Annotated in this window: 50 protein-coding genes, 10 tRNA genes and 1 other RNA gene (2 of these 61 cut by a window edge); 38 read left to right on the top strand and 23 right to left on the bottom strand. The window is 69.2% G+C overall.

Annotated features, from left to right (window positions below; genetic code table 11):
- From rlmKL to ACFQZQ_RS05350, 3 genes are all read left to right on the top strand, one after another.
- Positions 1-1769 carry the 3' portion of a bifunctional 23S rRNA (guanine(2069)-N(7))-methyltransferase RlmK/23S rRNA (guanine(2445)-N(2))-methyltransferase RlmL gene (rlmKL, locus tag ACFQZQ_RS14850; RefSeq protein ID WP_449284326.1) on the top strand. 595 nt of this gene lie to the left of the window's left edge, so the window shows 1769 of its 2364 coding nt (coding positions 596-2364); the start codon falls outside the window, past its left edge; its stop codon occupies positions 1767-1769.
- A gap of 10 nt (positions 1770-1779) precedes the next feature.
- The gene (locus ACFQZQ_RS05355) at positions 1780-2367 is read left to right on the top strand and encodes a class I SAM-dependent methyltransferase (RefSeq protein WP_386811612.1); all 588 of its coding nucleotides are present in this window, start codon (positions 1780-1782) and stop codon (positions 2365-2367) included.
- Positions 2368-2587: 220 nt separating this feature from the next.
- On the top strand, positions 2588-3454 hold the full coding sequence (locus ACFQZQ_RS05350; RefSeq protein WP_386811611.1) for a pirin family protein: 867 nt from the start codon (positions 2588-2590) through the stop codon (positions 3452-3454).
- A 255-nt stretch (positions 3455-3709) separates the two neighbouring features.
- Here the strand turns inward: ACFQZQ_RS05350 and ACFQZQ_RS05345 are convergent, their stop codons facing one another.
- The 6 genes from ACFQZQ_RS05345 to ACFQZQ_RS05320 form a co-directional block, all read right to left on the bottom strand.
- Positions 3710-4162, bottom strand: a complete 453-nt coding sequence (locus ACFQZQ_RS05345; RefSeq protein ID WP_386811610.1) for a hypothetical protein — start codon at positions 4160-4162, stop codon at positions 3710-3712.
- Positions 4163-4266: 104 nt separating this feature from the next.
- Positions 4267-5127, bottom strand: a complete 861-nt coding sequence (locus ACFQZQ_RS05340) for a pirin family protein (protein ID WP_386811609.1) — start codon at positions 5125-5127, stop codon at positions 4267-4269.
- A 40-nt stretch (positions 5128-5167) separates the two neighbouring features.
- On the bottom strand, positions 5168-5548 hold the full coding sequence (locus ACFQZQ_RS05335; protein ID WP_386811608.1) for a hypothetical protein: 381 nt from the start codon (positions 5546-5548) through the stop codon (positions 5168-5170).
- A 118-nt stretch (positions 5549-5666) separates the two neighbouring features.
- Positions 5667-6200, bottom strand: a complete 534-nt coding sequence (locus ACFQZQ_RS05330) for a histidine phosphatase family protein (protein WP_386811607.1) — start codon at positions 6198-6200, stop codon at positions 5667-5669.
- 74 nt (positions 6201-6274) lie between these two features.
- Positions 6275-9748: a transcription-repair coupling factor gene (gene mfd / locus ACFQZQ_RS05325; RefSeq protein WP_386811606.1), complete on the bottom strand. Its 3474-nt coding sequence runs from the start codon at positions 9746-9748 to the stop codon at positions 6275-6277.
- 201 nt (positions 9749-9949) lie between these two features.
- Positions 9950-10501, bottom strand: a complete 552-nt coding sequence (locus ACFQZQ_RS05320) for a GNAT family N-acetyltransferase (protein ID WP_386811605.1) — start codon at positions 10499-10501, stop codon at positions 9950-9952.
- A 51-nt stretch (positions 10502-10552) separates the two neighbouring features.
- Here ACFQZQ_RS05320 and ACFQZQ_RS05315 point away from each other — a divergent pair, with 51 nt between their 5' ends.
- Positions 10553-10879, top strand: coding sequence for a hypothetical protein (locus tag ACFQZQ_RS05315; protein ID WP_386811604.1), 327 nt, complete (start codon positions 10553-10555; stop codon positions 10877-10879).
- A 183-nt stretch (positions 10880-11062) separates the two neighbouring features.
- On the opposite strand, the gene ACFQZQ_RS05310 is transcribed toward ACFQZQ_RS05315, so the two are convergent.
- Complete coding sequence (locus ACFQZQ_RS05310; RefSeq protein WP_386811603.1) at positions 11063-11995, bottom strand: DUF808 domain-containing protein; 933 nt, start codon at positions 11993-11995, stop codon at positions 11063-11065.
- Between the two features lie 265 nt (positions 11996-12260).
- Between ACFQZQ_RS05310 and ACFQZQ_RS05305 the strand changes: the two genes are divergently transcribed.
- Positions 12261-13175, top strand: coding sequence for a cation diffusion facilitator family transporter (locus ACFQZQ_RS05305; RefSeq protein ID WP_386811602.1), 915 nt, complete (start codon positions 12261-12263; stop codon positions 13173-13175).
- A gap of 144 nt (positions 13176-13319) precedes the next feature.
- Here ACFQZQ_RS05305 and ACFQZQ_RS05300 read toward each other — a convergent pair whose 3' ends face one another.
- Positions 13320-14177, bottom strand: a complete 858-nt coding sequence (locus ACFQZQ_RS05300; RefSeq protein WP_386811601.1) for a 23S rRNA (adenine(2030)-N(6))-methyltransferase RlmJ — start codon at positions 14175-14177, stop codon at positions 13320-13322.
- A 71-nt stretch (positions 14178-14248) separates the two neighbouring features.
- Between ACFQZQ_RS05300 and creB the strand changes: the two genes are divergently transcribed.
- The 4 genes from creB to ACFQZQ_RS05280 all read left to right on the top strand — a co-directional run bounded on the left by creB (position 14249) and on the right by ACFQZQ_RS05280 (position 18950).
- A complete protein-coding gene (creB, locus tag ACFQZQ_RS05295; RefSeq protein WP_386811600.1) occupies positions 14249-14935 on the top strand; it encodes a two-component system response regulator CreB in 687 nt (228 codons plus the stop codon).
- A gap of 6 nt (positions 14936-14941) precedes the next feature.
- The gene (gene creC, locus ACFQZQ_RS05290; RefSeq protein WP_386811599.1) at positions 14942-16417 is read left to right on the top strand and encodes a two-component system sensor histidine kinase CreC; all 1476 of its coding nucleotides are present in this window, start codon (positions 14942-14944) and stop codon (positions 16415-16417) included.
- 113 nt (positions 16418-16530) lie between these two features.
- Positions 16531-17889 (top strand): cell envelope integrity protein CreD, encoded by a 1359-nt coding sequence (creD, locus tag ACFQZQ_RS05285; RefSeq protein ID WP_386811598.1) that lies wholly within the window; start codon positions 16531-16533, stop codon positions 17887-17889.
- A gap of 125 nt (positions 17890-18014) precedes the next feature.
- Positions 18015-18950, top strand: coding sequence for a nitrilase-related carbon-nitrogen hydrolase (locus tag ACFQZQ_RS05280; protein ID WP_386811671.1), 936 nt, complete (start codon positions 18015-18017; stop codon positions 18948-18950).
- 58 nt (positions 18951-19008) lie between these two features.
- Here the strand turns inward: ACFQZQ_RS05280 and ACFQZQ_RS05275 are convergent, their stop codons facing one another.
- The 7 genes from ACFQZQ_RS05275 to ACFQZQ_RS05245 all read right to left on the bottom strand — a co-directional run bounded on the left by ACFQZQ_RS05275 (position 19009) and on the right by ACFQZQ_RS05245 (position 28529).
- Entirely contained in the window at positions 19009-19560 is a 552-nt protein-coding gene (locus ACFQZQ_RS05275; RefSeq protein WP_386811597.1) for a phosphatase PAP2 family protein, read from the bottom strand.
- Positions 19557-20738 carry a glycosyltransferase family 4 protein gene (locus ACFQZQ_RS05270; RefSeq protein ID WP_386811596.1) on the bottom strand — a complete coding sequence of 394 codons (1182 nt, stop codon included), beginning with the start codon at positions 20736-20738 and terminating at the stop codon, positions 19557-19559. Before ACFQZQ_RS05270 ends, ACFQZQ_RS05275 begins: the two co-directional genes overlap by 4 nt.
- A 188-nt stretch (positions 20739-20926) precedes the next feature.
- Positions 20927-22456 carry an exopolyphosphatase gene (gene ppx, locus ACFQZQ_RS05265; RefSeq protein WP_386811595.1) on the bottom strand — a complete coding sequence of 510 codons (1530 nt, stop codon included), beginning with the start codon at positions 22454-22456 and terminating at the stop codon, positions 20927-20929.
- A gap of 15 nt (positions 22457-22471) precedes the next feature.
- Positions 22472-24577: a polyphosphate kinase 1 gene (ppk1, locus tag ACFQZQ_RS05260; protein WP_386811594.1), complete on the bottom strand. Its 2106-nt coding sequence runs from the start codon at positions 24575-24577 to the stop codon at positions 22472-22474.
- Entirely contained in the window at positions 24574-25893 is a 1320-nt protein-coding gene (gene phoR / locus ACFQZQ_RS05255; RefSeq protein ID WP_386811593.1) for a phosphate regulon sensor histidine kinase PhoR, read from the bottom strand. Before phoR ends, ppk1 begins: the two co-directional genes overlap by 4 nt.
- Before the next feature lie 105 nt (positions 25894-25998).
- On the bottom strand, positions 25999-26706 hold the full coding sequence (gene phoB / locus ACFQZQ_RS05250) for a phosphate regulon transcriptional regulator PhoB (RefSeq protein WP_386811592.1): 708 nt from the start codon (positions 26704-26706) through the stop codon (positions 25999-26001).
- Positions 26707-26945: 239 nt separating this feature from the next.
- On the bottom strand, positions 26946-28529 hold the full coding sequence (locus ACFQZQ_RS05245) for a M48 family metalloprotease (protein WP_386811591.1): 1584 nt from the start codon (positions 28527-28529) through the stop codon (positions 26946-26948).
- Positions 28530-28747: 218 nt separating this feature from the next.
- Here ACFQZQ_RS05245 and grxC point away from each other — a divergent pair, with 218 nt between their 5' ends.
- The 18 genes from grxC (at position 28748) to ACFQZQ_RS05155 (ending at position 42423) form a co-directional block, all read left to right on the top strand.
- A complete protein-coding gene (gene grxC / locus ACFQZQ_RS05240) occupies positions 28748-29026 on the top strand; it encodes a glutaredoxin 3 (protein WP_386811590.1) in 279 nt (92 codons plus the stop codon).
- Entirely contained in the window at positions 29023-29424 is a 402-nt protein-coding gene (locus ACFQZQ_RS05235; RefSeq protein ID WP_386811589.1) for a carboxymuconolactone decarboxylase family protein, read from the top strand. Before grxC ends, ACFQZQ_RS05235 begins: the two co-directional genes overlap by 4 nt.
- Positions 29425-29581: 157 nt before the next feature.
- Complete coding sequence (locus ACFQZQ_RS05230; protein ID WP_386811588.1) at positions 29582-30589, top strand: isocitrate dehydrogenase; 1008 nt, start codon at positions 29582-29584, stop codon at positions 30587-30589.
- Positions 30590-30741: 152 nt separating this feature from the next.
- The gene (locus ACFQZQ_RS05225) at positions 30742-32091 is read left to right on the top strand and encodes a Na+/H+ antiporter NhaC family protein (RefSeq protein WP_386811587.1); all 1350 of its coding nucleotides are present in this window, start codon (positions 30742-30744) and stop codon (positions 32089-32091) included.
- 122 nt (positions 32092-32213) lie between these two features.
- Positions 32214-32290, top strand: a tRNA-Pro gene (locus ACFQZQ_RS05220).
- A gap of 42 nt (positions 32291-32332) precedes the next feature.
- Positions 32333-32409: transfer RNA gene (locus ACFQZQ_RS05215), tRNA-Arg, on the top strand.
- Positions 32410-32456: 47 nt separating this feature from the next.
- Positions 32457-32533, top strand: a tRNA-His gene (locus ACFQZQ_RS05210).
- A 30-nt stretch (positions 32534-32563) separates the two neighbouring features.
- Positions 32564-32639 (top strand) — tRNA-Lys (locus tag ACFQZQ_RS05205).
- Between the two features lie 109 nt (positions 32640-32748).
- Positions 32749-32833, top strand: a tRNA-Leu gene (locus tag ACFQZQ_RS05200).
- A 245-nt stretch (positions 32834-33078) separates the two neighbouring features.
- Positions 33079-34386, top strand: coding sequence for a trigger factor (gene tig, locus ACFQZQ_RS05195; RefSeq protein WP_386811586.1), 1308 nt, complete (start codon positions 33079-33081; stop codon positions 34384-34386).
- A 115-nt stretch (positions 34387-34501) separates the two neighbouring features.
- On the top strand, positions 34502-35125 hold the full coding sequence (gene clpP, locus ACFQZQ_RS05190; protein ID WP_386811585.1) for an ATP-dependent Clp endopeptidase proteolytic subunit ClpP: 624 nt from the start codon (positions 34502-34504) through the stop codon (positions 35123-35125).
- Between the two features lie 158 nt (positions 35126-35283).
- The gene (clpX, locus tag ACFQZQ_RS05185; protein ID WP_386811584.1) at positions 35284-36576 is read left to right on the top strand and encodes an ATP-dependent Clp protease ATP-binding subunit ClpX; all 1293 of its coding nucleotides are present in this window, start codon (positions 35284-35286) and stop codon (positions 36574-36576) included.
- Positions 36577-36821: 245 nt separating this feature from the next.
- Positions 36822-39254: an endopeptidase La gene (lon, locus tag ACFQZQ_RS05180; protein ID WP_386811583.1), complete on the top strand. Its 2433-nt coding sequence runs from the start codon at positions 36822-36824 to the stop codon at positions 39252-39254.
- 219 nt (positions 39255-39473) lie between these two features.
- Positions 39474-39746 carry an HU family DNA-binding protein gene (locus tag ACFQZQ_RS05175; RefSeq protein ID WP_386811582.1) on the top strand — a complete coding sequence of 91 codons (273 nt, stop codon included), beginning with the start codon at positions 39474-39476 and terminating at the stop codon, positions 39744-39746.
- Between the two features lie 67 nt (positions 39747-39813).
- Positions 39814-39888 (top strand) — tRNA-Val (locus tag ACFQZQ_RS05170).
- Between the two features lie 84 nt (positions 39889-39972).
- Positions 39973-40049, top strand: a tRNA-Asp gene (locus ACFQZQ_RS05165).
- 116 nt (positions 40050-40165) lie between these two features.
- Positions 40166-40242, top strand: a tRNA-Asp gene (locus ACFQZQ_RS05160).
- Between the two features lie 189 nt (positions 40243-40431).
- Positions 40432-42423 carry a peptidyl-prolyl cis-trans isomerase gene (locus tag ACFQZQ_RS05155; protein WP_386811581.1) on the top strand — a complete coding sequence of 664 codons (1992 nt, stop codon included), beginning with the start codon at positions 40432-40434 and terminating at the stop codon, positions 42421-42423.
- Positions 42424-42505: 82 nt separating this feature from the next.
- Here ACFQZQ_RS05155 and ACFQZQ_RS05150 read toward each other — a convergent pair whose 3' ends face one another.
- The 3 genes from ACFQZQ_RS05150 to gloB form a co-directional block, all read right to left on the bottom strand.
- Entirely contained in the window at positions 42506-43303 is a 798-nt protein-coding gene (locus tag ACFQZQ_RS05150) for an enoyl-ACP reductase FabI (protein ID WP_386811580.1), read from the bottom strand.
- Positions 43304-43400: 97 nt separating this feature from the next.
- On the bottom strand, positions 43401-44609 hold the full coding sequence (locus tag ACFQZQ_RS05145) for a lytic transglycosylase domain-containing protein (RefSeq protein ID WP_386811579.1): 1209 nt from the start codon (positions 44607-44609) through the stop codon (positions 43401-43403).
- Entirely contained in the window at positions 44606-45370 is a 765-nt protein-coding gene (gloB, locus tag ACFQZQ_RS05140; protein ID WP_386811578.1) for a hydroxyacylglutathione hydrolase, read from the bottom strand. Before gloB ends, ACFQZQ_RS05145 begins: the two co-directional genes overlap by 4 nt.
- Positions 45371-45495: 125 nt before the next feature.
- On the opposite strand from gloB, the gene ACFQZQ_RS05135 reads away from it, so the two are divergent.
- From ACFQZQ_RS05135 to dnaQ, 3 genes are all read left to right on the top strand, one after another.
- The gene (locus ACFQZQ_RS05135; RefSeq protein WP_386811577.1) at positions 45496-46149 is read left to right on the top strand and encodes a hypothetical protein; all 654 of its coding nucleotides are present in this window, start codon (positions 45496-45498) and stop codon (positions 46147-46149) included.
- Positions 46150-46235: 86 nt separating this feature from the next.
- The gene (rnhA, locus tag ACFQZQ_RS05130) at positions 46236-46673 is read left to right on the top strand and encodes a ribonuclease HI (RefSeq protein WP_386811670.1); all 438 of its coding nucleotides are present in this window, start codon (positions 46236-46238) and stop codon (positions 46671-46673) included.
- A gap of 76 nt (positions 46674-46749) precedes the next feature.
- Complete coding sequence (dnaQ, locus tag ACFQZQ_RS05125) at positions 46750-47481, top strand: DNA polymerase III subunit epsilon (RefSeq protein WP_386811576.1); 732 nt, start codon at positions 46750-46752, stop codon at positions 47479-47481.
- 25 nt (positions 47482-47506) lie between these two features.
- Here the strand turns inward: dnaQ and ACFQZQ_RS05120 are convergent, their stop codons facing one another.
- Positions 47507-48211 carry a Stp1/IreP family PP2C-type Ser/Thr phosphatase gene (locus ACFQZQ_RS05120; protein ID WP_386811575.1) on the bottom strand — a complete coding sequence of 235 codons (705 nt, stop codon included), beginning with the start codon at positions 48209-48211 and terminating at the stop codon, positions 47507-47509.
- 188 nt (positions 48212-48399) lie between these two features.
- Positions 48400-48490 (bottom strand) — tRNA-Ser (locus ACFQZQ_RS05115).
- 111 nt (positions 48491-48601) lie between these two features.
- Here ACFQZQ_RS05115 and ACFQZQ_RS05110 point away from each other — a divergent pair.
- Complete coding sequence (locus ACFQZQ_RS05110) at positions 48602-49009, top strand: DUF6165 family protein (protein ID WP_386811574.1); 408 nt, start codon at positions 48602-48604, stop codon at positions 49007-49009.
- Between the two features lie 103 nt (positions 49010-49112).
- Here the strand turns inward: ACFQZQ_RS05110 and ACFQZQ_RS05105 are convergent, their stop codons facing one another.
- Positions 49113-50198: a glycosyltransferase family 9 protein gene (locus ACFQZQ_RS05105; protein WP_386811573.1), complete on the bottom strand. Its 1086-nt coding sequence runs from the start codon at positions 50196-50198 to the stop codon at positions 49113-49115.
- Between the two features lie 22 nt (positions 50199-50220).
- Here ACFQZQ_RS05105 and ACFQZQ_RS05100 point away from each other — a divergent pair, with 22 nt between their 5' ends.
- The 6 genes from ACFQZQ_RS05100 to ACFQZQ_RS05075 are packed head-to-tail and all read left to right on the top strand — an operon-like array spanning position 50221 to position 54055.
- Positions 50221-50970 (top strand): 3-deoxy-D-manno-octulosonic acid kinase, encoded by a 750-nt coding sequence (locus ACFQZQ_RS05100; RefSeq protein ID WP_386811572.1) that lies wholly within the window; start codon positions 50221-50223, stop codon positions 50968-50970.
- The gene (locus tag ACFQZQ_RS05095) at positions 50970-51728 is read left to right on the top strand and encodes an MBL fold metallo-hydrolase (protein WP_386811571.1); all 759 of its coding nucleotides are present in this window, start codon (positions 50970-50972) and stop codon (positions 51726-51728) included. The genes ACFQZQ_RS05100 and ACFQZQ_RS05095 overlap by 1 nt, the downstream gene beginning before the upstream one ends.
- Complete coding sequence (gene moaA, locus ACFQZQ_RS05090) at positions 51725-52762, top strand: GTP 3',8-cyclase MoaA (RefSeq protein WP_386811570.1); 1038 nt, start codon at positions 51725-51727, stop codon at positions 52760-52762. The genes ACFQZQ_RS05095 and moaA overlap by 4 nt, the downstream gene beginning before the upstream one ends.
- 15 nt (positions 52763-52777) lie before the next feature.
- On the top strand, positions 52778-53392 hold the full coding sequence (gene moaC, locus ACFQZQ_RS05085) for a cyclic pyranopterin monophosphate synthase MoaC (protein ID WP_386811569.1): 615 nt from the start codon (positions 52778-52780) through the stop codon (positions 53390-53392).
- Entirely contained in the window at positions 53389-53631 is a 243-nt protein-coding gene (locus ACFQZQ_RS05080) for a MoaD/ThiS family protein (protein ID WP_386811568.1), read from the top strand. Before moaC ends, ACFQZQ_RS05080 begins: the two co-directional genes overlap by 4 nt.
- A gap of 1 nt (position 53632) precedes the next feature.
- Positions 53633-54055 (top strand): molybdenum cofactor biosynthesis protein MoaE, encoded by a 423-nt coding sequence (locus tag ACFQZQ_RS05075; RefSeq protein ID WP_386811567.1) that lies wholly within the window; start codon positions 53633-53635, stop codon positions 54053-54055.
- Between the two features lie 83 nt (positions 54056-54138).
- Here ACFQZQ_RS05075 and ffs read toward each other — a convergent pair.
- Positions 54139-54235, bottom strand: an RNA gene (ffs, locus tag ACFQZQ_RS05070) — signal recognition particle sRNA small type.
- 80 nt (positions 54236-54315) lie between these two features.
- Positions 54316-54408: transfer RNA gene (locus tag ACFQZQ_RS05065), tRNA-Ser, on the bottom strand.
- Between the two features lie 260 nt (positions 54409-54668).
- Here ACFQZQ_RS05065 and dnaX point away from each other — a divergent pair.
- A protein-coding gene (dnaX, locus tag ACFQZQ_RS05060; RefSeq protein ID WP_386811566.1) for a DNA polymerase III subunit gamma/tau crosses the window boundary here: on the top strand, positions 54669-54762 show its start. It continues 1685 nt past the right edge of the window; only the first 94 of its 1779 coding nucleotides appear in the window; its start codon is at positions 54669-54671; its stop codon lies beyond the right edge, outside the window.

Here is a 54762-nt window from a genome sequence, read left to right as displayed (position 1 = left end):
CGATGTGCGGCAGCGGCACGCTGCTGATCGAGGGCGCGTTGATGGCGGCCGATGTCGCGCCGGGCCTGCAACGCCACGGCCGCGGTTTGCCGACGCGCTGGCGCGGCTTCGATGTCGCCGGCTGGCAGGCGCTGGTCGACGAGGCGCGGCAACGCGAGCAGGTCGGCCGCGCCAACCTGCGGCCGGTGTTCCACGGCAGCGACCTCGACCCGCACGCGATCCGCGGCGCGCGCGAGAACGCCGAGGTCGCCGGCGTGCGCGACGCGCTCTACCTCGACGTGCGCGACCTGCGCGAACTCGCGGATCATTACGTGGTTTCGATTCGTCATCCCCGCGAAGGCGGGGATCCAGCGACTTTGGCGAGTGAACCGACAGCAGGCGAAGAAGCCACGTCACTGGATCCCCGCCTTCGCGGGGATGACGGGCAAAAGAAAGGCGGTGCGGAACCGTCCGCGCCCTACGCCGCCGCCGCGTCCCGTTTCCGCGGCACCGGCGATCCCGGCAACACCCGCGAACCGCTGCCGCCGCGCGGCCTGGTCGCCTGCAACCCGCCCTACGACGCGCGCCTGGCCGCGGACCCGGCGCTGTACCGCGCGCTCGGCGTGGCCCTGAGCCAGGCCACGCCCGGCTGGCGCGCGAGCCTGCTGTGCGGCGACGCCGAGCTGGCCTACGCCACCGGCCTGCGCGCGGCGAAGAAGTACCAGGTCTTCAACGGCGCAATCGAGTGCACGCTGATCGTCGTCGACCCGGTCGCGTCGCCGCAGCGCGAGCGCATCAGCGACGCCGCGCAGCCGACGCTGTCCGACGGTGCGCAGATGGTCGCCAACCGGCTGCGCAAGAACCTGCGCAAGCTGAAAAGCTGGCGCGAGCGCGAAGCCGTCAGTTGCTACCGCGCATACGACGCCGACCTGCCCGAGTACTCGGCTGCGGTGGATGTTTACGTTACCGACGAAGCCGCGCCGCGCACCTTCCTGCACGTGCAGGAGTACGCCGCGCCCAAGGACATCCCCGAAGCCGACCAGCGCCGCCGCCTCAACGAGCTGCTGGCCGCGGTGCGCGAGGTGTTCGCGGTGCCGCGCGAGCAGATCGCCCTCAAGACCCGCGCCAAGGGCAAGGGCGGCAGCAAGTACGGACAGTTCGACACCCGCGGCGAGTTCGTGGTCGTGCGCGAAGGCGACGCCCGCCTGCGCGTGAACCTGTTCGACTACCTCGACACCGGCCTGTTCCTCGACCACCGGCCGCTGCGCCTGCGCATCGCCGAGGAGGCCGACGACACCCGCTTCCTCAACCTGTTCGGTTACACCGGCGCGGCGACCGTGCACGCGGCGGTCGGGCGCGCGCGGCAGACCACCACCGTCGACCTGTCCGCGACGTACCTGCAGTGGTGCGCGGACAACCTGGCGCAGAACGGCGTGGGCGGCGCCAAGCACCGGCTGGTGCAGGCCGACGCGGTGAGCTGGCTGGAAAGCGAGCCCGGCGAGTACGACCTGATCTTCTGCGACCCGCCGACGTTCTCCAATTCCAAGCGGGCGGAGGACTTCGACGTGCAGGCCGAGCACGTGCGCCTGCTGCGCGCCGCGGTCGCGCGGCTGGCGCGCGATGGCGTGCTGTATTTCTCCAACAACTTCCGCCGCTTCAAGCTCGACGACGCGGCGGTGGCGGAGTTCGCGCAGTGCGTCGAGATCACGGCGGAGACCATCCCGCCCGACTTCGCCCGCGACGCGCGCATCCACCGCTGCTGGCGCCTGCAACGCCTGCGCCGGGAATGACCGAGGCCGCATGAAACGCCACACCCGCCGCCGCGCTGCCTGGACGTTCTTCCGGCAATGGCTGAAGAGCCCGCTGCGCACCGCGGCGGTGGCGCCGTCGGGGCGCGAGCTGGCCGCGGCGATGATCGCCGAGCTGCCCGCGGACACACACCGCGTGATCGAGCTGGGCGGCGGCACCGGCGCGCTGACCCGCGCGCTGCTCGCCCACGGCATCGCCGGCGACGCGTTGCTGGTGCTGGAGCTCAACGAGGAACTGCACGCGCACCTGCACGCGCGCTTTCCGCAGGTGCGGGTCGAACTGGGCGACGCCCGCGACCTGGCCAACGTCGCCGCGCGCAGCGGCTTCCTCGAGCACGGCCCGGCCGACGCGATCGTGTCCGGGCTCGGCCTGCTGGCGATGCCGCGCGAAACCCAGCACGCGATCCTCGAGGCGGCGTTCGCCTGCCTGCGGCCGGATGGCCGCTTCGTCCAGTTCACCTATGGTCCGCAACCGCCGGTCGCCGACGAGGTGGCCGCGGAGTTGGGCCTGAGCGTGCGCCGCGGCGACTTCATCCTGCGCAACATGCCGCCGGCGACGGTCTACGTGTATTGCCGTTGATCCGACGTTGAGCGACGGGTAGGGCGGGTTTCAACCCGCCATGCTGCATCCGGATGGCCGGCTGCGGCGGGTTGAAAACCCGCCCTACGCGCTCTACGCGGCGCCCTGGTCGGTCGACCAGGCCCGCGACAAATCCGGAACGGTCCGTCCGCTATACCCGGCTGGGGATGCGCCGCGCGACCCCGATTGTTGTCGCCAGTCCCGCCACAGGAGTTCCGCCATGGCTCACGCCATCCCCGACCGCCCCCACTACGCCCGCATCGGCCGCACCGTGCGCGGCACGCCGACCTCCGACGGCGCCGGCGTGCGCCTGACCCGGGTGATCGGCGGCGCGCAGCTGCCCGACCTCGATCCGTTCCTGCTGCTCGACGAGTTCGGCACCGACCGGCCCGAGGACTACCTCGCCGGCTTCCCCGAGCACCCGCACCGCGGCTTCGAGACCGTCACCTACATGCTTGACGGGCGCATGCGCCACAAGGACAACCACGGCAACGAGGGCGTGCTGGTGCCCGGCAGCGTGCAGTGGATGACGGCCGGCCGCGGCCTGGTGCATTCGGAGATGCCCGAGCAGCTCGAAGGCCGCATGCGCGGCTTCCAGCTGTGGGTGAACCTGCCGGCGCGCGACAAGATGGGCGAGCCGAAGTACCAGGAGTTCGCCCCCGAGCGGATCCCGCAGCTGCAGCCGGCGCCGGGGGTAACGGTGAAGGTCATCGCCGGGCAGGTGGGCGACATCGCCGGCCCGATCGCGCAGCCGGCCACCGACCCGGTGTATCTCGACATTTGCCTGGCGCCGAATGCGTCGTGGCAGCACGCGCTGCCGCCGGGGCACAACGCGTTTGCGTACGCGTTCGAGGGCGCGGCCACGGTCGGCGAGGGCAAGGATGCGCGGCCCTTGGCGGCGCAGGAGTTGGCGGTGCTGGACGGCGGTGATGTGCTGCGGCTGACGGCCGGCGCGGACGGCGCGCGCTTGATCGTGGTCGCAGGCCGGCCGCTGCGCGAGCCGGTGGTGCGCCATGGCCCGTTCGTGATGAACACCCGGCAGGAAGTGATGCAGGCGTTCGTCGACTTCCAGGACGGCAAGTTCTGACGACGCGTTCGAAGCGGGCGGCGCTTGGGCGGCGGGGGCCCGCCGCGCGGTGAAGCGCAGCACGACGCGCGGGAGCACCGAGTCGTCCAGCGGTCGAGGCGAAACAAGAAAGGCCGCACCCGGATGGGCGCGGCCTTTTTTCTTCCTGCAATGCGGAGCGCAATCCGGCATGCCCGGCGATCCCGTGTTCCGCTGATCAGGACCGCAGCGAACGCCGGGCGCCGGTCGGGCGACACCCGTCCGGCACTCGCGCGCTTACTTGCTGCTCAGCCGGGCCGACTGGAAGTGCAGCGCCTTGGTCTGGCCGATCGCTTCGCCCAGCTGCGCCTCGGAACTGGCCTGCACCCAGATGTGCGCGACGCGGCCGTCGGGCAATTCCAGCAGGGTTTCGCGTGCCTGCATGCCGGGCCGGGTGGCCAGCTCGCTGCGGTACCAGGTGACATCGCGGCCGTCGATCGAGGCCTGCTCGGCGCGGTCGCTGCGGCTGGGCTTGAACGGCGACTGGGAGGCAATGTACAGGCCGAATGCTTCCGACCCGTCCGCACGCAACGCGCGGCAGAAATCCGAGGTGGGCGTGGCCTTGTGCTGCCACAGCAGGTCGGCATCGGCCGGCAGCTGCGGGCACGCGTCGTTGATCGGTTGTTCCTGTGCCTGCGCGCTGGCGGCCAGCGCCAGCAGCAACGGCAGGCAATATGCCGTCTTGTTCATGGAATCCCCCTGTAGGGGCCACTAAGGCGTGACCCGACTCGACCATAGTCCAGTTTTGGGGGCTTGACAAATGCGAAATGGTTTCACCCGAAACCGCCGCGCATTCAGGTTTCGGGCAGCGGGATGAACTCGTCGTCGCCGGGAACCTGGCCGAAGCGGCCGTCCCGCCAGTCGTCCTTGGCCTGCTCGATGCGCTCGCGCGAGCTGGACACAAAGTTCCACCATAGGTGGCGCGGGCCGTCGAGCGGCTCGCCGCCGAGCAGCATCGCCTTCAGTGGCGTTGTGGCCCGCAGTTTCGGCCGGGTGCCGGGGTCGAGCAGCACCAGGTGCATCGGTGGTAGGTCGACGCCGTCAAGTTGGGCCTGGCCCTCGAGCAGGTACAGCGCGCGCTCGGGATGGCTGGCGTCGATGGTCAGCTCGGCGCCGGGCTCCAGGTCGATCGCCACGTACAGCGTGTCGGCGAACACCCGCACCGGCGCCTCCTCGCCGTAGGCGCGGCCGGCGACGATGCGCAGCCAGGCGCCGTCGCGGCGTTGCTGCGGCAAGGTCGCGGCCGGGTGGTGGTGGAAGGCCGGTGCGGCCTCCTCGTCGGCGCGCGGCAGCGCGACCCAGGTCTGCATGCCGTGCAGCGGGTGCGCGCCCTCGCGCAGCGCGGCAGGGGTGCGTTCGGAATGGGCGATGCCGCGGCCGGCGGTCATCCAGTTGACGTCGCCGGGGTTGATGTCCTGAACGCTGCCCAGGGTGTCACGGTGTGCGATCGTGCCCGACCACAGGAAAGTGACCGTGGCCAGGCCGATGTGCGGGTGCGGGCGCACGTCGATGCCGCGCCCGGGTTCGAACACCGCCGGCCCCATGTGGTCGACGAATACGAACGGCCCGACCGAACGGGCCTGGATGCTCGGTACCGCGCGGCGCACTTGGAAGCCGCCGAGGTCGTGCACGCGTGGGGCGATGAGCGTGGTCATGATCGATCCTGTTCGCGTGCGGCTCGTGGGGCTAGTGCGGTCAGCGCGCGTCGACCTGCACGGTGGCCTGGGGCGCGGCGTCGAAACTCAGCGCGCCCAAGGTCAGTCGCCAGTCGCCGATGTCGGTGCCGGCCGGCAGCGACTCGGTGGTGTTGAGGACGATGCGTTGCATGGCCGCGCCCGCCGGCGTGAACTCGAACACCACGTTCGCATCGCCGGCGCGGATGCACTGTACCTCCGGGCGGCAGCGCGAATCGTCGCTGACTTCGACATAACGCAGGCTCGCGCCTTCGGGCAGCGCCACGCGCTGGCCGGGCACCATCACCAGCGGCTGGCCGAGCGCGACGGCCGGCGCGCTGGCGGTGCTGGCGCAGGCGCCCAGGGTGGCGAGCAGGAGCGGGGCGAGGAGCAGCGAGCGCATTATCATGGCATTCCCGTGGACGGCTGGTAAGGCCCGAGTCTAGCCAGCGCCGGGTGAATGCGCCGGCACGCGGGCCTCCTGGCACCGCGATGCCGGGGATCGCGGGTTTCCCGGCGGATCAGTAGCGCGATACCGACAGCTTCGCCACGCCATCGGCGCCGATGTCGATGCGCAGGCGGCGGTCGTACTCGGCGTCGCCCATCGGTTCGACCGTGCAGGCGCACAGTGCCGCGGCGATCTCGGGGGCGGTGTTGCTGTGGCCGACCACGAGCACGGTGCCGCGCGGATGCGTGCGCTTGAGTTGCGCGGCGAACTCTGCGGCCGGCTGCTTGGCGTCATAGGTGGTGACCGTCAGCGCATGCGCGCTGGCACTCGGTGCGGCGGTCTGCTGCGTGCGCCGGTAGGCGGTCGCGTAGACCGCGGCCACCGGCGCGCCGGCGAGCGAGGCGGCCAGCGCAGCCGCGCGCGCGCGGCCGGCATCGCTCAGGTTCGGGTCGCGCGGGTCGTCGCTTGATCTCTCGGCATGGCGGACGACCACGAAACTCACGCCGGCGTTCTCCACGGACGGCGCGGTGTGGGCGCAGGCCGAAAGCAAGCAAGCAATCGCGGCGAGCATCGGCAACAGGACGCGCAGCGGGTGGATCGGCTTCATCGAAGACTCGCGCGTTGGACGGTCGCGGCAGCATACCCGCCTGCATCCACTGCCTTCAGCGCTGACTGCGCGCGTCAACCGGGCCGCAACGTGATCAGCAGGCCCCGCGCGGCCGCCAGGCGCGCGCCGGCATCGGGCAGTTCGACCTTCAGGCGCAGCTTGTCCGGCCCCTCCATCTGATACAGCTTGGGCTGCCCCTGGATCAGCTTGATGATCGCCATCGGGTCGACGTTGGGCTTCTCGACGAAATGCACGCGCCCGCTGGTGGCGCCGACGTCGAGCTTGCGGATGCCCAGTTCGGTCGCCTGCAGCTTGAGCTCGGCGATTGCGAACAGGTGCTTGGCCGGGTCGGGCAGCAGGCCGAAGCGGTCGATCATCTCGACCTGCAGCTCGCGCAGTTCGTCGGTGGTGCGCGCGCCGCTGATGCGCTTGTACAGCGTCAAGCGCGTGTGCACGTCGGGCAGGTAGTCGTCGGGGATCAGCGCCGGCACGTGCAGCTCGACCTCGGCGCCGCGCGCGGCGGTGCCGTCGAGGTCGGGCAGTTCGCCGCGCTTGATCGAACGCACCGCGCGTTCCAGCAATTCGGTGTAGAGGCTGAAGCCGACCTCGGCCATCTGCCCGCTCTGGTCCTCGCCGAGCAGTTCGCCGGCGCCGCGGATCTCGAGGTCGTGGGTGGCCAGGGTGAAGCCGGCGCCGAGTTCGTCCATCGCCGCGATCGCATCCAGGCGCTTCTTCGCGTCGGCGGTGATCGAGCGGTGGTCGGGCACGACGAGGTAGGCGTAGGCGCGGTGGTGCGAACGGCCGACGCGGCCGCGCAGCTGGTGCAGCTGGGCGAGGCCGAATTTGTCGGCGCGGTTCATGATGATGGTGTTCGCGTTCGGGATGTCGATGCCCGACTCGATGATGGTCGTGCACAGCAGCACGTTGAAGCGCTGCTTGTGGAACTCGAGCATCACCCGCTCCAGCTCGCGCTCGGGCATCTGGCCGTGGGCGATGCCGATGCGCGCCTCCGGCACCAGCACTTCCAGCTCGCGCTGCATGCGGCCGATGCTCTCGACGTCGTTGTGCAGGAAGTACACCTGGCCACCGCGCGACAGCTCGCGCTGGAACGCCTCGCGCAGCTGGCCGTCGTCCCACGGCACCACGAACGTCTGCACCGCCAGGCGGTGCGCGGGCGGGGTGGCGATGATGCTCAGGTCGCGCAGCCCGGCCATCGCCATGTTGAGCGTGCGCGGGATCGGCGTCGCGGTCAGCGTCAGCAGGTGCACGTTCGCGCGCAGCGCTTTGAGCGCTTCTTTCTGGCGCACGCCGAAGCGTTGTTCCTCGTCGACGATCACCGCGCCCAGGTCCTTGAAGCGCACGTCACTCTGCAGCAGGCGGTGGGTACCGACCACCACGTCGATCTTGCCGGCGGCGACGTTCTCCAGTTCGGCCTTGATCTCCTTGGCGGTCTTGAAGCGCGACAGCACTTCGACCTTGAGCGGCCAGTCGGCGAAGCGATCGCGCATGGTGCGGTAGTGCTGCTCGGCCAGCAGCGTGGTCGGCACCAGCACCGCGACCTGCTTGCCGGCGACCGCGGTGACGAACGCCGCGCGCACCGCGACCTCGGTCTTGCCGAAGCCGACGTCGCCGCAGACCACCCGGTCCATCGGCTGCGCCGAACCGAGGTCACGGATCACCGCCTCGATCGCGGCGTGCTGGTCGGGCGTCTCCTCGAACGGGAAGCTCGCCGCGAACGGTTCGTACATCGCCCGGTCTATGTCGATCGCCAGGCCGGCGCGGGCCTGGCGCTTGGCCTGGATATCGAGCAGCTCGGCGGCGACGTCGCGGACCTTCTCGGCGGCCTTGCGCTTGGCCTTGGTCCACTGCTCGCCACCGAGCGAATGCAGCGGCGCGGTCTCGACCGACGCGCCGGAATAGCGGTTGATCAGGTGCAGCTGCGCGACCGGCACGTACAGGCGGTCGCCCTTCGCGTATTCGATCTCGAGGTATTCGCCCTTGTCGCCGCCGGCCTCGAGCGTGATCAGCCCGCGGTAGCGGCCGACGCCGTGGTCCTCGTGGACGATCGGCGCGCCTTCGGTCAGCTCGCCGAGATCGCGGATGATCGCCTCGGGCTCGCGCCCTGCGCGCTTGCGACGGCGCGGCTGCAGCGCGCGTTCGGGGAACAGCTGGCGCTCGGTGAGCACGGTGACCGCCGGCGCGGTGATCGCGAAGCCGTCGTCGAACGGCGCGGCGGCGATCGCGAAGCGCACGTCGGACGCGGTGAACTCCTCCCAGCCCGCGACCAGTTGTGGCTGCAGCTCGGCGGCGGACAGCAGTTCGCCCAGCGCCTCGCGTCGCCCGGCCGAGTCGGCGGCAATCAGCACGCGGCCCGGGTAGCTGCCGAGGAACGACTTCAAGGCGCCGGCCGCCACCGTGTCGCGCGCGGTGATCGGCACGTTCGGCGCCGGCTGCTCGCCGAGTGCCTGTGCGCGCTCGCGTTGCGCGTGGCCTTCGCCGCAAACCTCGATGCGGTCGCCCTGGTTCAAGCGCTCGCGCAGCGCCGCCGGCGGTAGGTACAGCGCGTCGGGTGGCAGCAGCGGGCGTTCGATGTCGTGGCGGCGCTGCTCGTAGCGCTCGGCAGTGAGGCTCCAGAACTGCTCGGCCGCCTCCAGCGCGCCGTCGCCGATCACCGGCAGCATCGTTTCGCCGAGGTAGTCGAACAACGTCGCGGTCTGCTCGAAGAACAGCGGCAGGTAGTACTCGATGCCGGCCGGCGCGATCCCGGCCTTGAGGTCCTGGTACAGCACGCTGCGCCGCGTATCGACATCGAAGCGGTCGCGCAGCGCGTCGAGCGCGCGCTTCAGCGACACCTCGTCGAGCGGCACCTCGCGGCCCGGCAGCAGGTGCACCGCATCGATCTTGTCGAACGAGCGCTGCGATTCGGGATCGAACGCGCGGATCGTGTCGATCTCGTCATCGAGCAGCTCGACCCGGTACGGCATGTCGGCGCCCATCGGGTACACGTCGAGCAGGCCGCCGCGCACGGCGAAGTCGCCCGGGTCGAGCACCTGCGGCACGTGCCGGTAGCCGGCCGATTCGAGCCGACGTTTTTCCGCGTCCAGGTCCAGGCGCTGGCCGACGCGCACGTCGAAGCTGCCGCCGACCACGTGGCGCAGCGGCGGCAGCCGTTGCAGCAGGGTCGACACCGGCACCACCAGGATCCCGCGCTTGAGCGTCGGCAGGCGGTGCAACGCCGACAGGCGCTGGCTGACGATGTCCGGGTGCGGGCTAAAGACGTCGTAGGGCAGCGTTTCCCAGTCCGGGAAAGCGAGCACCGGCACGGCGCCGTCGCGGCCGAGCAGGGTGTGCAGGTCGGATTCGAGCTGGTGCGCGGCGTGGTTGTCGCGCGCGACCAGCAGCAGCGGCCCGTCATGGGCCGCAGCTGCGGCGGCGACGTGGAACGCGAGCGCAGACGGCGAGGCCGGCGCGCGCCACCAGGCGCGCTGCTGGCCCGGCTTGGGCATCGGCGGAACAGGGAATGGAGTGGTTTTGGTCTTGTCGGTCATGCGCACGAACGGCGGCACGGGGCGCGGTGGCGCCCGGTGCGTGAGGGGCGCGCAGTTTAGCGTGCGGGGGCCGCTCGCCCTTCATGCAACGGGTTCTGGCGCACGACCGCAGGACGGTGGAGCAAAGCGACAACCGTCATCGCCATCCTCCGATCGCGGCAAGGATCGGCAGGCCCGCGGCGCGATCGGCGAGGGTGCGACTCAGCGCTTGGCGGGCTTCAGCTCAAGCACGACCCGTACCAGGCCGGGCGCGTCGTGCTGGAATTCGCGCTGGAAGCCCAGCGACTCGGCCAGCGAAAGCATCGCGTGGTTGTTCTCGAACACGTCGCCGTAGAGGCGTTCGAGCTTCTTGCCGCGCGCCCACTTCACCAGCCGCGTCATCAGGTAGCGGCCCAGACCCAGGTTGGCGATGAAATGGCTGACCAGGATCGCGAACTCGCCATCGCGGCCGTTGGCGTCGATCGCCACGCGCGCGACCGCGCCGACCAGCGCCTCGCCCGGTGGCAGCGGCTCGGCGGCGACCAGCGCGAACTCGGTCTTTGGGTTGAGCCGGGTGAAGCGCTCGGCCATCTCCGGGGTGAGTTCCTTGAGCGTGTGCAGGAAGCGCTGGCGCACTTCATCGGGTTGCAGCAGCTCGAAGCCGGCGCGCAGGGGCTCGGCATCCTCGGGGCGGATGGGTCGGATCAGCACTTCGCGCCCGTTGGCTAAGGTTTGGCGCTCGTGCCAGGGCGGGAGACGTTCGCGCGCGGCCATGGGGGGATATTGGCACACTGGCGGCCGGCCACCCCTTCATTCGGCTTTTACATGGACTCCACCCCCATCGACGGCATCGATGCCGCGGCATTGCGCGCCTTGGTCGGGGCCTGGCCCGGCGTCGCCGATGGCGTGAAGTGGGAGGACGACCTGGTGTTCACGGTCGCCGCCAAGATGTTCTGCGTGACCTGCCTGCGCGGTCCGCAGGTGGGCACCCTCAGCTTCAAGGTCGAGGGCGAAGGCGAGCGCTTACGCGATGCGTTGAAGCGCATCGCGTGCCCGACTGAGCGCCCGGCCATGGATGGCCGAGCCGGTGTACTCCGCCAGGGACGGCTCCTGGCGGGGGAACCTCAGGCGAGCGCTTACGCGATGCGTTGAACCGCATCGCGTGCCCGACTGAGCGCCCGAGCATGGATGGCCGGGCCGGCACGCCTCGCCAGGGACGGCCGTTGGCGGCAGGGTCTCAGCGTGTATCCAAGGTGCGCGCGAAACTGCCGAAGAAGACCCAGCGCGAACTCGCGGACTGAGCGGCCGACCCGCAGGCGGCGAGGCCCGGAACGGTCAGGACGCCTTTGCCGGGCGCGCGCCGCGCAGCCGGCCGAACAGCTTGACGCCCGCGAGCACGATGGCGCCGGCGACCACGCCGACCAGCGCGTCGAACAGCAGCGACACCAACCAACCGAATCCGCCGTGGGTGTAGGGCTCGATGACATGGTGCAGCGCGGCCAGTCCGTGCACCAGGATGCCGCCGCCGACGAGGAACATAGCCGCGGTGCCGGCGACCGAGAGGAACTTCATCAGCAGCGGCGCGCCGGCCAGCAGCGCGCGACCGACGGCACGCTTGAAGCGTGCGAGCCCGCCACTGCCCGTGTCGCGGTTGAGCGCCAGGCCCATGTCGTCGAGCTTTACGATGCCGGCGACGAGGCCGTACACGCCCACGGTCATGATCAGCGCGATCGCCACCAGCACCGCCACCTGGCGGCTGAAGTCGGCCTGCGCCACGGTGCCCAGGGTGATGACGATGATTTCCGCAGACAGGATGAAGTCGGTGCGGATCGCGCCTTTGATCTTGTCCTTCTCGAACTTGACCATGTCGACGCGCTCGTCCTGCACCGCCGCGACCAGTTCCGCGTGGTGTGCGTCGTCCTCGGCCTTGGAGTGCAGGAACTTGTGCGCGAGCTTCTCCACGCCCTCGTAGCACAGGAACGCGCCGCCGATCATCATCAGCGGCACCACCGCCCACGGCGCGATCGCGCTGATCAGCAGGGCCGCCGGCACCAGGATCGCCTTGTTCACCAGCGACCCCTTGGCCACCGCCCACACCACCGGCAGCTCGCGGTCGGCATCGATGCCGGTGACCTGCTGAGCATTGAGCGCGAGGTCATCGCCCAGCACGCCGGCGGTCTTCTTGGTGGCGACCTTGGTCATGACCGCGACGTCGTCCAGCAGGGTGGCGATGTCGTCGATCAGGGCAAACAGGCTGGATCCGGCCATGGTCAGGGGTGCGTTGGTTGGATGGGGGCGGTGATTGTGGCACGCCGCCTCGACTGCTCCGGGTGAACCAGGCTGCCGCGGCCGCGCGTCTCGCGAGGGCTGCGGCAGGAACTGCGCGTGCGCCGATACCGCCACGGGCGGGCGGCCGCAACCGGGCCTGCAACGGCGCGCCAAGAGGCCGATGCTAGACTCGCGCCGTCGATCCGCGTGGGCTGTCCGCGGCGTCGACGGGCCTGATCCGACACGACTTCCAAGGAAAACCCGCATGGCCGGTGGTGGTGACTCGACCCGTGCGATCCTGTTTGCGCTGGGCGCCAATTTCGCAATCGCCGTCGCCAAGGGCGTGGCGGCCTTCTTCACCGGTTCCAGCGCGATGCTGGCCGAGACCGTGCACTCGCTGGCCGACTGCGGCAACCAGTTGCTGCTGCTGCTCGGCCTGCGCCAGGCCAAGCTGCCGCCGTCGCCGGACTACCCGCTGGGCTACGGCAAGGCGATCTACTTCTGGTCGTTCCTGGTGGCGGTGATGCTGTTCACCGTCGGCGGCATGTTTTCGCTGTACGAGGGCATCCACAAGCTGCAGCACCCCGAGCCGCTGAAGCAGTGGTGGTGGGCGGTCGGCGTGCTGGTGTTCGCGATCGCCGCCGAATCGGTGTCGATGCGCGCCTGCCTGCAGGAGGTCAACAAGTCCCGCGGCGGCCGCACGCTGTGGCAGTGGTTCCGCGAGAGCCGCCAGGCCGAGCTGGTGGTAATTTTCGGCGAGGACCTGGCCGCGCTGTTGGGCCTGGTGTTCGCGCTGGCCGCGGTGCTGCTGGCGGTGGTCACCGGCAACCCGTTGTGGGACGCGATCGGCACGGTCGCGATCGGCGCGTTGCTGATCATCGTGGCGGTGTTCGTCGCGATCGAGGTCAAGGCGATGCTGATCGGGCAGAGTGTCGATCCGGCACGGCACCAGCAGATCCAGCAGTTCCTCGATGGCCGCCCCGAGATCAATCGCGTCATCAGCCTGATCACCCTTCAGCTGGGCAACGAGGTGATGGTGTCGGTGCAGGCGCTGATGCGCGAGGAGCATGCCGCGCAGGCACTGATCGAGCAGATCAACACGGTCGAGCGCGCGCTGAAGCAGGCGTTCCCGGAAGTGCGCTGGAGTTTCTTCGAGCCGGACTTGCAGGCCGGACTGTAGGGCGGGTTTCAACCCGCCATCGCCATCCCCGCGTTCCCGCGAAGTCGGCGTCTACGCAACTCCTCGCGATCGCGTAGCGGCGGGGAGGCGGGTTGAAACCCGCCCTACGCTGCCGGTTCGAACCACTCGACGGCCGCCGGCATGTCAGCTTTCGGATTTCAACCAGTCCAGTCGCGACGACGCACCGGCTTCACCCAATGCGGTGGTCAGTTGCTTTAGCGCCGGTCCCAGCGTCTGGTCGAGCTGCCACGGCGGGTTCAGCACCAGCAGGCCGCTGCCGTTCATGCGCAGCGGCGAGTCGTCCGGACGCACCAGCAGTTCGGCCACGAACGAGGACTTGGCGGGGATCGCCTCGGCGCGCCGGTAGAACGGCTGCAGCGAGCGGCGCAGCTTGATCGGGTACCACAGCACGTAGGTCGCCTGCGGCCAGCGTGCCAACGCCTCGCGCAGCGCGCCGATCGCGGTGTCGAACTCCTCCAGCTGCGCCTCGTACGGCGGGTCGACCAGCACCAGCCCGCGGTTGATCTTGGTGGCGCCGAACTTCGGCGGCAGCAGCGCCTTGATCGCGGCGTAACCGTCGCGCGCGTGCACCGCGATGCGCGGGTCGCCGGCAAAGTTGGCCTGCAGCTGGCCGGCTTCCTCGGGCTGCAGCTCGCAGGCGGCGATGCGGTCGTGCTCGCGCAGCGCGTGCGCGAGCAGCCACGGCGAACCGGGGTAGCTGGCGCCGCCGTGGGCCGCGCGGCAGGCCTTGATCGCGGCCAGGTAGCGGGTGATCGCCGGGTGCTTGGGGGCTTCGGCGAACAGGCGGGCGATGCCGCCCTCGGCCTCGCCGGTGCGCATCGCCGAGTTGCCGTCGAGCGCGTACATCCCGCGCCCGGCATGGGTATCCAGCGCAAACGCCGGCGCCGGCTTGGCCGTGAGCGCGTCGCAGATCGCCAGCAGGGCGACGTGCTTGAGGACGTCGGCGTGGTTGCCGGCGTGGAAAGCGTGGCGGTAGTTCATGCGCATAGGGTAGCCCGCTATGCTGGGCCGCGCCCCAAACCGGCCAGTTCCGGCCCGCCGAAAGCCCACGAATGCCCCGCATCCTGCTAGTCGAAGACGAATCCGCGATCGCCGAGACGGTGCTGTACGCGCTGCGCGCCGAAGGCTTCGAGGCGGTGCACTGCCTGACCGGCGGCGAGGCGCTGCAACGCGTGCGCAGCGAGCGGTTCGACTTGGCGATCCTCGATGTCGGGCTGCCCGACATCGGCGGCTTCGCGCTGTGCCGCGAGTTGCGCCGGATCGAGCCGGTCGCAGGCGACGAGCTGCGGGTGATCTTCCTGACCGCGCAGGGCGCCGAGGCCGACCGCATCCTCGGCCTGGAGATCGGCGCCGACGATTACGTGACCAAGCCGTTCTCCCCGCGCGAGCTGGCCGCGCGCGTGCGCGTGGTGCTGCGGCGTGGGCCGGTATCGGTGGCGGCCGACGGGGTCATGCGTTTCCAGCACGATGCCGAAGGCCGGCGCATCCGCTACCGCGGCCAGCCGCTGGATCTCACCCGTTACGAGTACGGCCTGCTCGCGGCGCTGCTGCAGCGGCCCGGTGCGGTGCTGTCGCGCGCGCAGCTGATGGACCGGGTCTGGGGCGACACCCTCGACAGCGGCGACCGCACCGTCGACACCCACGTCAAGACCTTGCGCGCCAAGCTGCACGAGGTCGCCAACGACGCCGACCCGATCCGCACCCACCGCGGTCTGGGTTACTCGCTCGACGTCGACTGAGCCGCCATGAACATCGGCCTGCGGATCTTCCTCGGCTACTTCCTGATCGTCGCGCTTGCGGCGCTGCTGCTGGCGCGGGTGTTCGTCGCCGAGGTCAAGCCCGGCGTGCGCCAGGCGATGGAAGACACTCTGGTGGACAGCGCCAACGTGCTGGCCGAGCTGGCCAGCGACGACCTGCTGGCCGGGCGCATCAACGACGGCCGCTTCGCCCGGCACGTGCGCGCGTTGCGCGGGCGCGACTTCGGCGCGGCGATCTGGGGCTTCGGCAAGCGCGCCTCCAACTACCGCATCTACGTCACCGACGCGCGCGGCATCGTGGTGTTCGACAGCAACAGCGTCGACGGCCGCGGCGGCGACCTCGGCAAGAACTACGCGCGCTGGAACGACGTGTACCTGACGCTGCGCGGGCGCTACGGCGCGCGTTCGACCCGCAGCGATCCCAAGGACCCCGAGTCCACCGTGATGCATGTCGCCGCGCCGATCCGCGACGCCGAGCAGCGCATCGTCGGCGTGCTGACCGTCGCCAAGCCCAACAGCACCATCGCCCCGTTCATCGCGCGCAGCCAGGCGGTGGTGCTGCGCTGGGGCGGGGTGCTGATGGGCGCGGCGCTGCTGGTCGGCTTGTTCGCCGCGTGGTGGCTGTCGCGCCAGTTGGGCGGGCTGCGCCGCTATGCGAGCGCGGTGACGGCCGGCGAACGCGCGGTCCCGCCCAAGGCGGTCGGCGAGTTCGGCGAGCTCGGCCAGGCGCTTGAAACGATGCGCGCGCGGTTGGAAGGCAAGCAGTACGTCGAGCAGTACGTGCACGCGCTGACCCACGAAATGAAAAGCCCGCTGGCGGCGATCCGCGGCAGCGCCGAGTTGCTCGAGCATGCCGATCAGACACAGGCCGGTGGCGCGCACGGGATGGCCGAGGCCGACCGCGCGCGCTTCATCGCCATCATCCGCAGCCAGGGCGAGCGGCTGGCGCAGATGATCGACAAGCTGCTGGCGCTGGCCGAGGTCGAGCACCGGCAACGGCTCGAGCAGCCCGAGTCTCTCGACATCGCCGCATTGGCGCACGACGCGGCGGCGCAGTGCGCACCGCGGTTGGCGCAGGCGCAGCTCACGCTGCTAATCGGCGCCGCGGCGGGCTTGCCGCGCGTGCACGGCGACGCGTTCCTGCTGCGCCAGGCGCTGGTCAACCTGATCGAGAACGCCGCGGATTTCTCGCCCGCCCACGAACCGATCGAGTTGCGCCTCGAAGCGCACGCCGACGAACTGCGCATCGAGGTGGCCGACCGCGGCCCCGGCGTGCCGGAATACGCGTTGCCGCGCGTGTTCGAGCGTTTCTACTCGTTGCCGCGCCCGGCCGGTGGCAGCCGCAGCAGCGGGCTGGGGCTGTGCTTCGTGGCCGAGGTCGCGGCCTTGCACGGCGGCCGGGCGGTATTGGCCAACCGCACCGAAGGCGGCGCGATCGCCAGCCTGGTGCTGCCGCTGCGTTGACGCACAACGCGGCGGGGGGCCGGCGTCGACTTCACCCTCGCTTCACCGTTGCGCCATCGTCCCCGCACCGATCCCGTCGACGCTGACGCCTGTTGCCAATACAGGAGTTGGACATGCGCCTCTGGTTGAAAGTGTTGTTGGTGCTGGGGATGACCCTGGCGATCCTGGTGCCGCTGACGATGATCCGCGGCACCATCCACGAGCGGCAGCAGTACCGCGCACAGGCGGTGGCCGACATCGCGCGCAGCTACGCCGGCGCGCAGGCGTTCGCCGGTCCGGTGCTGGTGGTGCCGTACACGCAGACGGTCGAAGTCGAGGAGGCCGACCGGTACAACATCGTGCGCAAGGTCAGCCGCGAGCGCACCCGCCACTGGACCTTCTTCCCGACCAGCCTCGACGTGCGCGGACCGCTCACCCCGAGCACCCGCAAGCGCGGCCTGCACGAGGTCCGCGTCTACGAGTGGAAGGCCAGTGCGGCCGCGCGCTTCGACGTGACCATTCCGCTCGACTCGGCCGACAGCGCGCGCAGGATCGGCCGGCCGTGGCTGAGCTACGGGATCGCCGACGTGCGTGGACTGATGACCACCCCAAGGCTGCGCATCGACGGCGTGTCCGTGACCGTCGTCGAAGGGCTGGGCAGCCGCGACGGCGCCGGCCTGCATGCGCGCCTGCCCGCGCCGCGCCCGGGCCAGGTGCTCGCGCTGCAGACGCAGCTGGACTTCACCCTGGGCGGCACCGAATCGCTGGCGCTGGTGCCGCTGGGCAAGGGCAACACGTTCGCGATCAGTTCCAGCTGGCCGCACCCGAAGTTCGGCGGCAGCTTCCTGCCACGCGTGCGCGAGGTCGGCAAGCAGGGCTTCGATGCGACCTGGCAGGTGGCGTCAGTGGCCAGCAACGCGCAGCGCCAGTACCTCGATGGCCGCAACTTGCCGGCGCTGGGCGAGGCGTCCGGCCGCGACGCCGCGGGCACCAGCGGCCTCGACGCAATCAGCGTGGCCCTGGTCGAGCCGGTCAACATCTACTCGCAGGCCGATCGCGCGAGCAAGTACGGGCTGCTGTTCGTGCTGCTGACCTTCGTCGGCTTCTTCATCTTCGAGCTGATCAAGCAGCTGCCGATCCACCCGATCCAGTACGGCCTGGTGGGCTTGTCGCTGGCGATCTTCTTCCTGCTGCTGGTCAGCCTTAGCGAACACATCGAGTTCGCGTGGGCGTACCTGGCCGCGAGCATCGCCTGCATCGGCTTGCTGGGTTTCTACCTCAGCGCGGTGTTGCGCTCGGTCGTGCGCGGGGTCGGTTTCGCGGCGATGCTGGCGACCTTGTACGGCGCATTGTACGGGCTGCTGGTGTCGGAGGACAACGCGCTGGTGATGGGCGCCGGCCTGCTGTTCTTCATCCTCGCCACGCTGATGCTGGTGACACGCAAGGTCGACTGGTACGCCATCGCCGGGAGCCGGCCGCTGGCGCGCGTTTGAAGTCGTGGCGGTCGCGACCGTGGGCGGTGGCGCCTGCGGTCGTGGTCGTCGCCGGCTACCGGCGACAAGCCACCGCATGTCTTGCGATTCACCTCGATTCTGGAGCCTGACCAATGAGCGCAGCAATGAAAGTGGCGGTCGCCAAGTACGTGATCGGCACCCCGGTCGAACTGCCGGACTTCGCCGCCTTTGCCGACAAGCAGGCGCAGTGGCTCGGCGAGGCGCGCGCGGCCGGCGCGCAGCTGGCGGTGCTGCCCGAGTACCTGTCGCTGGAACTGGGCGCGACCTTCGATGCGGCGACCCACGGCGACCTGCATGCGTGCCTGGCAGCGACGCAGGCGTACCACGGCGCGTGGCTGGAGCTGTTCGGCTTGCTGGCGCGCGAACTGAGGCTGCACATCGTTGCCGGCAGTTTTCTGCTTGCTACCGGTCGTGGCCGCTACCGCAACCGCAGCTATGCGTTCGCGCCCGACGGCAGCCACGCCTGGCAGGACAAGCTGCGGCTGGACGGATTCGAGAAACAGGCCGGCGTGATCGAGCCAGGCGACGCCTTGAAAGTGCTCGAGATCGCCGGGGTCCGCGCCGGCATCGCGGCCGGCTACGACAGCGAGTTCCCGCTGCCGGTACGCGCGCAGTGCGAAGCGGGCGCGCGCCTGCTGCTGGTGCCCAGTTGCACTGGCTCGGACGCCGCCGCGACCCGCGTGCGCGTGGGTTGCATGGCGCGTGCGCTGGAGAACCGCTGCTTCGTCGCGCAGGCCGTGAGCGCAGGCGTGGCGCCGTGGAGCCCGGTGCTGGACGTCGGTACCGGCGAGGCGGCGCTGATTGCGCCGATGGACGTGGGTTTGCCGTGCGACGGGATGCTGGTGCAGACCCGTGGCCAGCAACGCTGGGCGACCGCGACGCTGGATTTCGCGGCGCTGGAGGCAACTCGTGGGCAGGCGCAGGTGCTTAACGACCGCGATTGGGCCAGCCAGTATTTCCCCAGCGTGGCGCGGGCGCGGGTCGTGCCATTCGATGCCCCGGCCGCTGCTGTCGCGGGAGCGAGGTCGGTCGTGATGTGAAGCATTCGGGTCGCGACTGACGTCGCGCTGCCGCAGGGAGCCCGGACGGACAACACGGTCAGACGAACAGCGACACCCCAGGCACCAGCCACAGCGACAATGCGCCCAACGCGCTGCCGATCGCGGTCGCGGCGAGCACGTCGCTGGGGTAGTGCAGGCCCAGCACCACGCGCGACACCGCGACGCTGGCGGTGAACGGAATCAGCAGCCACGCCAGCGCCGGGTAATGGGCCGCGGCCACCAGCGAGAACGCGACCGCGTGCAGGGTGTGGCCCGAGGGAAAACTGAACTCGTCCAGCGGCGCGACCCAGGCGTGGATGCGGCGGTCGGACGCGAACGGCCGCGGGCGCCGGGTCCAGCGCTTGAGTCCCTTGTACAAGCTCAGCGCGATCACGCCGGTCACGGCCAGGTGGACCGAGGCCACCAGCCCTGCCATGCCGTCGGCGATGACCAGCGCCGCCATCAGCGCGTACCAGAACATCCCGTCGCCGAGCCGGCTGATCGCCGCGAAGTACACCCGCGAGCCGCCGCGTTCGCAGACCCGGTTCGCGCGCAGGCACCAGCCCGAATCGCCGGCGTTGAAGCGGTTACGCCACGGCAGCCGATTCATACCGCCTCCCGATCATCCTGAGCGGAAGCGAGCGTATTGCGCTGCCTCTTCGTGTCGAAGGACGCCTCGACCAGGCCCTGCAACAGGGCTTCGAAGTCCGCCGCGACCTGTTCCGGGCGAAGGCCGCTGATCGCCTCACGGCCGACGCGGGCCATCGCCGCGCGTTGCGGCGCATCGCTACCGATCCGCGCCACCGCGGCGATGAAGCCGGAATCATCGCCGTCGGCGATCGCTGCGCCGTGCACACCGTCGCGCAGGTGCTCGCGAGCGGCGCCGTAGTCGAACGCGATGGTCGGCACCCCACTGGCCATCGCCTCCAGGGTCACGTTGCCGAAGGTTTCGCTGTGGCTGGGGAACACGAACAGATCGCCGCTGGCGAAGTGGCGCGCCAGCGCCTCGCCGCGCTGCACCCCGCAGAAGATGAAGCCGGGATTGTCGTGCTGCAGCTTTTCGCGCGCCGGGCCGTCGCCGACCCAGACGAAGCGCGCGTCCGGGCGTTGGGCCTGCAGCGCCCGGAACGCGCGCACCGCCAAGCCGAGGTTCTTCTCCGGCGCGATCCGGCCGACGTAGATCGCCACCGGCTGTTCTTCGCCGACGCCCCACTGCGCGCGCAGGCCCGGGTCGCGTCGCGCCGGGTCAAACAGTTGCGTATCGACCGCGCGCGGCAGCCGCAGCACGTTCTCGAAGCCTTCGTCGACCAGCAGCTGCGCCAGCTCGCGGGTCGGCACGATGGTCGCGTCGGCGCCGTTGTGGAAACGCCGCATCCAGCGCAGCGCGGTCTGCGCGAGGAACGCGGCGCCGTAGTCGCGCATGTACTGGTCGAAGCGGGTGTGGAAGCCGGTCGCGGCCGGGATGCCGAGCCGCCGCGCCGCGCGCAGCGCCGACCAGCCCAGCGGGCCTTCGGTGGCGACGTAGATCGCATCGGGGCGTTCGACCTGCCAGCACGCGGCAAGTTTGCGGGTCGCCGGCAGTCCGAGCCGCAGGCCCGGGTAGCGCGGCAGCGGCGCGCCGCGGACCAGCAGTTCGTGCGCGCTGCCTTGGGTTTCGTCGGCTTGCCGCGGGCGGATAAGCGCGACCTCGTGGCCGCGCGCGCGCAGGCCCTGCTCGAGCGCCTGCACGGTCAGCGCGACGCCGTTGACCTCCGGCGGATAGGTCTCGGTGACGATGGCGTAGCGCATGCGCGGCTGTCCCCAAGCTGCCTGGTGGCTGCAGGGTGGGCCGCGGGTGTGTCCCCGAAGTGTCGTGGCCGTGACCGCCGCGTGACCGCGGCCGATCGTGCTGGTCGACGCGCTTGCTCAGTCGCTGCTCACGCGGTTGCGGGGTTGGCGCGTCGGTGGCACTTTGCGCTACCGCACGGAGGCGGTCTTCAGTTCGCGCTGAAATCCAGCGTGACGCCCAGGTCGGCCATGTCCTCGGGCTCGCCGTCGAGATCGGCCTTGAGCAGCGGCCGCGCCTCCAGCCAGCGCCGGGCCAGGCCCAGCGTCAGCGCATTGCCGTCGGCGCGCGCATCCAGCGTGGGGATCGGATCGGCCTCGTGCGCGCGGTGCAACAACACCGCCAGCCGCAGCAGCGCGGCGCTGCGCCGCACCGGCGCGAGCAGGCGGTCGGGCAGGGCGTCGAACGCCGACTTCGGGATGCCCCGGCGGTGGGTGCGCACCAGAGCGGCCAGGAACTGCTGCTGCTGGCGCGAGAAGCCGGCGATGTCGGAATGCTCGATCACGTACGCGCCGTGCACGTGGTACTGGCTGTGCGCGATCGCCAAGCCGAGCTCGTGCAGGCGTGCGGCGCGGGCCAGCATCAGGCGGTCGTCGTCCTCGAGGTGCCAATGGTCGGCGACCTGGTCGAACAGGCGCAGCGCCGTGGCTTCCACGCGCGCGGCCTGGGCGCGGTCGATGCCGTAGCGTTCCACCAGCGCGGCCACCGAGGCGTCGCGCGGGTCGTGCGCGCCGCCGCGGCCGAGCATGTCGTACAGCACGCCTTCGCGCATCGCCGCCTTGCTGACCATCATCCGCTTCAGGCCGAGCGCGTCGAACGCCGCCTCCAGCACCAGGATGCCGCCGGCGATCACCGGCCGGCGTTCGGAGGACAGGCCGGGCAGGTCGATCGCGTCGATGCGCTCGGCCTGCAGCAGCCGGTCGCGCACGACTGGCAGTGCCTCGGCGCTGATCGCGCCCTTGGTCAGTTTCATCGCCGCGCAGATCTCGCCGATCGCCTTGATCGTGCCCGACGAGCCGAGCACCTCATCCCAGCCCAGCGTGCGGTAAGCACCGGAAAACTGCTGGAACTCGGCGCTGACTTCGGCCCGCGCCGAGTTCCAGCGCTTGCGCGACAGCTTGCCGTTGCCGAAGAACCGGCGCGTGGTCGCCACGCAACCCAGTTGCAGGCTCTCGCGCTCGATCGCCTCAAAGCCGGCGCCGATGATGCATTCGGTCGAGCCGCCGCCGATGTCCATCACCAGGCGCAGGTGGCCGTCCTTGGGCGGCTGCGCGTGGGCCACGCCCAGGTAAATCAGGCGCGCCTCCTCGCGGCCGGCGACGACTTCGATCGCGTGGCCGAGCGCGCTTTCGGCCGGCATCAGGAATGCCTGCGGTTCCTTCAGGCGGCGCACGGTGTTGGTCGCGATCGCGCGCACGCGCTGCGAGGGAATGTCGCGCACGCGCTGGCCGAAGCGCGACAGGCAATCGAACGCACGCTGCCGCACTGCCGGGTCGAGCCCGCCCTTGCCGTCGAGGCCTTCGGCCAGGCGTACCGTTTCGCGCAGGCGGTCGACCGTGCGCAGCTGGCCGAGCACGTAGCGCGACACCACCATGTGGAAACTGTTCGACCCCAGGTCGACCGCGGCGAGCAGGTCACCGTCCTGCAAGGGCAGCCGGGCGGTGTGGAGGAGTCCATTCATCCGCGGAATGATCGCCTATCCACAAATCTTCGCCAACAGCGACGCCTGGGCGGAGTGCGGCATCGCGTCGTCGCCGGGCTGCACGTGGCGGTAGCTGCCGTCGGCCTGCAGCTCCCAGGCCTGGGTGTTGTCGGCCAGGTAGTTCGCCAGCGCCTCGTCGTAGACGCGCGCAGCAATCTCCGGCTCAAGGATCGGGAAGCCGGTCTCGACGCGGCGCAGCAGGTTGCGCTCCAACCAGTCGGCGCTCGCGCAGAACAGGTCCGGCTCGCCGTCGTTGCCGAACCAGTACACGCGGTGGTGCTCGAGGAAGCGGCCGACGATCGAACGCACCCGGATGTTGTTCGACACCCCGGGCACGCCCGGGCGCAGCGTGCACGCGCCGCGCACGATCAGGTCGATCTGCACGCCGGCCTGCGAGGCCTGGTACAGCGCGCGGATCACCTGCGGTTCGTTGAGGGCATTCATCTTGGCGACGATCCGCGCCGGCTTGCCGGCAGCCGCGTGGCGGGTCTCGCGATCGATGCGCTTGAGCACCCCGGCGTGCAGCGTGAACGGCGCCTGCAGCAGGCGCTTGAGCTTGAGCGTCGGCGCATGCCCGGACAGCTGCTGGAAGATCAGGTGCACGTCGTTGCCGATGTCGGGGTCGGCGGTGATCAGGCCGAGGTCGGTGTACGCGCGCGCGGTGCCGGAGTGGTAGTTGCCGGTGCCCATGTGCACGTAGCGGCGCAGCTTGCGGCCCTCCCGGCGCACGATCAGCAGCATCTTGGCGTGGGTCTTGTAGCCGACCACGCCGTACACCACCTGCACGCCGGCTTCCTGCAGCCGGTCGGCAAAGCCGAGGTTGGCCTCCTCGTCGAAGCGCGCGCGCAGTTCCACGACGACGGTGACGTCCTTGCCGTTGCGCGCGGCCTGCACCAGCTGTTCGACGATCGGCGAGTCCTTGCCTGAGCGGTACAGGGTCTGCTTGATCGCCAGCACGTTCGGGTCCTCGGCGGCCTGGCGCAGCATCTCCAGCACCGGCGAGAACGCCTCGAACGGGTGGTGCAGCAGCATGTCGCCTTCGCTGACGCGCTCGAACATCGCCTCGGTGCCCGACGGCACGCGCTGCTGGTACGGCGGGAACTTCAGGTCCGGGCGCGCGACCAGGTCGTAGACCTGGATCACGCGGTTGAGGTTGACCGGGCCGTTGATGCGGTAGACCGCGTTTTCGGTGAGGTCGAAGTTGTCCAGCAGGGTGCGCACGATCGGCTTAGGACACTGCTCGGCGATCTCCAGCCGCACCGCGCGCATGTAGCCGCGGCCGACCAGTTCGTCGCGCAGCGCCAGCGCCAGGTTCTCGACTTCCTCCTCGTCGACCAGCAGCTCCGAGTTGCGGGTCACGCGGAACTGGTACGCGCCCTTGACCTCCATCCCCGGGAACATCTCGTCGACGAACGCCGACAGCACCGCCGACAGAAACACGAAATCGTGTGGGCCGCCGGACACCTTCTCCGGGATCTGGATGATGCGCGGCAGCGAGCGCGGCGCGCGCACGATCGCCAGGTGCCCGGCGCGGCCGAACGCGTCGCGGCCCTTGAGCACGACCACGATGTTCAGCGACTTGTTGAGGATCTTCGGGAACGGGTGCGACGGGTCCAGGCCCAGCGGCGACAGCACCGGCATGATCTCGTCGCGGAAGTAGGCGCGCAGCCAGCGGGTCTGCTTCGCGTTCCAGGCATCGCGGTGCAGCACGCGCACGCCGGCCTCGTCCAGCGCCGGCCGCAGCACGTCGTTCCAGCAGGCGTATTGCGCCGCGACCAGGTCCGCGGCGCTGTCGTGGATGCGCGACAGCGCGGTGGCCGGGGCCAGCCCGTCCGGGCCGGCCGGCAGCCCGAGGTCCTGGGCATGGCGCAGGGTGCCGGCGCGGATCTCGAAGAACTCGTCGAGGTTGGTGCAGGAGATGCACAGGTACTTCAGGCGCTCAAGCAGCGGCACCTGCGGGTCCTGCGCCTGCGCGAGCACGCGGAAGTTGAAGTCCAGCTGCGACAGTTCGCGGTTGAAGTACAGCGCCGGGTCGCGCAGCGGGTCGCTGTCGGCGGGGTCGCGCGGGGTCAGGCGGCCGGGTTCGATCGGGGCGGTCATGCGGTCTGCTCGATGTGGTCGCGCCGGCGCAGGCGCTCGGCGCTGAAGTGGCAGGAGAAGGTACTGCCGCGGCCGACCTCGCTGGCGATGTCGAGCCGCGCCTGGTGCAGGTTCAGCACGTGCTTGACGATCGACAGTCCCAGGCCGGTGCCGCCGCTTTCGCGCGAGCGGCTGGTCGAGACGCGATAGAAACGTTCGGTAATGCGCGGCAGGTGTGCGGCGGGAATACCGTAGCCGCTGTCGACCACTTCCAGCACCGCGCCGGCGCCCTCGCGACGGAACGCGATGCGGATCGTGCCGCCGGCCGGGGTGTAGCGCACCGCGTTGCCGACCAGGTTGGAGAACGCACTGTGCAGTTCCTTGTTGGAGCCCCACAGGTCGACGCCGGCCGAATCCTCGACGCTGACCTCGTGGCGGTTCTGGCCCAGCGCCAGCGCCTCGCGCCGCAGCGTGCTGAGCATCGACGACATCGCCACGGTTTCCTCGGCCGGCAGGGTGTCGGTCGACTCCAGCCGCGACAGCATCAGCAGGTCCTCGACCAGCTGGGTCATGCGCTGCGACTGGCGCTGCATCTCGGCCAGCATCGGCGCCCAGTCGGGATGTTCGGCCGGGTCGAGCATGTCGAGGTAGCCGTGCACCACGGTCAGCGGGGTGCGCAGTTCGTGCGAGACGTTGGCGACGAAATCGCGGCGCATCTGCTCCAGGTGCAGCAGCCGGCTGACGTCGCGCGCGACCAGCAGCCACAGGTTCTCGGAATAGGGGATCAGGCGCAGGCTGAGGTTGATCGCCGGGTTCAGCGGCGACAGCGTCTCCAGCGGTTCGGCGTTGCGGCCGGCCGCGAGCCAGTGCGCGATCGGCAACGGCTGCAGCCGTTGCACCAATGGCGAGCCGATGTCGCGCGGGTAGCGCAGGCCGAGCAGCGGCGTAGTGGCCTCGTTGAACCACTGCACGCGCTGGCTGTTGCGGTCGACCACGACGATCGCATCGGGCAGCGCGGCCGCGGCGGCGCGGTAAGCCCGCAGCATCTCGACCAGGCGACGCTTGCGGCCGCGCATCTCGGCCTGGCTGCGGTAGAGCAGGCGGTCGAGTTCGTTCCACACCCCTTCGCCCAGTGGCGGCGCCAGGCGCTGGCGCGCGGTCAGGCGCAGCAGCACGTTGCGCAGCTTCCAGTAGTGCCAGGCAACCACGCCCAAGGCGGCCAGCGTCACCACCGGCCAGGGATGGCCGACCAGCACGCCGGCCACGGCAGCACTGGCCAGAATCAGGGCCAGCTGACCGAGGGTACGGAACCAGGCGGAGCGGGCGCGGGGGGGCATGGCAGACAATTTAGCGGCTTGCGCCGTTGCCGGGGTCATCGCGGGCGTCCATCCGGGGGACTTCCCGCGGCGCGCGGGGCGTCGCTGCCCGCCCGCCGGACGCGATCACGCTTCGGCCGATGCGGAAAAGCGGTAACCGGCGCCGCGCACGGTCTGCACCATGCCGTCGATCTGGTGCGGTTCGAGCGTCTTGCGCAGCCGGCGGATGTGCACGTCGACGGTGCGCTCCTCGACATAGACGCTGCCGCCCCAGACGTGGTCGAGCAGCTGGGTGCGCGAGTACACGCGCTCCGGGTGGGTCATGAAGAAATGCAGCAGGCGATACTCGGTCGGGCCGATCTGCACCGGCTGGTCGACCCCGTCGAGCCGCGCGAACACCCGGTGCGCGGCGCCGTCGATGCGCAGCGCGCCGACGCCGACGCTGCCGTCCTCGTCGTCCTCGCGCGAGCGGCGCAGCACCGCGCGGATGCGCGCGAGCAGCTCGCGCGCGGAGAAGGGCTTGACCACATAGTCGTCGACGCCGGCTTCGAGCCCGCCGACGCGGTCGTTCTCTTCGCCGCGCGCGGTCAGCATGATGATCGGCACCTCGCGGGTCAGCGATTCCTTGCGCCAGCGGCGTGCCAGTTCCAGGCCGCTGATGCCGGGCAGCATCCAGTCGAGCAGGATCAGGTCGGGCACCCGGTCGGCGATCGAGGCCTGCGCCTCGCGCGCGTCGCCCGCGTGGACCGGGTCGTACTCGCCCTTGCGCAGGGCGAAGGCGACCATGTCGCGGATGGCGGGTTCGTCTTCTACGATCAGGATGCGCTTCTGCACACGGTCACCGGGGGAGAGACTGAGGGGATCCTTGAAGCCGCGCCAGTACACTACCGTTTTGTGACATGTCGGTGACATTGCGACACGGGTGTCATCGTCGTGCCGAGTGGCCCCGGGTTCGCGCAGGGCGGGTTTCCACCCGCCATTGCCATGCTCGGTGTGCCGGACCGGTGGATGTCGATTCGAAGCCCCGATTCCTCGCAATCCGGCGCCGGCACGATGGCGGGTTGAAACCCGCCCTACCGCCGGCGCAGGTCCTCGTCGCGGATGCCCTGGCGCTTGAGTTCCAGCACGGTCGGGGTGATCGCCGCGATCCGCGCCTCGATCCGCGCGCGCGCGTAGTAATCGACTTCGGCGCGCTTCTTCAGCGTGTTCAGCTGCACCAGCGCCTGTTCGGGCCGGCCGCTGAGGTAGGCGGCTTCGGCATAGGCCTCGCCGGCGCGGATCGGATCGCCGGCGATCTCGCTGGCGCGCGCGAACACCTTCTGGAACACCGCGTCCTGCGCCGAGGCACCCATCAGCGGCCGCAGGATCGCCTGCGCACGCTTGCCGGCGGCCGGCGTGTTGCGTTCGGCCAGCACGCGCGCGTAGGTCAGCGCCACCGGTCGGTTGTTCGGAGTCTGCCGCAGCAGCGATTCGAAACGCGCATCGGCCGCCGCGGCCTTGCCGCTGCGCGCTTCGGCCTCGGCCAGCGCCAGGGTGAGCCACAGGTCGCCGGGGTGTTGCTCCAGCAGCGGCGCGAACCCGCTCGCCGCGGCTCCGGCCTGGTTCGCCTGCAGCCGCGCCAGTGCCAGCCCGTATCGCTGCGCGTCGCTGAGCTTGCCGGCGCTCTCGAACCGCTGGTACTCGCGGATCGCCAGCGCCGGGGTATCGGCGCTGAGTACCCGCAGGCGCTCGCGGGCGTAGTCGAACTGGCCGGTGCCCCCGCCGAGCAGGGCCTTGCCCGACACCTGCAGCCCGCTGGGTAGCAGTGGGTTGTCGCTGACCGCGTCGACGCCGAGGAATCCGCCCGGCGTGCGTCCGAGCTGCTCGGCGCGCTCCTTGGCCTCGCTGATGCGGGTGGTGGTGACCGGGTGGCTGCGCAGGTAGTCGGGGGTCTCGCCGTACCAGTTGGCGGCGTTGCTGCGCGAGCGGGTCAGCATCTTGTTGAAGAAGCCGGCCATCGCGGCCGGGTCGTAGTGGCTGCGCGACAGGGTCTGGATGCCGAGGCGGTCGGCCTCGGACTCGTTGGAGCGCGTGTAATCGATCTGGCGCTGCTGCATCAGGCCCATCGCCGACATGATCGCGGCCTGCGACGCCTCGTTGCTGGAGCTGCCGCCGGCCGACTGCGCGACCACGATCGCGCCGAGCATCGCCAGCAGGATCGGCAACTGGTCGCGCTGGGCGCGTTCGGCCCCGCGCAGCACGTGCTCCTGGGTGACGTGGGCGATTTCGTGCGACATCACCGCCGCGACCTCGTCCTCGCGGTCCGCGGCCAGCACCAGCCCGGCGTTGACGCCGATGTGGCCGCCGAGCGTCGCGAACGCATTGATCTGCCGCTGCCGCAGCATGAAGAACGTGAACGGCTGGCGTGGCTGGGCGCTGCTGGCCGAGAGCCGGCTGCCGAGCGTGTCGAGCCAGCTGTCCAGCAGCGGGTCCTCGAGCAGGTAGTCGTAGTGGCGCAGCTGTGCGAGCAGCATCGCGCCGTACTCCTGCTGCTGGGCCGGGGTGATCAGTTCGCCGGCCGACGAGCCGATGTCGGGCAGGCGCGGTTCCTGGGCGGGCGCACAGACGCTGGCGACGGCAAGGGTGACGGCAGCGGAGAGCAGGGCGATGCGGCGCAAGCGGAATTCCCTTCGGACGGGCGGGGCAGTCGCGCTGCGGCTGCGACCACGCCAAGGTGAACGGTGGCACGTGAACGGCTGTTTAAGCCTTCCGTCACGCACGTGAGAGGCAGCGTTGCGTGTCCCGGGCTGGAAAAGCGGCGGGTGCTGGCCCATATTCGACCCCAGCGTTCCCGATGAGTTTCACCCCGGAGATTGTTTTGAGCGAATCAGCACCCGTGAGCCCCGGGAGTCCGTCCCCCGGCATCGTCATCTACACCAGCGCGATCTGCCCGTACTGCATCGCCGCCAAGAACTTCCTGAAGAGCAAGAACCAGACCTGGACCGAGGTCCGCATCGACCTGGACCCGGCCGCGCGCGGCGACATGCAGGCGCTCACCAAGCGCACCAGCGTGCCGCAGATCTTCATCGGTACCACCCACGTCGGTGGTTACGACGACATGATCGCGTTGCACCGGGCCGGCGGCCTCGAGCCGCTGCTGGCGGGCATCGCATGAGCGCTGCCTATACGTCGGGCGAGGTCGACCGGATCGCGGAATTCACCGCGTTTCGCCAGCGCATGAACGAGCGCATCCTCGCCGAGCCCAACCAAGTCGTGCGCCGCTTCTTCGCGCTTGATACCCAGACCTACCAGGCCGGCGCGCTCGACGTGAAGACCAAGGAGTTGCTGGGGCTGGTCGCGTCGCTGGTCCTGCGCTGCGACGACTGCATCAGCTACCACGTCGCCCAATGCAAGGACGCCGGCGTCAGCCGCGCCGAGATGTTCGAGACCTTCTCGGTCGGGCTGGTGGTCGGGGGCTCGATCGTGATCCCGCACTTGCGCCGCGCGGTCGACTTCCTCGACCAGCTCGAGCAAGGCGAGGCCGCTGCACCGGCCGGACACGACCACGGCTGAACCGATGAACAGCCCGCTAGGGCGGGCTTCGAGCGTGGTCTGGTTGCCCCGCACCTGCAGCACGCAGCCGCTTCCGGCATAATTCTCCGGCTAACCATCCGGCGCCGTACTCCCGATTCCCCGGGGCACGCCGCGCCCATCAGCTGGGAATCCCCTAATGACGCAGACCATCACGGTCATCCGAGGCGACGGCATCGGCCCGGAAATCATGGACGCCACCTTGCACGTGCTCGACACGATGCAGCTGGGCCTCCAGTACGAGTTCGCCGATGCCGGCCTGGTCGCGCTGGAGAAGCACGGCGAGCTGCTGCCCGCGGCGACCATGGACTCGATCCGCAAGACCCGCATCGCGCTCAAGAGTCCGCTGACCACACCGGTCGGCGAGGGCTTCAGCTCGATCAACGTCGAGCTGCGCAAGCGCTTCGACCTGTACGCCAACGTGCGCCCGGCCAAGTCGTTCCCGAACACCAAGTCGCGCTTCCCGTCGGGCGTCGACCTGATCACGGTGCGCGAGAACACCGAGGGCGCCTACATCGGCGAAGGCCAGTCGCTGTCCGAGGACGGCGAGACCGCGCTGCTGCAGCAGAAGGTCACCCGCCGCGGCTCCGAGCGCATCGTCCGCTACGCGTTCGACATGGCCCGCCGCATCGGCCGCAAGAAGGTCACCGTGGTGCACAAGGCCAACATCCTGAAGTCGACCTCGGGCCTGTTCCTGAAGACGGCGCGCGCGGTCGCCGCCGAGTACCCCGACATCGAGTGCAACGAGATGATCGTGGACAACACCTGCATGCAGCTGGTGATGCGTCCCGAGCAGTTCGACGTGATCGTGACCACCAACCTGTTCGGCGACATCATCTCCGACCTCTGTGCGGGTCTGGTCGGCGGGCTGGGCCTCGCCCCGGGCGCCAACATCGGCACCGACGCGGCGATCTTCGAGGCCGTGCACGGCACCGCGCCGGACATCGCCGGGCAGGGCAAGGCCAACCCGTGCGCGCTGCTGCTGGGCGCGGCGCAGATGCTCGACCACATCGGCCAGCCGGAGAAGGCCGAGCGCCTGCGCGCGGCGATCATCGCCACGCTCGAGGCCAAGGATTCGCTGACCCCGGACCTGGGTGGCAGCGGCACCACCATGTCGTTCGCCAAGGCGATCGCCAGCCGGGTGTGATCCGCCGGCCTCGCGGCCTGATCTCTTGCGTACCCGAAACGCATCGGCTCGTCGTTGGTGCCACGGATCGGATGCCGGCGTTCCGTGGATCGGCTCGACAGCCTCGATGCTGCGCCGCAATATCCGGGACTGAATTTCATTCGGATAGAGCGATGAACAACGCGACGCCCTCCGGCGGAGGCTTGCCTGCGCAGGTGCGGCCCAGTGGGGTGGCGCTGACGCCGCTGCTGGTGTTTCTGGCACTGTTCTTCGGCGCCGGCCTGTATTTCACCGCGCACGGCGAGGCGATGGGCTTCTACCAGCTGCGCGCGCCGGTCGCGATCCTGCCCGCGCTGGCGCTGGCGGCGTTCATCGCCCGCCGGCGCGGGATCAAGGCGCTGGATACGCTGCTGTCCGGGATGGGCGACCCCAACGTGGTGCTGATGTGCCTGATCTTCCTGCTCGCCGGCGGCTTCGTGGAGGTCTCCAAGGCGATCGGCGCGGTCGACGCGATCGTCTCGCTGGGCATCGGCCACGTGCATCCGGCGTTGCTGCTGCCGGGACTGTTCCTGGTCGCCGGCTTCATCTCGCTGTCGCTGGGCACCTCGATGGGCACGATCGCGGCGGTGGCGCCGATCGCGCTGGGCGTCTCGGATGCCTCCGGGCTGGACCGCGTGCTGGTGCTCGGCGCGGTGATCGGCGGCGCGACCTTCGGCGACAATCTTTCGTTGATCTCCGATACCGCGATCATCGCCACCCGCACCCAGGGGTGCAGCCTGCGCGAGAAGTTCCAGGCCAACCTTAAGCTGGCCTTGCCCGCGGCGGTGCTGACCCTGGTGGTGTTGGGGCTGCTGGGCGAGACGGCGCCGGTTGAGACCCCGGATGCCGTCTCGCCTTGGCTGATCGTCCCGTACCTGGTGGTGCTGGGACTGGCATTGGCGGGGCTCGACGTGATCCTGGTGCTGGGCGCGGGCCTGGTGTTGGCCGGGGTGTTCGGCGCACTTTTCGCGGTGGATTTCGGGGTGGCTGCGTACGCCGGCGACATCTGGGCCGGCTTCGAAAGCATGGTCGAGATCCTGCTGCTGTCGCTGCTGGTCGGCGGGCTGGGCGCACTGATGAAGGCCACCGGCGGCCTGGCTTGGCTGGCCAGTGTGGTTGGTCGGTTCGCGCGCGGGCACAAGAGCCGCCGCGCGGGCGAGATCAGCATCGCGACGCTGTCGGCGACGACCGACATGTTCACCGCCAACAACACGGTGGCCATCCTCATCAGCGGTGGGCTGGCGCGCGACATCGCCCAGGAGCACGGCGTGCCGCCCGCGCGCGCGGCAAGCGTGCTCGACATCTTCGCCTGCGTGACCCAGGGCGTGCTGCCATACGGCGCCCAGATCCTGCTGGCGGCATCGTTGGGCGCGGTCTCGCCGATCGCCCTGGCTGGCAGCGTGCATTACAGCTGGCTGCTGGGTGCGGTCGCCGTGCTCGCGATGCTGTGGCCCACGGCCCGGCCGCAGCTGCAGCCGGCGTGACCCCGGCTTGGATCTGGCCATTCGAGTATCGCGCATAGCCATCCTCGCGTTGACAGCTACCGCACGGACGCCCAGAATGGCCGACCTTTCGCGGCGTTGGTGCGCAACGAAAGACCCGGTTTCGGGGCATAGCGCAGTCTGGTAGCGCATCTGGTTTGGGACCAGAGGGTCGGGGGTTCGAATCCCTCTGCCCCGACCATCCGCTTAAGCTGGGTAGAGGCGTCAGTTAAGATGTACGCTGGCGCCCGTAGCTCAACCGGATAGAGCACCGGCCTTCTAAGCCGGTGGTTGCAGGTTCGATTCCTGCCGGGCGCGCCACCGGTTTCGATGCAGTTCGTGTTCGATGCAAGTTTTCAGGGTCTATGGTGGATGTAGCTCAGTTGGTTAGAGCACCGGATTGTGATTCCGGGGGTCGCGGGTTCAAATCCCGTCTTCCACCCCAGTTTTGTTTTTTGCTACAATTTATCTCTTGGGGCCGTTAGCTCAGTTGGTAGAGCAGTTGACTCTTAATCAATAGGTCCAAGGTTCGAATCCTTGACGGCCCACCAAATCGAAAAAGCACTTGGCTTGCCAGGTGCTTTTTTCTTTTGTACCCCCACGCCGTAGAATTTCGGCGCCCGACCCGCCCGGGCAGCATGAACAGGCGGGCATGGCATCGCGAAAGTGGCGGAATTGGTAGACGCCCTGGTTTTAGGTACCAGTGCCGCAAGGCGTGCGGGTTCGAGTCCCGCCTTTCGCACCAACCCAGGTAGAAAACCAAAGGCCCGGCGGGCCCAACGAGCGTTCGCGAGCGCCGTACCTTCCGTGGATATCGGCCTTCTCTCGCTCAAGCCGACCGCGCCGCACCCAACGCTGGCAGCGCGCCACGTAATCGGCGAAACTAGCCCGTTCCGCTGGCAGGGCGACGGAGCTTTCGTACGTCGCCGGCGGCCAGCCAGATCATCAACATCGTGCCGGGGCGCAATGCCACGGTTGCAGGAGTGGGATATGCCAGCTGTAGAAAATCGTGTGTCGGTCGAATCGCTGGGCGCCCTCGAACGCCGCCTGACCTTCAGCCTCCCGGCCGACCGCCTGGAAAGCCAGGTCGGTGGCCGCCTGCGCGAAATCGCCCGCGGCGCCAAGATCAAGGGCTTCCGCCCCGGCAAGGTGCCGGCCAAGGTGATCGAGCAGCGCTTCGGCCCGCAGGTTCGTGCCGAAGTCCTCGACGGGCTGCTGCGCGAAGGTTTCAGCAGCGCGGTGCGCCAGGAATCCTTGCAGATCGCCGGCAACCCGCAGATCGTGCCGGCCGCGGACCAGGAGCTGGCTTACGTCGCCACGTTCGAGGTCGTGCCGGATTTCGGTGACGTCGACGTCGCCAAGCTCAACGTGGTCCGCCACACCGCGCAAGTCAGCGATGCCGACATCGATGCGATGGTCGAGAACCTGCGCCTGCAGCGCCGCAGCTGGAACGCCGTCGAGCGTGCGGCGCAGGAAGGCGACGCGGTCGAGCTGGAAACCTGGTCGGTCGCCGGCGAAGAGCGCCTGCCCGCCGAGGGCATCGAGCGCGGCGCGACCGTCCTCGGTTCGGGCGCGATGTTCCCGGCGATCGAAGCGGCGCTGGTCGGCATGAAGGCCGGCGACGAGAAGCAGGCGCAGATCGAATTCCCGACCGACTGGCGCGTGCCGCAGTTCGCCGGGCGTAGCGTGGAAGTCCACCTCAAGGCGACCAAGGTCTCGGAGCCGGAGTTGCCGGAGATCGATGCCGGCTTCATCAAGAGCTTCGGCATCAAGAGTGGCGATGCCGAGCAGTTCCGCGCCGACATCCGCAGCAACCTCGAGCGCGAGCTCAAGGGCGCGCTGATGACGCGCCTGCGCCGCGAAGTCGGCGAGCAGCTGATCGCCGCCTACGCGCACGTCGAGATGCCGCCCAAGCTGGTCGAGGGCGAGGCCCGCGACATGGCGCGGCAGGCCGTTGAGCAGGCGCGTCGCCAGGGCCGCCAGATCGACGTCCCGGCCGATGCGCACCTGACCTTCATGGAACCGGCGCGCAAGCGCGTGCTGGTCGGCCTGCTGGTGGGCGAGATCGCGCGCCGCAACCAGCTGATGCTCGATTCCAAGCGCGTCAGCGAGACCCTCAAGCTGATCGCCTCGACCTACGAAGAGCCGCAGCAGGTCATCGAGTTGTATCGCAACGACCAGCAGCTGATGGCGGGCCTGCAGTCGCGGGTGATGGAGGAGCAGGTGATCGACTGGATCGCCGAGCGCGCCTCGCACACCGAGCAGGCGCTGTCGTTCAGCGAGGCGATCCGCCCGTAAGCGATTGGCATAGCCAAGTTCTGAACTCGCAACACGTCGCGCCTCTTGCGCCACGGTCCTGTCGGCCCCAAGTTGACCGGACCTTGCCATCACGTCAGCCACAGGTGCCGTTGAGATGAACCGAACCCAAGCCTTGAACCTCGTGCCGATGGTGGTCGAACAGACCAGCCGCGGCGAGCGCGCGTACGACATCTATTCGCGGCTGCTCAAGGAGCGGGTCATCTTCCTGGTCGGTGGTGTCGACGACCATGTCGCCAACGTGATCGTGGCGCAGATGCTGTTCCTGGAGGCCGAGAACCCCGAGAAGGACATCAGCTTGTATATCAACTCCCCCGGTGGCGTTGTCACTGCGGGCATGGCGATCTACGACACCATGCAGTACATCCGCCCGGACGTGAGCACGATCTGCATCGGCCAGGCGGCCAGCATGGGCGCGCTGCTGCTGGCCTCGGGCGCGAAGGGGAAGCGCTATGCGCTGCCCAATTCACGGGTGATGATCCACCAGCCGTCCGGCGGTTCGCAGGGCCAGGCGACTGACATCGAGATCCAGGCGCGCGAGATCCTGGCGCTGCGCCAGCGCCTCAACGAAGTGCTGTCCAAACACACCGGCCAAGCGCTGGAAACCATCGCCCGCGACACTGAGCGCGACAACTTCAAGAGCGCCGAGGCTGCCCGCGAGTACGGCCTGATCGACCAGGTGCTCGAACGTCGCCCGGAAGACTCGATCCAGGCCGCCTGACCCGCGACCCACCGCCCTGGCGCAGCTGGTTTCCTGCGGATATCGAGCCCGGGCCCGGCCCCCGGACGGGCCGGAACGCTGTGCTATTCTCGGGCCAGCACCGCTGGATCTGCCTGTCAACGGCCGGTCCAAGACTTAGAGAGACATTGGGCAAAAGAATGAGCGACGACCGACCCGGCCGCAGTACCGCCGACAGCAACAAGATCCTCTATTGCTCGTTCTGCGGGAAAAGCCAGCACGAGGTCCGCAAGCTGATCGCGGGCCCGAGCGTTTTCATCTGCGATGAATGCGTCGAGCTGTGCAACGACATCATCCGCGAGGAACTCGAGGAAAAGGCCCAGTCGGCGCGCAGCCACCTGCCCAAGCCCAAGGAAATCCTCGACGTCCTCGACGAGTACGTGATCGGCCAGCAGCGCGCCAAGCGCACGCTCGCGGTGGCCGTGTACAACCATTACAAGCGCATCGAGAGCCGGCAGAAGAACGACGACGTCGAGCTGGCGAAGTCGAACATCCTGCTGGTTGGGCCGACCGGCTCGGGCAAGACGCTGCTGGCCGAAACGCTGGCGCGCCTGCTCAACGTGCCGTTCACGATGGCCGACGCGACCACGCTGACCGAAGCCGGTTACGTGGGCGAGGATGTCGAGAACATCATCCAGAAACTGCTGCAGAAGTGCGACTACGACGTCGACAAGGCGCAGCAGGGCATCGTCTACATCGACGAGATCGACAAGATCTCGCGCAAGTCCGACAACCCGTCGATCACTCGCGACGTGTCCGGCGAAGGCGTGCAGCAGGCGCTGCTGAAGCTGATCGAGGGCACCGTCGCCAGCGTGCCGCCGCAGGGTGGCCGCAAGCACCCGCAGCAGGAGTTCCTGCAGGTCGATACGCGCAACATCCTGTTCATCGTCGGCGGCGCGTTTGCCGGCCTCGACAAGATCATCCAGGCGCGCAGCACCGATGCCGGTGGCATTGGCTTCGGCGCCAAGGTCAAGAGTTCCGAGCGCAAGGTCGAGGTCGGCAAGATCCTGGCCGAGGTCGAGCCCGAGGACCTGATCAAGTTCGGCCTGATCCCCGAGTTCGTCGGCCGCCTGCCGGTGGTTGCCACGCTCGAGGAGCTGGACGAGGCCGCGCTGGTCACCATCCTGACCGAGCCGAAGAACGCGATCACCAAGCAGTTCAAGAAGCTGTTCGACATGGAAGGCGTGGAGCTGGAGTTCCGCCCCGACGCGTTGCAGGCGATCGCCAAGAAAGCGCTCAAGCGCAAGACCGGCGCGCGCGGCCTGCGCACCATCGTCGAATCGGTGTTGCTGGACACGATGTACGAACTGCCGTCGCTCGAGCACGTGAGCAAGGTGGTGGTCGACGAGTCGGTGATCGAGCACAAGACCGAGCCGTACCTGATCTACCAGACCCCTCCGGCCGCAGTGCCGAAAGTCGCCTCCGGCGACTGACCGGGTTCAGGCATCGCCCGCGACCGGGCGATGCCTTCCAGTCGCAGCCGACTGGCGTAATCGACTGGCGCAACTGCCGGGCATAACTGGCTGATTTGCAACAGATCCGCTCGTGGCGTTCACGCGACCGGAAAGCCGCAGCTTGCATCCTTTCGCACAGGCCCCCATAACCGTGGCCATGGGCCGCCGTGCCCGCCCCATCCCCGTCCAGGCGCCTGCCGCCAGACGCCAGACCCGGAGCCCTCATGTCCACTCCCAGCGACCGCGAAACCCTCGAACTGCCGGTCCTGCCACTGCGCGACGTGGTCGTGTTCCCGCACATGGTGATCCCTCTGTTCGTCGGCCGAGACAAGTCGATCCGCGCACTCGACCTGGCGATGGAGTCCGACAAGCGGATCCTGCTGGTCGCGCAGAAATCCGCCGAAACCGACGATCCCGGCGCGGGCGACCTGTACGAGATCGGCACGCTCGCACAGGTGCTGCAACTGCTGAAACTCCCGGACGGCACCATCAAGGTGCTGGTCGAGGGCGTGTCGCGTGTGCAGGTCGACCATGTCGAGGAGGGCGACGGCGCGTTGGCCGGCCGCGCCCACGTCGTGGAGCCGGAGCTCGACCGCGAGGAGCGCGAACTGGAGGCGATCACCCGCTCGCTGATGGGCCTGTTCGAGCAGTACGTCAAGACCAACCGCAAGTTGCCGCCGGAGCTGATGCAGACTCTGTCGGGCATCGACGAGCCCGGTCGGCTGGCCGACACCATCGCCGCGCACTTGGGCGTGCGCATCAGCGACAAGCAGAAGCTGCTGGAGACGCATTCGGTGGGCGCGCGCCTGGAGCAGCTGGTCGGCCTGGTCGACGGCGAGATCGATGTGCAGCAGCTGGAGAAGCGCATTCGCGGCCGCGTCAAGTCGCAGATGGAGAAGAGCCAGCGCGAGTACTACCTCAACGAGCAGATGAAGGCGATCCAGAAGGAACTCGGCGAGATCGACGAGGCGCCCAATGACATCGACGAACTGACCCGAAAGATCGCCGAGGCCGGCATGCCCAAGCCGGTCGAGGCCAAGGCCCGCAACGAGCTCAACAAGCTCAAGCAGATGTCGCCGATGTCGGCCGAGGCCGCGGTGGTGCGCAACTACCTGGACTGGCTGCTCGGCGTGCCGTGGAAGAAGCGCAGCAAGGTGCGCAAGGACCTCAAGGCCGCGCAGGACGTGCTCGACGCCGACCACTACGGGCTGGAGAAGGTCAAGGAACGCATCCTGGAGTACCTCGCGGTGCAGACCCGCGTGGCCAAGATGAAGGGCGCGATCCTGTGCCTGGTCGGTCCCCCAGGCGTGGGCAAGACCTCGCTGGGCCAGTCGATCGCCAAGGCCACCAACCGCAAGTTCGTGCGCATGTCGCTCGGCGGCGTGCGCGACGAGGCCGAGATCCGCGGCCACCGTCGGACTTATGTGGGTTCGATGCCGGGCCGGATCGTGCAGAACCTCAACAAGGCCGGCACCCGGAATCCGTTGTTCATGCTCGACGAGATCGACAAGATGTCGATGGACTTCCGCGGCGATCCGTCCTCGGCGCTGCTCGAGGTGCTCGACCCGGAGCAGAACAACGCGTTCAACGACCACTACCTCGAGGTCGACCTCGATCTGAGCGAGGTGATGTTCGTCGCGACCTCGAACTCGCTCAATATCCCCGGCCCGTTGCTCGACCGCATGGAAGTGATCCGCCTGCCCGGCTACACCGAGGAGGAGAAGCTCAGCATCGCGATGCGCTACCTGCTGCCCAAGCAGATCAAGGCCAACGGGCTCAAGCCCGAAGAGCTGAAGATCGCCGAGGGCGCGGTGCGCGACATCGTGCGCTACTACACGCGCGAATCGGGCGTGCGCAACCTCGAGCGCGAGATCTCCAAGATCTGCCGCAAGGTGGTCAAAGAGATCGCGCTGGCCGGCCCCAAGCCGAAGAAGGGCAAGGACAGCGCGCTCAACGTCAATGCCAAGAACCTCGACAAGTTCCTGGGCGTGCGCCGCTACGACTTCGGCCGCGCCGAGGAGCAGAACGAGATCGGCCTGGTGACCGGTTTGGCATGGACACAGGTCGGCGGCGACCTGCTGCAGATCGAGTCGACGCTGGTCCCGGGCAAGGGCCAGTTGCTGCTCACCGGCCAGCTCGGCGATGTCATGAAGGAATCGGCGTCGGCCGCGTTGTCGGTGGTGCGTGCGCGTACCGAGCGGCTGGGCATCGACCTGGACTTCCTGCAGAAGCAGGACGTGCACCTGCACGTGCCCGAGGGCGCGACGCCGAAGGACGGCCCCAGCGCCGGCATTGCGATGGCCACCGCGCTGGTTTCGATGCTGACCAAGAATCCGGTCAAGGCCGAAGTGGCGATGACCGGCGAGATCACCTTGCGCGGCCGCGTGCTGCCTATCGGCGGCCTCAAGGAAAAGTTGCTGGCAGCGCTGCGCGGCGGCATCCGCACCGTGATCATCCCCGACGAGAACCGCAAGGACCTGGTCGACCTGCCCAAGTCGGTATCGCAGGGCCTGGACATCATTCCGGTGAAGTGGATCGACGAGGTTCTCGGCATCGCGCTCGAGCGACCCATCACGCCGTTGCCGCCAGCGGGGCAGGGCGAAGCGACGGTGCGGGATGCCGCGCCCGCGGTGGCGACGGTCGACGTCAAGCACTAGCGAAGCGCGCTCGAAAGACCGCGCCGACACCCCTGAAAGCCGCGCCAATGCTAGCTTTCAGGCTTGCGCCCCCAAAATGCCACTGGTATAACGATGGCATCCGCACTGCTGGCGTCTTGGACGCGGGGTGTGGAACGTCGATCGGAAGTGTCTGCACGTTTGCAGGCGACCCGATTCTCAGAACATCGCGGCAACAGTCCGCACAGGGAGTCAAGAAGAATGAATAAGGCTGAGTTTGTTGGTGCCGTCGCGGAAGCCGCCGAGCTGTCCAAGACCGACGCCGCCAACGCCGTGGACGCCGTCATCGGCGTGATCACCAAGGCGTTGAAGAAAGGCGACACGGTGACGCTGGTGGGCTTCGGTACTTTCCAGGTCCGCAAGCGCGCTGCTCGCCAGGGCCGCAACCCGAAGACGGGTGAAGAGATCAAGATCAAGGCGTCGAAGAATCCGGCGTTCAAGGCTGGCAAGGCGCTGAAGGATGCTGTAAACTAAGCAGCTCGCCCGCCGATGTGCATGCATCGGTAGCAGCAACCGGTACCGATACTTGGTTCCACAGCTCGGGTGCTTAGCTCAGCGGTAGAGCGTCTCCTTTACACGGAGAGGGTCGGGGGTTCGAAACCCTCAGCACCCACCAGGTCCAGCTGACGGACTCTGCCGGGATCCACTGTTCGCGAAGGGCGGATGTCAGCAAAAGCCCAGACGAAAAGTTTCAAAATGCGGAGTGGTAGTTCAGTCGGTTAGAATGCTGGCCTGTCACGCCGGAGGTCGCGGGTTCGAGTCCCGTCCACTCCGCCAGTTCTGCCAAAGGCACCGGAAACGGTGCCTTTGTTTTTAAGTAAGTGAGGAAGCTTGTTGTGGCGGTTGCGATGTTTGGCGACGCCAGTAGCTGCAAGCCCTGGGTTCAAAAAAGCGGAGTGGTAGTTCAGTCGGTTAGAATGCTGGCCTGTCACGCCGGAGGTCGCGGGTTCGAGTCCCGTCCACTCCGCCAGTTCTGCCAAAGGCACCGGAAACGGTGCCTTTTTCTTGGGCGGGTCCCAGGCAGGATTCTCGGCGCCCGGCGTGGAAGCGGACCCGGCGTCGCCCGCTCCGGCGGCTTCGGACGGCCGCGAAGCGTCTGGTCACCCCCGCACCGCAAGCACGCTAAACTGTCCGGCTTCCGCATCGACGCGACCTGGATATGCTGCAGAAACTTCGCGACAAGACCTCCGGCTGGATCGCCACGGTGATCCTGGGCCTGCTGATCATTCCCTTTGCGTTCGTCGGCATCCAGGACTACCTGGTCCAGCGCAATGACAACTTCGTCGCCACGATCGATGCACCGCCGGGCTGGTGGCAGTCCGCGCCGTCGTGGTGGCCGGTGTCGACGTTCTGGGAACACGAGACGATCACCGCGGACGAGTTCCGCACCCGCTTCGAGCAGGTGCGCCAACAGGAGCGCGCGCAGCAGGGCGAGGCCTTCGACGCGCGTGCGTTCGAGACGCTCGAAAACAAGCGCGCGATCCTGGACGGCCTGATCGACCAGCGCATCCAGAAGCTGGCGTCGCAGCAGGCCGGCGTCGTGGTCAGCGATGCGCTGGTGCGCAAGACGATCCAGGAGATCCCGGCGTTCCTGGTCGACGGCAAGTTCAACGCCGAGCGCTACCAGTTGGCCCTCGCCTCGCAAGTGCCGGCGCAGACGCCGACGCAGTTTGAGCGCGTGGTGCGTGACGGCTTGCAGCAGTCGCTGGTGTCGACTGGCATCGCCGCCAGCGGCTTCGTCACCAACGCCGAGATGGAACGCCTGATCAAGCTGATGGGCGAGCAGCGTGACGTGAGCCTGGTGACCCTGCCGGCGCCGGCGCCCGATACCGCGGCCGTCACCGGCGCGGAGATCCAGGCGTGGTACGCGGGCCATGCCGCGGACTATCGCGCGCCCGAGTCGGTGTCGATCGAGTATGTCGAGCTCAACGGCGCGACGATGGCGCCGCCGCCGGCCGCAGACGAGGCGGTGCTGCGTCAGCGCTACGAGCAGGAGAAGAACCGTTTCGTCGAGCAGGAGCAGCGCCTGGCGTCGCACCTGCTGGTGCGGGTCGACGAAGGCGCCAATGCCGCCGCGCAGAAGGCGGCGCAGGACAAGGCCACGCAGCTGGCTGCGCAGGCCAAGGCCGCCGGCGCCGATTTTGCCGCGCTGGTGCGCGCCAACAGCGACGACACCGGTTCCAAGGCAAGCGGTGGCGACCTGGGCTGGGTCGGCAAGGGCATGATGACCGGCCCGTTCGAGGACGCGCTGTTCCAGATGCAGGCTGGCCAGATCAGTGGGCCGGTCAAGACCGACTTTGGTTGGCACGTGATCCAGCTGCGCGAGGTCAAGGCGGGTGCGCAGGAAAGCTTCGAGCAGGCGCGCGAGGCGCTGGCACGCGAGCAGGCCGAGGCGGATCGCGATCGCGCATTCAATGATGTCAGCAGCCGCCTGGTCGACCTGGTCTACAAGAACCCTTCCTCGCTGGTGCCCGCGGCGCGCGAGATGCAGCTGCCGGTGCTCAAGCTCGGCCCGATCTTCCGCGACGGCAAACCTGACCCCGCCGCGGGCCTGGCCGCGAACGCCGCCCTCAAGCGTGCCGCATTCTCGGACGCGCTGATCCAGGACGGTACGGTTAGCGATCCGATCGAGATCGCACCCAACCACACCGTGCTGATCCGCGTGGTTGCGCATACCCCGGAGCGCACGCTGCCGCTGGCACAGGTGCGCGCGCAGGTCATCGCCGCGGTGCGCGCCGATCGGGCGCGCAAGGCCTCGACCGAGGAAGCCGATGCGCTTCTGGCGCGCCTGCGTGGCGGCGAGACGCTGGAGGCGCTGGCCGCGTCCAGGCAACTGCCGGCACCGCAGCAGGCCATCGCGGTACCGCGTGGCGCCCCGCTGGGCGGCGAAGGCGTGGCGGAGGCGGTGTTCGCGGTGGCGGTGCCGGCGACGGGCAAGGTGTCGCCGGGCAAGGCGGTGTTGAACGATGGCTCGATCGTGCTGTTCGCGGTGAGCAAGGTCGTCCCTGGCGACGTGGCGCAGGTGCCGCCACAGCAACGCCAAGGCCTGCAGCAGCAGATCGCGCAGATGGGCGGGGCGGACGATGCCCAGGCGTTGATCAACGCGATGCGCCAAAAGATGAAGGTGGCCGTGGTCGAGGCCAACCTCTGACGCCAACGTCGTGTCGCACGGCAAGCTCAAGAAAAAGCCCGGCATCGCCGGGCTTTTTTTTTTGCGCGTCCGGTTAGCCGAGCTACTCGGCTGCGTTGAGACCGGTCATGCCCAGGATGTTGTAGCCGGCGTCGACGTAGGTGATCTCGCCGGTCACGCCTGCAGCCAGGTCTGAGCAGATGAAGGCGGCGACGTTGCCGACATCCTCGATGGTCACGGTGCGGCGCAGCGGCGCGTTTTCCTCGACGTGGCCGAGGATCTTGCGGAAGCCCGCGATGCCGGCGGCGGCGAGGGTCTTGATCGGCCCGGCGGAAATCGCGTTGACGCGCGTGCCTTCCGGGCCGAGGTTGTCGGCGAGGTAGCGCACGGTCGCTTCCAGGCTGGCCTTGGCCACGCCCATCACGTTGTAGCCGGCCAGCGCGCGCTCGGCGCCCAGGTAGGTCAGGGTCACGATCGAGCCGTTGCGGCCGGCCATCAGCGGGCGCGCGGCCTTGGCCATGGCAGCCAGCGAGTAGGCCGAGACGTCGTGCGCGATCGCGAAGTTCTCCCGCGTCAGGCCGTCGAGGAACTGGCCGGCGATCGCCTCGCGCGGTGCAAACGCGATCGCGTGCACGAGGATGTCGAAGCCGTCGTTCCAGTGCTGGCCGAGCTGCTCGAAGCAGGCGGCGATCTGGGCGTCGTCGGACACGTCGAGCGGGATCACGATGTCGCTGCCGTACTCCTTGGCCGCATCCTCGACGCGCGATTTCAGCTTGTCGTTCTGGTAGGTGAAGGCCAGCTGAGCACCTTCGCGGTGCATCGCCTCGGCGATGCCGGTGGCGATCGAGCGCTGGCTGGCGATGCCGGTGATCAGTGCCCGCTTACCCTGCAAAAAACCCATGTGCGCTCCTCGATTTGGTGGCGCTGACCGATGTGCGGCCGAGCAAAGACTCTAGTTTGCCCTGTGGCGTCGGCGCGGGCTACTCGGGCGTGCCCGCCTACTCGCCTGCGGGCCGCGGGTCGATCGCCAGCACGCGGCCGGGCTTGAGCACCGTACGCGTGCCCAGGCCGTTGCGCTGCAACAGGTCGCCGACGCCGATGCCGTAGCGTCGGGCGATGGTCCAGGGGCTGTCGCCGCGGATGACGGTGTGCTCGCGGTACGTGGCGGGGACCGAAGCCGCATCGTTCGAGGCGGAGGCCGCGAGACTGCCGCTGGCGAGCACCGGCGCAGCAAGGCCGGGCTCGCTGCTGGCGCCAACGCCGGCGGTCGCCACCGCCAGCAGCGGGGCCCGCTTCGCCCCGATCTTGCCGATGCGGCCGTTGCCGAACGCGGGGTTGAGGCGCCGCAGCTGGGCGCCGTCGTGGCCGGTGCGGGCGGCCCAGCCGGCGATGTCGGCGACGTCCGCGGGCACGGTGACGGCCGCCAGCCGCGGCACCGGCCGGTCGAGCGCGCGCAGCCAGTCGTCGCGATCCTCGGCCTGCTTGAGCACGCACGACAGCGCGTGCAACTTGCGGACGTAGGCGTGGGTGATGCCGGACAGGCCCGGCAGCTGCTCGGGCGTGGCGTTGCGCGCGGTCTGGCCGCTGCGCTTTAGCGCGCCCAGGATGCGGTACTCGCCGGCGTTGTAGGCCATAGCCGCCAGCCGCCAATCGCCGGCGAACATGCTGTGCAGGGTCTTCAGGTAACGCACCGCGGCCCGGGTCGAGTCCACTGGTGACAGGCGTCCGTCGTAGCCCTTGCTGATCGGCACGCGGTGGTTGCGGGCCGTCAGCGCGATCATCTGCCACAGGCCGGCCGGGCCGGCGGCGCTGCGCGCGCCGGGCTGGTAGCCGCTTTCGACCAACGGGATCAGGGCGTACTCGGTCGGTAGGCTGGCCGCCCGCAACGCGTCCACCACATAGCCGAACAGCGGCAGCATGTCGTCATTGCGGGTGGCCAGCCGCTTGGGTGCCGCGGCGAAGTGCTGGCGCCAGCGTGCACTGGCATCCGCATCGCAATTGGGGTCGGCCAGGCCTTCGCGGAAGCGCTGGTAGATCTCGCGGCCGTTGCGGGTGCCGGCAGGCGCCGAGGTCGCGGCTGACGGTGGCGTTGCCGCGCCGTCGTCGCGTTCACCAGCGCGGCTCGGGGCCAGGGTCGACAGCGCCAACAGCAGGCTCCCGCACAGCCACGCGTAGGCAGGCGCACGGCTGGACCGGACCCCGATCATGCGACGAATCCGTCCTTCCAGCGCCGCAGTTCGGCGAAGGTCTCGACCGCGTCATCGGGCGCGTTGCCCAGGCGCCGGGTCACCGCCGCGATCACCGCTGGCTGGTCGACGCGCAGGAACGGGTTGCATGCGCGTTCGTCGGCGATCGTGCTGGGCAGGGTCGGGTGTCCGGCGTCGCGCATGGCCTGGGCCTGTTCGGTGCGGCGTCGCAGCGCCGGATTGTCGGGTTCGACCACGCGCGCGAAGGCGGCGTTGGACAGCGTGTACTCGTGGCCGCAGCAGACCCGGGTGTCAGCGGGCAGCGCGGCCAGCCTCGATAGTGAGCCCAGCATCTGCGCCGGGCTACCCTCGAAAAGTCGACCGCATCCCAAGCTGAAAAGCGTGTCACCGCAGAACAGCAGCCCGTGGCCGAAGAATGCGACGTGGCTCACGGTGTGGCCGGGCAGGGCGATGACCTCGAACTCCCAGCCCGCGATCGCGACCCGCTCGCCGTCGCCGACCCGATGGGTGGGCACGTCGATGCGCTCGTCCGCGGGCGCTATCACCGGCAACCCGGGCCAGCGCCGCAGCAGGGCTGCGGTGCCGCCGATGTGGTCGTGGTGGTGGTGGGTCAGCAGTATCCCGGCCGGTTGCAGGCCCTGTTCGGCAGCGGCCAGCACCGGTGCCGCCTCGCCCGGGTCGACGATCAGCGCGCGGCCATCGTTGCCCGTCAGCACCCAGATGTAGTTGTCCGAGAAGGCGGGCAGGGCCTGCAGGTTCATGGCATGCGCTCCTCGCGGCGATCGGGTGGGCTTCAACGCTCGCCGCGGGCGCGTGGCGGCAAATACTTCCGGCGATTCCCTCACAATCGGGATCGCAGCCCCACCTACCGGAGGCCCCGGCGACCATGCCCCCCGTTTCCCGCCCCCGTCAACCCGCGCCGCCCCTGGAGTGGTTTGCCACGCCGGCCGGGCAGGGCGTGCTGGCGCTCGAGGGGGCGGCGATGGCGCGGGTGCTCGCGTCCGGCCCGGCGCTGCCTTGGGCATGGCTCGGAGTGCCGGGCGCGGTGGCTCCGGAAACGGCCGGCCGGCGCGGCGTGGTGTTGCGTCGCCATGCGCATGGGTTCGACGGCGCCCTGCGCTGCGGCCTGCCGCTGCCACTGGCCAGCGAAAGCTTTGGCGCGCTGCTGCTGCAGCATGCGCTGGACGACGATTTCGAGGTGCGCGGCCTGCTCGACGAATGCGCGCGCCTGCTTACTCCCGGCGGCACGCTGTGGCTGGCGACGCTGAACCCGTGGAGTCCGTACCGCGCGCGCTGGGTCCGCAGCGGCCTGCGCGCGCGTGACCCCGGCCGCTGGCAGGCGTCGCTGCTGCGCGCCGGGTTCGCACTCAACTCGGTGCGCCTGCAATGGCTGGGGCCGCGCTGGCGCGTGGCGCACGGCGAGGCCGGCGTCGCCGCGGCCGACCGGCTGCGCGCGGGCATCGCGCTGGCGATCAACAAGCGCGTATATGCGGCGATTCCGCCCAAACCCTTGCGCAACCTGCGATGGCAAGCCAGCTGAGCCAGCATCAGCCCGGCGGCGTTTGTCGCGTCCCAACCATTGCGACCGCGCGCGGCGATAATGCGCGCATGAACTCACCCGAAGACCTGAAGTCCGTCCACATCCACACCGACGGCGCCTGCCTCGGCAACCCGGGCCCCGGTGGCTGGGGCGCCCTGCTGCGCTGCAAGGGCCGCGAGCGCGAGCTCTCCGGCGGCGACCCCGACACCACCAACAACCGCATGGAGCTGATGGGCGCGATCATGGCGCTGGAGACGCTCAGCGAACCGTGCGTGATCACCCTGCACACCGACTCGCAGTACGTGCGCCAGGGCATCACCGAGTGGATGAAGAACTGGGTGCGCCGCGGCTGGAAAACCGCCGGTGGCGACCCGGTCAAGAACCGCGACCTGTGGGAGCGCCTGCACGCGGCCGCGCAGCGCCACAGCATCGAATGGAAATGGGTGAAGGGCCATTCCGGCGACCCGGACAACGAGCGCGTCGACGTGCTCGCGCGCAATGCAGCGCTGCGCCTGAAGCGTTAGTGGCGGCCGGATCCACAAGGCCCGAGCAGCCGTGTAACGTCTCCCCCCAGTTTCCCGATTCCCGACCGCGAACCGCATGCGCCAAGTCATCCTCGATACCGAAACCACCGGCCTAAGCTGGGAGCGCGGCAACCGCGTGGTCGAAATCGGCTGCGTCGAGTTTCTCGAGCGCCGCCCGACCGGCCGCACCTTCCAGCGTTATCTCAACCCGGGTCGCGAATTCGAGCCCGGCGCACAGGAAGTCACCGGGCTGACGTTGGAATTCCTCGCCGACAAGCCGCGTTTCGAGGAGGTCGTCGACGAGTTCCTCGCCTTCATCGACGGCGCCGAGCTGATCATCCACAACGCCGCGTTCGACGTCGGCTTCCTCGACAACGAACTGCGCATGCTCGGCCCGCAGTACGGCTGCCTGGCCGATCGCTGCGGCGTGGAGGACACGCTGCTGCTGGCGCGCCGGCAGTACCCCGGCCAACGCAACTCGCTGGACGCGCTATGCCGGCGCCTCGGCGTCGACAACGCCCACCGCCAGTTGCATGGCGCCTTGCTCGATGCCCAGCTGCTGGCCGAGGTCTACCTCGGGCTGACCTCCGGTCAGAGCGAGATCGGCTTCGGCGACGGCGCCGATGAGACGGCGGAAGTGGTCGTGGCGACGTTCCAGGCCAGCGCCGAGTCGGCACGGCCGCGGGTGCTGGTCGGCGACGACGAACTCGCCGCGCATGAGGCGCGGCTGCAACGGCTGCGCAAGAAGGCTGGTCGCGCGGTCTGGGATGCGATGGTAGCGGCCGAACCGGACGCCGCGCCGGCCTGACCCGGTGTTTTCGTAGTTCGCGCCGCTAGTGGCTGCGCACCAGGATCACGGTGACATTGTCCGAGCCACCGCCATCGAGCGCGGCGGCAACCAGCGAATCCACGCACTCCTGCGCACTGCAGTCCTGGTGGCCCAGCACCTTGGCGATGTTGCGGTCGTCGACTTCCTCGGTCAGGCCGTCGCTGCACAGCAGCAGCTGCATGCCCGGCTTGAGCTCGCCGGTCATGGTTTCGACGTTGAGGTTGCGCGGATCGGTCACGCCCAACGCCTGAGTCACCACATTGCGGTGCGGGTGGCTGCGGGCCTGCTCGTGGGTAATCGCGCCGGTGGCGATCAGTTCCTGCACGTAGCTGTGATCCTGCGAGAGCTGCGCCAGCTGGCCGTCGCGCCACAGGTAGACGCGGCTGTCACCGACCCAGGCGACTTCGAAGCGGTTGCCGTTGACGCGCGCGGCAACCACGGTGGTGCCCATCGGCAGGGCGTCGTTGCGGCGCTTGGAGGTGCGGATGATCTCCTCGTCGGCAATCCGGATGGCCTGCGCCAGCGGGGTGCCGTCGCGGATCTCGCGCACGATCGCCTCGCGCGCCAACGCGCTGGCGACCTCGCCGTACTCGTGGCCACCCATGCCGTCGGCGACCAGCCACAGGCCCAGCTCGCTGTCACCGTAGTAGGTGTCTTCGTTGAGCTCGCGGCGCAGGCCGACGTGCGTCAGGTGTCCGAATTCGATCATGGGGCGAGCAGGCCTGACGGGGTCATATCTTCTCAGCGGTAAACGCGATCATCGGGGCGCAGCGGCCGCGAGGCAAGGAAGGGAAACCACCCAGGCATGCTAGGCGGGGGCGGCGTGAGGGGTCGTGGGGCGCGCGCTTTGCCTCGGCGCAAACAAAAAGGCTGCCGAGGCAGCCTTTGTGTTCAATCTGGCGGAGAGGGGGGGATTCGAACCCCCGGTACGCTATAAACGTACGCCTGATTTCGAGTCAGGTACATTCAACCACTCTGCCACCTCTCCGGGTGGGCCGGCCATGATACGGGGCCGGCCACGCCGCGACAAGGCATGCGCCGGCTGGGCGGGTTGCAGCCCGGCTACACTGTCGACCCCCAATGGCTGAATGGCGGCGTCATGTCCGAGATCCAGGTTCCGGTGTCCTTCGGTGAGTTGCTCGACAAGATCGCGATCCTGCAGATCAAGTCCGAGCGCATGAGCGATGCGGCCAAGCTGGCCAACGTGCGCAACGAACTGTCCGCGCTCGAGCAGACTTGGATGGCGCACCCGGCCGCCGGCAAGGACATCGTCCGCCTGCGCGCCGACCTCAAGGCCGTCAACGAGCGCCTGTGGGTGATCGAGGACGACATCCGCATCAAGGAAAAGGCCCAGGCCTTCGACGACGAGTTCGTGCGCCTGGCCCGCGCGGTCTACTTCGAGAACGACGAGCGCGCGCGCATCAAGCGCGAGATCAACGTCGCGCTGGGTTCGGCGTACATCGAAGAGAAGTCGTACCAGGACTACCGCTCGGCCGCGGCGCCGTAGGGCGGGTTTCAACCCCGCCATCGCGACAAGGGAGTGCGGTTGGACCCTTCGTCCCGCAAGAAGCCGGCGGGTTGAAACCCGTCCTACGCGGCTCGAACCGGCATCAGCTTCGATGCTCGCGGACGTAGCGCTCGAACGCCGCGATCGCGTCGTCGACCGTCACCAGGTCCATCACCCCGTCGTGCTCGATCTTGGTGCCCCAGCGCAGTGTCGCGGCGGGCTTGCCGAGGAACCTGCGCGCGGCATCGTCGTACCGGTCGACGCAGTAGCGGCGGTCGGAGTACGGCCCGCTGCGCGCCGGGTTGCTGGCCGCATGCAGGCCCAGGACCTTCGTGCCCATCGCGTTGGCGATATGCATCGGCCCGGAATCCGGGGTCATCAGCAGCTGGCCGCGCTCGAGCAGCGCCGGCAGTTGCTTGAGCGTGTCCTTGCCGACCAGGTCGAGCACCGGCGTGTGGGTCGGCTGGGAGGTCGGCGTGACCATGGCCGCCAGGATCGCGTCGCTGGTGCGGCGTTCCAGGTCGCTGCGGCCGCCGCACAGCACCACGCGCCAGCCGCGCGACACGGCGTGGTCGGCGACGGCGGCGTAGCGCTCGGGGCGCCAGTTGCGGCGCTCGTGGCTGGAACACGGCGAGACCAGCAGCGTCGGCCGGCCATCGTCTGGCCACTGCGCGCGCGCCCATTGGCGGGCGTCGTCGGGCACCGGCAAGTCCCAGCGCACGTCGTCCTGGCGCAGGCCGAGCGGTTCGCAGAAGCTGCCCAGCGCATCGAGCACATGGATACCGGGGCGGTCGGGGATGCGCTCGTTGACGAACAGGCCGTGCAGGTCCTTCGAACGCGCACGGTCATAGCCGATGCGCCGGGTCGCGGGGATGAAGGCCGACAGCAGGTTCGCGCGCGCGGCGACCTGCATCTGCAGCAGCACGTCGAACCGGCCTTGCGGCCCGAGCCGGTCGCGCAGTTCGCGGCGCAGCGCGCGCATGCCGGCCAGCCCGGTTTTCTTGTCGTACTCGACGAACTCGACGCCCTCCAGACCCTCGAGCAGGCGGCGCTCGCCCTTGCCGATCACCCAGCTCAGTTCCACCCGCGGCCACGCGGCGCGCAACGTGCGCACCAGCGGCACGACATGGGTGACGTCGCCGAGCGCGGACAGCCTCAGCAGACAGATGGAATGGGGCGCGGTTGGCACGGGACTTGTTAGACTCGGAGCGATGACGGGGTATGACGCGACCGAAGGACTGACGCCGTTCCGCGACGACAGCGGATACGGCGCGATTCTGTTCGACCTTACCCGGATGCGGCAAGCCAATGCCGAATGGTTCTCGCCCGCGTACTGGGGCGAGAAGGCGCGCCCGGTCGAGAGTGGCGGGCGCGGCGGGGCGTGGTTCGTCGATGCACCGTTCGGCCCGGCGCTGCTGCGACGCTACCTGCGCGGCGGCATGGTCGCCCAGTTCAACCGCGACGCCTACTGGTGGCGCGACGCGGCCAAGACGCGCAGCTTCGCCGAGTTCCGCCTGACCCGAGCGGTCGCGGCCAAAGGCCTGCCGGTGCCGCAGCCGATCGCCGCGTACTACCGCCGCGACGGTCTGAAGTACACCGCGGCGATCCTGCTCGACAAGCTCGACAACGTCCGCACCCTGGCCGACCGCGCCGCGGTCGCCGGCGACGGCGCGCCGTGGGAGGAGGCCGGCCGCCTGATCGCGCGCAGCCACCGCGTCGGCCTCGACCACGCCGATCTCAACGCCCACAACCTGCTGTTCGACCCGACCGGCAAGGGCTGGATCATCGACCTCGACCGCGGCCAGACGCGGATCCCCGCGACCCCCTGGCGCGAGGCGAACCTGTCGCGCCTGAAGCGATCGCTGCTGAAGCTGCGCGGCGAGCGCCCGGTCGCCGAGGTCGAGCGCGACTTCGCGCGCCTGCGCGACGCCTACGATCGCGCCTGGGGGCGGGGCTACTGATGGCCTGGAGCCTGCGACTCAACGGCGTCGGCAACGCCTCGGCGGTCGAGCTGGGTTCGGCGATGGCGACCATCGAGCGCGACGGCCGCCCGTGGCTGACGATCGACTGCGGCAACGAGGGGCTGACGTCCTACCTCGCGCACTACGGGCAGGCGCCGCGCGCGCTGTTCATCACCCACACCCACCTCGACCACGTCGCCGGTTTCGAGCGCCTGTTCGTCGCCAGCTACTTCGATGAAGCCCAACGTGGGCGCGTGCGCGTCTACGTGCCGGCGCCGCTGGTGCCGTTGCTGCACCAGCGCGTCGGCGACTACCCCAACGCGCTGGCCGAGGGCGGGGTGAATTTCTGGGACGCGTTCCAGGTGATCCCGGTCGGCGAGTCGTTCTGGCACGACGGGCTGCGACTGGAAGTGTTCGCCACGCGCCACCACTGGCCCGATACCTCGTTCGGCCTGCGCCTGCGCGGCAGCGTGGTCTGGACCGGCGACACCCGGCCGATCCCGGAGCAACTGGCCCGCTTCGCCGATGCCGGCGAGTTGATCGCGCACGATTGCGCGCTGCACGGCAATCCCTCGCACAGCGGCATCGACGACCTCGAGCGCGAGTACCCGCGCGAACTGCTGGCGCGCTGCCTGCTGTACCACTACGCCAGCGCCGAGGACGGCTGCGCGCTCGCCGCGCGCGGCTACCGCATCGCCCGCCCGGGCGAGGTGGTCGGCTTGAACGAAACGACGGCATTGCGGTCAGATCCGGTATGAACGCCGTGCTGCAAACGCCCGGTCTCGCGGCCATCCCCGCTCCGCTCGACACGTTGGGCCGGCCGCTGCGCGACCTGCGCCTGTCGGTGATCGAGGCCTGCAACTTCCGCTGCCCGTACTGCATGCCCGCCGACCGGGTGCCGGACGACCACGGCCTGGACGCGGCGTCGCGATTGTCGTTCGACGAGATCGAAACCCTGGTGCGCGGCTTCGTCCGCCTCGGCGTCAGCAAGCTGCGCCTGACCGGCGGCGAACCGCTGCTGCGCAAGAGGTTGCCCGAGCTGGTGGCGCGGCTGTCGGCGATCGATGGCTTGGCCGACATCGCACTGACCACCAACGGCGCGCTGCTGGCCCGGCACGCGCAGGCCTTGCGCGACGCCGGACTGCGCCGGATCACGGTCAGCCTCGACGCGCTGGATGCGTCGGTCTTCCGCGCGATGTCGGGCGATCGCGGCGAGGTCGCCGAGGTGCTGGCCGGGATCGCCGCGGCGCAGGCCGCCGGTTTCGCGCCGATCAAGCTCAATTGCGTGGTCGAACGCGGGCTCAATGAAGACCAGGTGCTGCCGCTGGTCGAGTACGCGCGCGCCCACGGCCACGTCCAGCGTTTCATCGAGTACATGGACGTGGGCACCTGCAACGGCTGGCGCCGCGAGCGCGTGGTGCCGTCGGCCGAGCTGCGCGATCGCATCCACGCGCGTTGGCCGCTGCGGCCGCTGGACCCTCAATACCGGGGCGAGGTCGCGTCGCGCTATGCGTTCGTCGACGGCGGCGGCGAAGTCGGCTTCGTAAGTTCGGTCAGCGCGCCGTTCTGCGGCGACTGCCACCGCGCCCGCGTGTCGGCCGACGGCATGCTCTACACCTGCCTGTTCGCGGGCGAAGGGCAGGCGTTGCGGCCTGCGCTGGCGGGCGGGGCGGAAGCCCTGGCCGAGTGCGTCGCCGGCGTGTGGTCGCGCCGCGGCGACCGCTACAGCGAGTTGCGCAGCGAGGCGGGCGTGTCGCGCAAGAAGGTCGAGATGTTCCTGGTGGGTGGCTGACGTTTTGTGCGACGCATGAAGAAGTCCACCGAACACACTGCCGCAGTCAAACTCGCCGCCATCCGTGGCGAGGCATCGGCGGCTTCGGGCGAGTCCGGCCCGGCCATCCATGGCCGTGCGTTCGAGAACGCCGCGACCAGTGGTCGCAAGGCGCGTTCTCTCACCCACATCGACCCGGATGGGCGGCCGACCATGGTCGACGTGTCGGCCAAACCGGTGACCGCGCGCGAAGCGAGCGCCGACTGCCGCGTGCGCTTCCCGGCCGACGTCGCCGCGCAACTGCGCGCGAGCGGCCTGCGCAGCGCCAAGGGCGGCATCGTCGACACCGCGATCATCGCCGGCACGATGGCGGTCAAGCGCACCCACGAGCTGATCCCGTTCTGCCACCCGCTGCCGATCGATGGCTGCCGCATCGCGATCGACTGGGTCGACGAACGGTCGCTGCGGATCGACTGCGCCGTCCACACCACCCACCGCACCGGGGTCGAGATGGAGGCGCTGACCGGGGCCACGGTCGCCGCGTTGACCGTCTACGACATGTGCAAGGCGCTGTCGCATGCAATCGTGATCGGGCCGGCGAAGCTGGTTGCCAAGCGCGGCGGCAAGCGCGATGTCGGGGGCGGGCGATGACCCGGGTCGAGGTGCTGTATTTCGCCAGTCTGCGCGATGCGGCGGGGCAGGCCAGCGAGGCCATCGACAGCGACGCACCAGACTTGCGCACGCTCTACCAAACCCTGCGCGTGCGCCACGGGTTCGCGCTGCCGGTCGAGCGCCTGCGGGTGGCGGTCGATGGCGCCTTCGCGGGCTGGGACGATGGCCTGCGCGAGGGCAGCGAAGTCGCCTTCATCCCGCCGGTAAGTGGGGGCTGAGATGACGCGATTCTCTCTCGCCGACACCCCAGTCGACACCGCCACCTTGCGTGCGAACCTGCTCGACGACCGAGTCGGTGGCTACGCCAGTTTCGAGGGCTGGGTGCGCAACCACAACGACGGCCGCCCCGTGACTGGACTGCGCTACGAGGCCTATGTCGCGCTCGCGCAGAGCGAGGGCGAGCGCGTGATCGAGGAGGCGCGCAGCCGCTTCGAGATCCTCGACGCGCATTGCGTGCACCGCATCGGCGACCTGGCGATCGGCGAACTGGCGGTGTGGGTCGGTGTCAGCGCCGCGCACCGCGACGCGGCGTTCGCGGCCTGCCGTTTCATCATCGACGAGGTCAAGGCGCGCGTGCCGATCTGGAAGCACGAGCGTTACCGCGAAGGCGACGCCGGCTGGCTACATCCGCGCCACGAATAATTCGGCTGACCGCGCGCTCAGAACGCGCCGCGGCGCGCGGTAGAACGCACATTCGAGCTTTCTGGAAATTCCGTTGGGTGGCGACTCCGCCGGCTGGCCTCGGCACCCGCGTCAGTCGATACCGTTGCTGCCTTCCGGCCCTGGCGGGATTTTCAACCTAGCGTCGCGAGGGGCCGACGGAGCCACCATAGAGACAGCGCGATTTGCATCGCGACCACGCGTGGAACGCGTGTTTGAAACGTGTATGCGGCACGCAGGAGTGGCGGAGAGAGGGGGATTCGAACCCCCGAAGCGCGGTTTAGACGCTTACACACTTTCCAGGCGTGCTCCTTCAACCGCTCGGACACCTCTCCACACCGGTGTGCCGCATCCCTGAACACGGCGTCCAGCCGCCTTCGGGGCCGCAAAGTCTAATCGTGGCGGGCGTTTGCGGCAAGTCGATGCCGGCACGTCGCGGCCGGCGCGACACGGCATGGCACAATGGCCGCGCGCTGGTTTCCGTGGGCTCGCATGGTCCGCATGACCGCTACCGGACACGCTGAATCGCGGGCCGCCCGGCGTTGACCGCCGGACGAACCTCCGTCCTGAAACCCCAGAACACCCAAAGGGTCCGATGTCCTACCTCGTCCTTGCCCGCAAATGGCGCCCGAAGCGTTTCGCCGAACTGGTCGGGCAGGAGCACGTGGTACGCGCGCTGACCAATGCGC

Source organism: Lysobacter koreensis (genome assembly GCF_042677045.1).
Lineage (GTDB): Bacteria > Pseudomonadota > Gammaproteobacteria > Xanthomonadales > Xanthomonadaceae > Lysobacter_K > Lysobacter_K koreensis.
The sequence above is the reverse complement of the archived record's forward strand: the minus strand, read 5'-3'. Positions and strand labels throughout refer to the sequence as shown.

Coding starts and splice junctions, on each gene's coding strand:
- ACFQZQ_RS05175 (WP_386811582.1), top strand. CDS start 39,474: ATGAATAAGGCTGAGTTTGTTGGTGCCGTCGCGGAAGCCGCCGAGCTG.
- ACFQZQ_RS05155 (WP_386811581.1), top strand. CDS start 40,432: ATGCTGCAGAAACTTCGCGACAAGACCTCCGGCTGGATCGCCACGGTG.
- ACFQZQ_RS05225 (WP_386811587.1), top strand. CDS start 30,742: ATGAACAACGCGACGCCCTCCGGCGGAGGCTTGCCTGCGCAGGTGCGG.
- ACFQZQ_RS05330 (WP_386811607.1), bottom strand. CDS start 6,200: ATGAAGCCGATCCACCCGCTGCGCGTCCTGTTGCCGATGCTCGCCGCG.
- gloB (WP_386811578.1), bottom strand. CDS start 45,370: ATGAACCTGCAGGCCCTGCCCGCCTTCTCGGACAACTACATCTGGGTG.
- ACFQZQ_RS05080 (WP_386811568.1), top strand. CDS start 53,389: ATGACCCGGGTCGAGGTGCTGTATTTCGCCAGTCTGCGCGATGCGGCG.
- clpX (WP_386811584.1), top strand. CDS start 35,284: ATGAGCGACGACCGACCCGGCCGCAGTACCGCCGACAGCAACAAGATC.
- dnaQ (WP_386811576.1), top strand. CDS start 46,750: ATGCGCCAAGTCATCCTCGATACCGAAACCACCGGCCTAAGCTGGGAG.
- creB (WP_386811600.1), top strand. CDS start 14,249: ATGCCCCGCATCCTGCTAGTCGAAGACGAATCCGCGATCGCCGAGACG.
- tig (WP_386811586.1), top strand. CDS start 33,079: ATGCCAGCTGTAGAAAATCGTGTGTCGGTCGAATCGCTGGGCGCCCTC.
- ACFQZQ_RS05350 (WP_386811611.1), top strand. CDS start 2,588: ATGGCTCACGCCATCCCCGACCGCCCCCACTACGCCCGCATCGGCCGC.
- ACFQZQ_RS05145 (WP_386811579.1), bottom strand. CDS start 44,609: ATGATCGGGGTCCGGTCCAGCCGTGCGCCTGCCTACGCGTGGCTGTGC.
- ACFQZQ_RS05095 (WP_386811571.1), top strand. CDS start 50,970: ATGGCCTGGAGCCTGCGACTCAACGGCGTCGGCAACGCCTCGGCGGTC.
- ACFQZQ_RS05120 (WP_386811575.1), bottom strand. CDS start 48,211: ATGATCGAATTCGGACACCTGACGCACGTCGGCCTGCGCCGCGAGCTC.
- ACFQZQ_RS05075 (WP_386811567.1), top strand. CDS start 53,633: ATGACGCGATTCTCTCTCGCCGACACCCCAGTCGACACCGCCACCTTG.
- ACFQZQ_RS05150 (WP_386811580.1), bottom strand. CDS start 43,303: ATGGGTTTTTTGCAGGGTAAGCGGGCACTGATCACCGGCATCGCCAGC.
- moaA (WP_386811570.1), top strand. CDS start 51,725: ATGAACGCCGTGCTGCAAACGCCCGGTCTCGCGGCCATCCCCGCTCCG.
- ACFQZQ_RS05320 (WP_386811605.1), bottom strand. CDS start 10,501: ATGGCCGCGCGCGAACGTCTCCCGCCCTGGCACGAGCGCCAAACCTTA.
- lon (WP_386811583.1), top strand. CDS start 36,822: ATGTCCACTCCCAGCGACCGCGAAACCCTCGAACTGCCGGTCCTGCCA.
- ACFQZQ_RS05345 (WP_386811610.1), bottom strand. CDS start 4,162: ATGAACAAGACGGCATATTGCCTGCCGTTGCTGCTGGCGCTGGCCGCC.
- ACFQZQ_RS05305 (WP_386811602.1), top strand. CDS start 12,261: ATGGCCGGTGGTGGTGACTCGACCCGTGCGATCCTGTTTGCGCTGGGC.
- clpP (WP_386811585.1), top strand. CDS start 34,502: ATGAACCGAACCCAAGCCTTGAACCTCGTGCCGATGGTGGTCGAACAG.
- mfd (WP_386811606.1), bottom strand. CDS start 9,748: ATGACCGACAAGACCAAAACCACTCCATTCCCTGTTCCGCCGATGCCC.
- ACFQZQ_RS05355 (WP_386811612.1), top strand. CDS start 1,780: ATGAAACGCCACACCCGCCGCCGCGCTGCCTGGACGTTCTTCCGGCAA.
- creD (WP_386811598.1), top strand. CDS start 16,531: ATGCGCCTCTGGTTGAAAGTGTTGTTGGTGCTGGGGATGACCCTGGCG.
- ACFQZQ_RS05100 (WP_386811572.1), top strand. CDS start 50,221: ATGACGGGGTATGACGCGACCGAAGGACTGACGCCGTTCCGCGACGAC.
- ACFQZQ_RS05280 (WP_386811671.1), top strand. CDS start 18,015: ATGAAAGTGGCGGTCGCCAAGTACGTGATCGGCACCCCGGTCGAACTG.
- phoR (WP_386811593.1), bottom strand. CDS start 25,893: ATGCCCCCCCGCGCCCGCTCCGCCTGGTTCCGTACCCTCGGTCAGCTG.
- moaC (WP_386811569.1), top strand. CDS start 52,778: ATGAAGAAGTCCACCGAACACACTGCCGCAGTCAAACTCGCCGCCATC.
- ACFQZQ_RS05230 (WP_386811588.1), top strand. CDS start 29,582: ATGACGCAGACCATCACGGTCATCCGAGGCGACGGCATCGGCCCGGAA.
- creC (WP_386811599.1), top strand. CDS start 14,942: ATGAACATCGGCCTGCGGATCTTCCTCGGCTACTTCCTGATCGTCGCG.
- ACFQZQ_RS05340 (WP_386811609.1), bottom strand. CDS start 5,127: ATGACCACGCTCATCGCCCCACGCGTGCACGACCTCGGCGGCTTCCAA.
- ACFQZQ_RS05335 (WP_386811608.1), bottom strand. CDS start 5,548: ATGCGCTCGCTGCTCCTCGCCCCGCTCCTGCTCGCCACCCTGGGCGCC.
- ppk1 (WP_386811594.1), bottom strand. CDS start 24,577: ATGACCGCCCCGATCGAACCCGGCCGCCTGACCCCGCGCGACCCCGCC.
- ACFQZQ_RS05300 (WP_386811601.1), bottom strand. CDS start 14,177: ATGAACTACCGCCACGCTTTCCACGCCGGCAACCACGCCGACGTCCTC.
- ACFQZQ_RS05110 (WP_386811574.1), top strand. CDS start 48,602: ATGTCCGAGATCCAGGTTCCGGTGTCCTTCGGTGAGTTGCTCGACAAG.
- ACFQZQ_RS05270 (WP_386811596.1), bottom strand. CDS start 20,738: ATGCGCTACGCCATCGTCACCGAGACCTATCCGCCGGAGGTCAACGGC.
- ACFQZQ_RS05315 (WP_386811604.1), top strand. CDS start 10,553: ATGGACTCCACCCCCATCGACGGCATCGATGCCGCGGCATTGCGCGCC.
- ppx (WP_386811595.1), bottom strand. CDS start 22,456: ATGAATGGACTCCTCCACACCGCCCGGCTGCCCTTGCAGGACGGTGAC.
- ACFQZQ_RS05310 (WP_386811603.1), bottom strand. CDS start 11,995: ATGGCCGGATCCAGCCTGTTTGCCCTGATCGACGACATCGCCACCCTG.
- ACFQZQ_RS05135 (WP_386811577.1), top strand. CDS start 45,496: ATGCCCCCCGTTTCCCGCCCCCGTCAACCCGCGCCGCCCCTGGAGTGG.
- ACFQZQ_RS05235 (WP_386811589.1), top strand. CDS start 29,023: ATGAGCGCTGCCTATACGTCGGGCGAGGTCGACCGGATCGCGGAATTC.
- ACFQZQ_RS05275 (WP_386811597.1), bottom strand. CDS start 19,560: ATGAATCGGCTGCCGTGGCGTAACCGCTTCAACGCCGGCGATTCGGGC.